The sequence below is a fragment of the Microbacterium kunmingense genome, from assembly GCF_023155745.1.
GTDB lineage: Bacteria > Actinomycetota > Actinomycetes > Actinomycetales > Microbacteriaceae > Microbacterium > Microbacterium kunmingense.
The window spans coordinates 397,912-451,015 of sequence record NZ_JAKNUS010000002.1; the positions used below are offsets into that span (position 1 = coordinate 397,912).

The 53,104-nt window shown below is 70.5% G+C and carries 68 protein-coding genes (2 of these 68 running past the window's edge); 22 read left to right on the forward strand and 46 right to left on the reverse strand.

What is annotated here, in order from left to right:
- The 34 genes from MA875_RS04625 to MA875_RS04790 all read right to left on the reverse strand — a co-directional run.
- A protein-coding gene (locus MA875_RS04625) for a DNA modification methylase (protein ID WP_248240575.1) crosses the window boundary here: on the reverse strand, positions 1-1,098 show its 5' portion. 195 nt of this gene lie to the left of the window's left edge; 1,098 of the gene's 1,293 nt are visible here — the first part of the coding sequence; its start codon is at positions 1,096-1,098; its stop codon lies beyond the left edge, outside the window.
- A gap of 144 nt (positions 1,099-1,242) precedes the next feature.
- Positions 1,243-1,587 (reverse strand): hypothetical protein, encoded by a 345-nt coding sequence (locus tag MA875_RS04630; RefSeq protein ID WP_248240576.1) that lies wholly within the window; start codon positions 1,585-1,587, stop codon positions 1,243-1,245.
- Positions 1,584-1,784 carry a YegP family protein gene (locus MA875_RS04635; protein ID WP_248240578.1) on the reverse strand — a complete coding sequence of 67 codons (201 nt, stop codon included), beginning with the start codon at positions 1,782-1,784 and terminating at the stop codon, positions 1,584-1,586. The genes MA875_RS04630 and MA875_RS04635 overlap by 4 nt, the downstream gene beginning before the upstream one ends.
- An 11-nt stretch (positions 1,785-1,795) precedes the next feature.
- On the reverse strand, positions 1,796-2,155 hold the full coding sequence (locus tag MA875_RS04640) for an HNH endonuclease (RefSeq protein WP_248240580.1): 360 nt from the start codon (positions 2,153-2,155) through the stop codon (positions 1,796-1,798).
- A 209-nt stretch (positions 2,156-2,364) separates the two neighbouring features.
- Positions 2,365-2,730, reverse strand: coding sequence for a hypothetical protein (locus MA875_RS04645; RefSeq protein ID WP_248240581.1), 366 nt, complete (start codon positions 2,728-2,730; stop codon positions 2,365-2,367).
- A gap of 186 nt (positions 2,731-2,916) precedes the next feature.
- Positions 2,917-3,186: a hypothetical protein gene (locus tag MA875_RS04650; RefSeq protein WP_248240582.1), complete on the reverse strand. Its 270-nt coding sequence runs from the start codon at positions 3,184-3,186 to the stop codon at positions 2,917-2,919.
- 3 nt (positions 3,187-3,189) lie between these two features.
- Positions 3,190-4,014 (reverse strand): hypothetical protein, encoded by an 825-nt coding sequence (locus tag MA875_RS04655; RefSeq protein WP_248240583.1) that lies wholly within the window; start codon positions 4,012-4,014, stop codon positions 3,190-3,192.
- Complete coding sequence (locus tag MA875_RS04660) at positions 4,014-4,226, reverse strand: hypothetical protein (RefSeq protein WP_248240584.1); 213 nt, start codon at positions 4,224-4,226, stop codon at positions 4,014-4,016. The genes MA875_RS04655 and MA875_RS04660 overlap by 1 nt, the downstream gene beginning before the upstream one ends.
- A complete protein-coding gene (locus MA875_RS04665; protein WP_248240585.1) occupies positions 4,223-4,486 on the reverse strand; it encodes a hypothetical protein in 264 nt (87 codons plus the stop codon). The genes MA875_RS04660 and MA875_RS04665 overlap by 4 nt, the downstream gene beginning before the upstream one ends.
- Positions 4,486-4,737, reverse strand: a complete 252-nt coding sequence (locus MA875_RS04670; protein ID WP_248240676.1) for a WhiB family transcriptional regulator — start codon at positions 4,735-4,737, stop codon at positions 4,486-4,488. The genes MA875_RS04665 and MA875_RS04670 overlap by 1 nt, the downstream gene beginning before the upstream one ends.
- Before the next feature lie 26 nt (positions 4,738-4,763).
- On the reverse strand, positions 4,764-4,988 hold the full coding sequence (locus MA875_RS04675; RefSeq protein ID WP_248240586.1) for a hypothetical protein: 225 nt from the start codon (positions 4,986-4,988) through the stop codon (positions 4,764-4,766).
- On the reverse strand, positions 4,985-5,605 hold the full coding sequence (locus MA875_RS04680; RefSeq protein WP_248240587.1) for a hypothetical protein: 621 nt from the start codon (positions 5,603-5,605) through the stop codon (positions 4,985-4,987). The genes MA875_RS04675 and MA875_RS04680 overlap by 4 nt, the downstream gene beginning before the upstream one ends.
- A 192-nt stretch (positions 5,606-5,797) precedes the next feature.
- Positions 5,798-6,361, reverse strand: a complete 564-nt coding sequence (locus MA875_RS04685) for an ASCH domain-containing protein (RefSeq protein WP_248240589.1) — start codon at positions 6,359-6,361, stop codon at positions 5,798-5,800.
- Positions 6,358-8,940, reverse strand: coding sequence for a DNA methyltransferase (locus tag MA875_RS17740; RefSeq protein ID WP_248240591.1), 2,583 nt, complete (start codon positions 8,938-8,940; stop codon positions 6,358-6,360). Before MA875_RS17740 ends, MA875_RS04685 begins: the two co-directional genes overlap by 4 nt.
- Positions 8,937-9,245, reverse strand: a complete 309-nt coding sequence (locus tag MA875_RS04695; RefSeq protein WP_248240592.1) for a hypothetical protein — start codon at positions 9,243-9,245, stop codon at positions 8,937-8,939. Before MA875_RS04695 ends, MA875_RS17740 begins: the two co-directional genes overlap by 4 nt.
- The gene (locus MA875_RS04700; protein ID WP_248240593.1) at positions 9,242-9,880 is read right to left on the reverse strand and encodes a hypothetical protein; all 639 of its coding nucleotides are present in this window, start codon (positions 9,878-9,880) and stop codon (positions 9,242-9,244) included. Before MA875_RS04700 ends, MA875_RS04695 begins: the two co-directional genes overlap by 4 nt.
- Entirely contained in the window at positions 9,877-10,254 is a 378-nt protein-coding gene (locus MA875_RS04705) for a hypothetical protein (protein WP_248240594.1), read from the reverse strand. The genes MA875_RS04700 and MA875_RS04705 overlap by 4 nt, the downstream gene beginning before the upstream one ends.
- Entirely contained in the window at positions 10,238-10,477 is a 240-nt protein-coding gene (locus tag MA875_RS04710; protein ID WP_248240595.1) for a hypothetical protein, read from the reverse strand. Before MA875_RS04710 ends, MA875_RS04705 begins: the two co-directional genes overlap by 17 nt.
- Positions 10,477-10,863 carry a single-stranded DNA-binding protein gene (locus MA875_RS04715; protein ID WP_248240596.1) on the reverse strand — a complete coding sequence of 129 codons (387 nt, stop codon included), beginning with the start codon at positions 10,861-10,863 and terminating at the stop codon, positions 10,477-10,479. The genes MA875_RS04710 and MA875_RS04715 overlap by 1 nt, the downstream gene beginning before the upstream one ends.
- Complete coding sequence (locus tag MA875_RS04720) at positions 10,854-12,194, reverse strand: replicative DNA helicase (protein ID WP_248240597.1); 1,341 nt, start codon at positions 12,192-12,194, stop codon at positions 10,854-10,856. The genes MA875_RS04715 and MA875_RS04720 overlap by 10 nt, the downstream gene beginning before the upstream one ends.
- Positions 12,191-12,553: a hypothetical protein gene (locus tag MA875_RS04725; RefSeq protein ID WP_248240598.1), complete on the reverse strand. Its 363-nt coding sequence runs from the start codon at positions 12,551-12,553 to the stop codon at positions 12,191-12,193. The genes MA875_RS04720 and MA875_RS04725 overlap by 4 nt, the downstream gene beginning before the upstream one ends.
- A complete protein-coding gene (locus tag MA875_RS04730) occupies positions 12,550-12,861 on the reverse strand; it encodes a DUF4406 domain-containing protein (protein ID WP_248240600.1) in 312 nt (103 codons plus the stop codon). The genes MA875_RS04725 and MA875_RS04730 overlap by 4 nt, the downstream gene beginning before the upstream one ends.
- Entirely contained in the window at positions 12,858-13,652 is a 795-nt protein-coding gene (locus MA875_RS04735; protein WP_248240601.1) for a helix-turn-helix domain-containing protein, read from the reverse strand. Before MA875_RS04735 ends, MA875_RS04730 begins: the two co-directional genes overlap by 4 nt.
- Positions 13,649-14,053 carry a hypothetical protein gene (locus tag MA875_RS04740; protein ID WP_248240603.1) on the reverse strand — a complete coding sequence of 135 codons (405 nt, stop codon included), beginning with the start codon at positions 14,051-14,053 and terminating at the stop codon, positions 13,649-13,651. Before MA875_RS04740 ends, MA875_RS04735 begins: the two co-directional genes overlap by 4 nt.
- On the reverse strand, positions 14,053-14,523 hold the full coding sequence (locus MA875_RS04745) for a hypothetical protein (RefSeq protein ID WP_248240605.1): 471 nt from the start codon (positions 14,521-14,523) through the stop codon (positions 14,053-14,055). The genes MA875_RS04740 and MA875_RS04745 overlap by 1 nt, the downstream gene beginning before the upstream one ends.
- Entirely contained in the window at positions 14,520-14,828 is a 309-nt protein-coding gene (locus MA875_RS04750; RefSeq protein ID WP_248240606.1) for a hypothetical protein, read from the reverse strand. The genes MA875_RS04745 and MA875_RS04750 overlap by 4 nt, the downstream gene beginning before the upstream one ends.
- Positions 14,825-15,763 (reverse strand): phage recombination protein Bet, encoded by a 939-nt coding sequence (gene bet, locus MA875_RS04755; RefSeq protein WP_248240607.1) that lies wholly within the window; start codon positions 15,761-15,763, stop codon positions 14,825-14,827. The genes MA875_RS04750 and bet overlap by 4 nt, the downstream gene beginning before the upstream one ends.
- Entirely contained in the window at positions 15,760-16,821 is a 1,062-nt protein-coding gene (locus MA875_RS04760; protein WP_248240608.1) for a YqaJ viral recombinase family protein, read from the reverse strand. The genes bet and MA875_RS04760 overlap by 4 nt, the downstream gene beginning before the upstream one ends.
- Complete coding sequence (locus MA875_RS04765; protein WP_248240609.1) at positions 16,821-17,078, reverse strand: hypothetical protein; 258 nt, start codon at positions 17,076-17,078, stop codon at positions 16,821-16,823. Before MA875_RS04765 ends, MA875_RS04760 begins: the two co-directional genes overlap by 1 nt.
- Positions 17,078-17,386 (reverse strand): hypothetical protein, encoded by a 309-nt coding sequence (locus MA875_RS04770; RefSeq protein ID WP_248240610.1) that lies wholly within the window; start codon positions 17,384-17,386, stop codon positions 17,078-17,080. The genes MA875_RS04765 and MA875_RS04770 overlap by 1 nt, the downstream gene beginning before the upstream one ends.
- The gene (locus tag MA875_RS04775; RefSeq protein WP_248240611.1) at positions 17,383-17,853 is read right to left on the reverse strand and encodes a RusA family crossover junction endodeoxyribonuclease; all 471 of its coding nucleotides are present in this window, start codon (positions 17,851-17,853) and stop codon (positions 17,383-17,385) included. The genes MA875_RS04770 and MA875_RS04775 overlap by 4 nt, the downstream gene beginning before the upstream one ends.
- A 129-nt stretch (positions 17,854-17,982) precedes the next feature.
- Positions 17,983-18,237 (reverse strand): hypothetical protein, encoded by a 255-nt coding sequence (locus tag MA875_RS04780; RefSeq protein ID WP_248240612.1) that lies wholly within the window; start codon positions 18,235-18,237, stop codon positions 17,983-17,985.
- On the reverse strand, positions 18,234-18,473 hold the full coding sequence (locus MA875_RS04785; RefSeq protein ID WP_248240614.1) for a helix-turn-helix transcriptional regulator: 240 nt from the start codon (positions 18,471-18,473) through the stop codon (positions 18,234-18,236). The genes MA875_RS04780 and MA875_RS04785 overlap by 4 nt, the downstream gene beginning before the upstream one ends.
- Positions 18,470-18,751 (reverse strand): helix-turn-helix domain-containing protein, encoded by a 282-nt coding sequence (locus MA875_RS04790; protein ID WP_248240616.1) that lies wholly within the window; start codon positions 18,749-18,751, stop codon positions 18,470-18,472. The genes MA875_RS04785 and MA875_RS04790 overlap by 4 nt, the downstream gene beginning before the upstream one ends.
- An 88-nt stretch (positions 18,752-18,839) precedes the next feature.
- Between MA875_RS04790 and MA875_RS04795 the strand changes: the two genes are divergently transcribed.
- From MA875_RS04795 to MA875_RS04805, 3 genes are read left to right on the forward strand one after another with little or no spacing between them, the layout of a single operon-like run.
- Complete coding sequence (locus tag MA875_RS04795; RefSeq protein WP_248240617.1) at positions 18,840-19,298, forward strand: phage regulatory CII family protein; 459 nt, start codon at positions 18,840-18,842, stop codon at positions 19,296-19,298.
- Positions 19,295-19,774, forward strand: coding sequence for an ImmA/IrrE family metallo-endopeptidase (locus MA875_RS04800; protein ID WP_248240618.1), 480 nt, complete (start codon positions 19,295-19,297; stop codon positions 19,772-19,774). Before MA875_RS04795 ends, MA875_RS04800 begins: the two co-directional genes overlap by 4 nt.
- A 51-nt stretch (positions 19,775-19,825) precedes the next feature.
- Entirely contained in the window at positions 19,826-20,938 is a 1,113-nt protein-coding gene (locus MA875_RS04805) for a site-specific integrase (RefSeq protein ID WP_248240619.1), read from the forward strand.
- 18 nt (positions 20,939-20,956) lie between these two features.
- Here the strand turns inward: MA875_RS04805 and MA875_RS04810 are convergent, their stop codons facing one another.
- The 5 genes from MA875_RS04810 to nrdH all read right to left on the reverse strand — a co-directional run bounded on the left by MA875_RS04810 (position 20,957) and on the right by nrdH (position 25,196).
- The gene (locus MA875_RS04810; RefSeq protein WP_248240620.1) at positions 20,957-21,181 is read right to left on the reverse strand and encodes a DUF2188 domain-containing protein; all 225 of its coding nucleotides are present in this window, start codon (positions 21,179-21,181) and stop codon (positions 20,957-20,959) included.
- A gap of 154 nt (positions 21,182-21,335) precedes the next feature.
- Positions 21,336-22,310: a class 1b ribonucleoside-diphosphate reductase subunit beta gene (gene nrdF / locus MA875_RS04815; protein WP_248240621.1), complete on the reverse strand. Its 975-nt coding sequence runs from the start codon at positions 22,308-22,310 to the stop codon at positions 21,336-21,338.
- Positions 22,311-22,340: 30 nt separating this feature from the next.
- Positions 22,341-24,497, reverse strand: a complete 2,157-nt coding sequence (nrdE, locus tag MA875_RS04820) for a class 1b ribonucleoside-diphosphate reductase subunit alpha (RefSeq protein WP_248240623.1) — start codon at positions 24,495-24,497, stop codon at positions 22,341-22,343.
- On the reverse strand, positions 24,479-24,913 hold the full coding sequence (gene nrdI / locus MA875_RS04825) for a class Ib ribonucleoside-diphosphate reductase assembly flavoprotein NrdI (protein WP_248240625.1): 435 nt from the start codon (positions 24,911-24,913) through the stop codon (positions 24,479-24,481). Before nrdI ends, nrdE begins: the two co-directional genes overlap by 19 nt.
- A gap of 49 nt (positions 24,914-24,962) precedes the next feature.
- Positions 24,963-25,196 carry a glutaredoxin-like protein NrdH gene (gene nrdH / locus MA875_RS04830; RefSeq protein ID WP_124293687.1) on the reverse strand — a complete coding sequence of 78 codons (234 nt, stop codon included), beginning with the start codon at positions 25,194-25,196 and terminating at the stop codon, positions 24,963-24,965.
- Positions 25,197-25,536: 340 nt separating this feature from the next.
- On the opposite strand from nrdH, the gene MA875_RS04835 reads away from it, so the two are divergent.
- Positions 25,537-26,742 carry an MFS transporter gene (locus MA875_RS04835; protein ID WP_248240626.1) on the forward strand — a complete coding sequence of 402 codons (1,206 nt, stop codon included), beginning with the start codon at positions 25,537-25,539 and terminating at the stop codon, positions 26,740-26,742.
- A gap of 22 nt (positions 26,743-26,764) precedes the next feature.
- Here MA875_RS04835 and MA875_RS04840 read toward each other — a convergent pair whose 3' ends face one another.
- On the reverse strand, positions 26,765-27,169 hold the full coding sequence (locus tag MA875_RS04840) for a pilus assembly protein CpaE (RefSeq protein WP_124293689.1): 405 nt from the start codon (positions 27,167-27,169) through the stop codon (positions 26,765-26,767).
- Between the two features lie 56 nt (positions 27,170-27,225).
- On the opposite strand from MA875_RS04840, the gene MA875_RS04845 reads away from it, so the two are divergent.
- The 6 genes from MA875_RS04845 to MA875_RS04870 are packed head-to-tail and all read left to right on the forward strand — an operon-like array spanning position 27,226 to position 32,205.
- The gene (locus MA875_RS04845; protein WP_248240677.1) at positions 27,226-28,005 is read left to right on the forward strand and encodes an alpha/beta fold hydrolase; all 780 of its coding nucleotides are present in this window, start codon (positions 27,226-27,228) and stop codon (positions 28,003-28,005) included.
- The gene (locus MA875_RS04850) at positions 27,999-29,150 is read left to right on the forward strand and encodes an acyl-CoA dehydrogenase family protein (RefSeq protein WP_372492523.1); all 1,152 of its coding nucleotides are present in this window, start codon (positions 27,999-28,001) and stop codon (positions 29,148-29,150) included. The genes MA875_RS04845 and MA875_RS04850 overlap by 7 nt, the downstream gene beginning before the upstream one ends.
- A 40-nt stretch (positions 29,151-29,190) precedes the next feature.
- Positions 29,191-30,462 carry a DUF445 domain-containing protein gene (locus tag MA875_RS04855; protein WP_248240629.1) on the forward strand — a complete coding sequence of 424 codons (1,272 nt, stop codon included), beginning with the start codon at positions 29,191-29,193 and terminating at the stop codon, positions 30,460-30,462.
- 26 nt (positions 30,463-30,488) lie between these two features.
- Positions 30,489-30,836 (forward strand): gamma-glutamylcyclotransferase family protein, encoded by a 348-nt coding sequence (locus tag MA875_RS04860; protein WP_248240630.1) that lies wholly within the window; start codon positions 30,489-30,491, stop codon positions 30,834-30,836.
- Positions 30,833-31,735: an agmatinase family protein gene (locus MA875_RS04865; RefSeq protein ID WP_248240631.1), complete on the forward strand. Its 903-nt coding sequence runs from the start codon at positions 30,833-30,835 to the stop codon at positions 31,733-31,735. Before MA875_RS04860 ends, MA875_RS04865 begins: the two co-directional genes overlap by 4 nt.
- Complete coding sequence (locus MA875_RS04870) at positions 31,732-32,205, forward strand: SixA phosphatase family protein (protein ID WP_248240632.1); 474 nt, start codon at positions 31,732-31,734, stop codon at positions 32,203-32,205. Before MA875_RS04865 ends, MA875_RS04870 begins: the two co-directional genes overlap by 4 nt.
- Positions 32,206-32,212: 7 nt before the next feature.
- Here the strand turns inward: MA875_RS04870 and hutI are convergent, their stop codons facing one another.
- The 3 genes from hutI to hutH are packed head-to-tail and all read right to left on the reverse strand — an operon-like array spanning position 32,213 to position 36,626.
- A complete protein-coding gene (hutI, locus tag MA875_RS04875; protein WP_248240633.1) occupies positions 32,213-33,400 on the reverse strand; it encodes an imidazolonepropionase in 1,188 nt (395 codons plus the stop codon).
- Positions 33,397-35,058, reverse strand: coding sequence for a urocanate hydratase (gene hutU / locus MA875_RS04880; RefSeq protein WP_248240634.1), 1,662 nt, complete (start codon positions 35,056-35,058; stop codon positions 33,397-33,399). Before hutU ends, hutI begins: the two co-directional genes overlap by 4 nt.
- A complete protein-coding gene (gene hutH / locus MA875_RS04885) occupies positions 35,055-36,626 on the reverse strand; it encodes a histidine ammonia-lyase (protein WP_248240678.1) in 1,572 nt (523 codons plus the stop codon). The genes hutU and hutH overlap by 4 nt, the downstream gene beginning before the upstream one ends.
- A 52-nt stretch (positions 36,627-36,678) precedes the next feature.
- On the opposite strand from hutH, the gene MA875_RS04890 reads away from it, so the two are divergent.
- Positions 36,679-37,464, forward strand: a complete 786-nt coding sequence (locus MA875_RS04890; protein ID WP_372492516.1) for an IclR family transcriptional regulator — start codon at positions 36,679-36,681, stop codon at positions 37,462-37,464.
- A gap of 3 nt (positions 37,465-37,467) precedes the next feature.
- On the opposite strand, the gene MA875_RS04895 is transcribed toward MA875_RS04890, so the two are convergent.
- A complete protein-coding gene (locus MA875_RS04895) occupies positions 37,468-38,484 on the reverse strand; it encodes a LacI family DNA-binding transcriptional regulator (RefSeq protein ID WP_248240635.1) in 1,017 nt (338 codons plus the stop codon).
- Positions 38,485-38,657: 173 nt separating this feature from the next.
- Between MA875_RS04895 and MA875_RS04900 the strand changes: the two genes are divergently transcribed.
- From MA875_RS04900 to MA875_RS04915, 4 genes are all read left to right on the forward strand, one after another.
- Positions 38,658-39,911, forward strand: a complete 1,254-nt coding sequence (locus tag MA875_RS04900) for a sugar ABC transporter substrate-binding protein (RefSeq protein WP_248240636.1) — start codon at positions 38,658-38,660, stop codon at positions 39,909-39,911.
- Between the two features lies 1 nt (position 39,912).
- Complete coding sequence (locus MA875_RS04905) at positions 39,913-41,010, forward strand: carbohydrate ABC transporter permease (protein ID WP_248240637.1); 1,098 nt, start codon at positions 39,913-39,915, stop codon at positions 41,008-41,010.
- A gap of 68 nt (positions 41,011-41,078) precedes the next feature.
- The gene (locus MA875_RS04910) at positions 41,079-41,924 is read left to right on the forward strand and encodes a carbohydrate ABC transporter permease (protein ID WP_248240680.1); all 846 of its coding nucleotides are present in this window, start codon (positions 41,079-41,081) and stop codon (positions 41,922-41,924) included.
- On the forward strand, positions 41,921-43,843 hold the full coding sequence (locus MA875_RS04915) for a glycogen debranching N-terminal domain-containing protein (RefSeq protein ID WP_248240638.1): 1,923 nt from the start codon (positions 41,921-41,923) through the stop codon (positions 43,841-43,843). Before MA875_RS04910 ends, MA875_RS04915 begins: the two co-directional genes overlap by 4 nt.
- A 12-nt stretch (positions 43,844-43,855) precedes the next feature.
- Here the strand turns inward: MA875_RS04915 and MA875_RS04920 are convergent, their stop codons facing one another.
- Positions 43,856-44,332 carry a YbaK/EbsC family protein gene (locus tag MA875_RS04920; RefSeq protein ID WP_248240639.1) on the reverse strand — a complete coding sequence of 159 codons (477 nt, stop codon included), beginning with the start codon at positions 44,330-44,332 and terminating at the stop codon, positions 43,856-43,858.
- 127 nt (positions 44,333-44,459) lie between these two features.
- Between MA875_RS04920 and MA875_RS04925 the strand changes: the two genes are divergently transcribed.
- A complete protein-coding gene (locus MA875_RS04925) occupies positions 44,460-45,533 on the forward strand; it encodes a Glu/Leu/Phe/Val dehydrogenase family protein (RefSeq protein ID WP_248240640.1) in 1,074 nt (357 codons plus the stop codon).
- A 6-nt stretch (positions 45,534-45,539) separates the two neighbouring features.
- On the opposite strand, the gene MA875_RS04930 is transcribed toward MA875_RS04925, so the two are convergent.
- Positions 45,540-48,203 (reverse strand): ATP-binding protein, encoded by a 2,664-nt coding sequence (locus tag MA875_RS04930; protein WP_248240641.1) that lies wholly within the window; start codon positions 48,201-48,203, stop codon positions 45,540-45,542.
- Between the two features lie 155 nt (positions 48,204-48,358).
- On the opposite strand from MA875_RS04930, the gene MA875_RS04935 reads away from it, so the two are divergent.
- The 6 genes in view from MA875_RS04935 to MA875_RS04960 are tightly spaced (at most 8 nt apart) and all read left to right on the forward strand, a layout consistent with a single transcriptional unit that may run on beyond the window.
- Entirely contained in the window at positions 48,359-49,963 is a 1,605-nt protein-coding gene (locus tag MA875_RS04935) for an ATP-binding SpoIIE family protein phosphatase (protein ID WP_248240642.1), read from the forward strand.
- The gene (locus tag MA875_RS04940; RefSeq protein ID WP_248240643.1) at positions 49,947-50,270 is read left to right on the forward strand and encodes an STAS domain-containing protein; all 324 of its coding nucleotides are present in this window, start codon (positions 49,947-49,949) and stop codon (positions 50,268-50,270) included. Before MA875_RS04935 ends, MA875_RS04940 begins: the two co-directional genes overlap by 17 nt.
- A gap of 8 nt (positions 50,271-50,278) precedes the next feature.
- Complete coding sequence (locus MA875_RS04945) at positions 50,279-50,638, forward strand: STAS domain-containing protein (RefSeq protein WP_248240644.1); 360 nt, start codon at positions 50,279-50,281, stop codon at positions 50,636-50,638.
- Positions 50,638-51,348, forward strand: a complete 711-nt coding sequence (locus MA875_RS04950) for a hypothetical protein (RefSeq protein ID WP_248240645.1) — start codon at positions 50,638-50,640, stop codon at positions 51,346-51,348. The genes MA875_RS04945 and MA875_RS04950 overlap by 1 nt, the downstream gene beginning before the upstream one ends.
- Positions 51,345-52,484 (forward strand): hypothetical protein, encoded by a 1,140-nt coding sequence (locus tag MA875_RS04955; RefSeq protein WP_248240646.1) that lies wholly within the window; start codon positions 51,345-51,347, stop codon positions 52,482-52,484. Before MA875_RS04950 ends, MA875_RS04955 begins: the two co-directional genes overlap by 4 nt.
- Positions 52,481-53,104: the 5' portion of a hypothetical protein gene (locus MA875_RS04960; RefSeq protein ID WP_248240647.1), read on the forward strand. The gene runs 561 nt beyond the window's last position; 624 of the gene's 1,185 nt are visible here — the first part of the coding sequence; the start codon lies at positions 52,481-52,483; its stop codon lies beyond the right edge, outside the window. The genes MA875_RS04955 and MA875_RS04960 overlap by 4 nt, the downstream gene beginning before the upstream one ends.

Genomic DNA, 53,104 nt, shown 5'->3' on the forward strand with positions numbered 1-53,104 from the left:
CGCGCCCGGAGCGCACGAGTTGACGAGCATCGCCTCGACCAGCTCGACCGGCTTCATCGTCGGGTGCACCGCCGACTTCGACGGCCGCGCGACGTCGAACACGGTCGATGACCGGTTGTCGCCGTGCCAGTGGTCGCCGCCGCGCCCGAGACGGCCCTCGCCGCCGGCGGTGAAGCCGTAGGCGATCGGCTCGAACTCGCGCTCGATCTCGCCTTCGATGATCGGCTCCGACTGGTAGTGGTAGTCGGCGCGCGACAGCACGAAGCGGTCCTTCACCCACATCAGCGTCTGCCGGTACCGGATGCCGAGCCGCTCCATCGCCGCCTGCAGCGGGACGCGGAGCACGTCGGAGTGCGCGACGTAGATCGGGGCTCCCGGGCGGCACACCTTCGCGGCGACTTCGAGGAACGCGACCGAGACGGCGATCGCGGCATCCTCGCCGTCGTTCTGGATGCGCAGGCCGGTGCCGCCGACGTACTCGACGCCGTAGGGCGGGTCGGTCCAGCAGCAGTCGAACGTGATGCCGGCGGCCGCGGCGCGCACGGCGTCGAGGTCACCTGACGATCCGACCAGCAGCCGGTGCTCGCCGAGCTGCCACACGTCGCCGACGCGCGAGATCGCGTCCGCGGGCTCCGGGCGGTCGGGCACGTCATCCGGGTCGGTCAGCGACACCGGCGTGGACAGCTCCGCGATCAGCGTGTCCAGGTCGCCCTGCGTGTAGCCCGTCCCGTCGAGGTCGCCGGCCGCAGCGAGAGCCGTCACGAGGTCCGCGTCATCGTACGAGCCGAGATCCGCGAGCCGGTTGTCCGCGAGCACGATGCGCGTCGCCGTGGCGTCGTCGACGTCGACCGTCGTCGCCTGCACCGTCTCCCACCCGAGCGAGCACGCCGCGAGGTACGTGTGATTCCCCGCGAGGATCTCGTTCGGCCGTCCGGTGAGCGTCCCGACGTTCACGACGAGCGGGCGGTACTGCCCGTGCGCCGTCAGCGACTCCGCGATCGCGCGCACATCGCCGCGGCGCGGGTTCCGGTGGAACAGCGACAGGTCAGCGACCGCGAACTGGACGACCTCGAGGCGTCGGAGGGTCGATTCGTCCACCAGATCACCGTCCTTCGAGGGTCGTGCGCGTGCGCGCGTGCGATGGGGGTTACCCGAAAGGCCCGGGGAGAGAGGAACACAGCCTCCGGGAGTGGTCCGTGGGTCGGGCGAGGGCTGGATTTTCTGTGGGGGGGCCTCGGTGGGTCAGGCGCGGATGATCTCGGCGTGGGGTGAGGCGGCCAGGGTGGCGCGCAGGGAGTCCCACGCGGCCGTGTCACGCACCTGGGCGTCCACTCCCCCGTCGAGGTACAGGACGTCGGCGCTGTGGCCTCTCGTCCCCTGGCGGTGGGACCGGATGGTGACGCGTCCTCCGCTGGGGTAGCGGATGCTCTCCAGTCCGTTCGCTCTCCGCGCTGATGCTTCGGCGGGGGCGAGGGCTGCGATCTCTTCGAGCGCCGCCCGTGACTCGGTGGTGGTGACGGTGAGCACGATGATCCGCTTCCCCAGCTCGGCGTCCTGGTTGATCCCGACGGCGGCGTATCGGTTCATCGTCCCCGCCCTCTGCTCGGCACGTTCAGTCCCGCCGGGGCGTAGAGCCCGACGACGACGCGGGCGCCGGTGCGCTCGCACTCGTCCTTGTGCTCGTATCCCTGGCCGCCGTCGGTCGCGACGATCTCGCCGTTCGCGGCCTTCAGCCTCCACGCCCACTTCCCGTCGGCCCGCTGGTACACCTCGAACTCGGTCATCCCTCGCTCCTTCACCACCAGTCGGGGACGAGCTCGCCGAGCCCGCCCGAGTTGATCGCCCCCGCGCCGCGCTGCTGGTTGCAGAGCGTGTGCGCGTGGCGGAAGTTGTCCCAGTCCTCCTGCAGCTCGGGGTGCGTGGAGACGGGGTAGTAGTGGTCGAGGTTGTGGGAGTCGGGCGTGGTGCCGGGCTCGGCGTCGTAGTCGATCAGGCCGTGGCAGATGTGGCAGTTCGCGTCCGGGTCGCCCTCAGCGTCGAGCCGCTTCCCTTCCTCGAAGAAGTCGGTGCGGAGCTGGTGCATCCGGCGGCTGTTCTTGCGGGCCTTCTCGACGCCGGGGCCGAGCTTCGCGCCGGCGGGGAAGTCGTCGTCCATCGTCCCCCGATCGGTGGGTGTGCGGGGCGCCGGCGCCGTGGGTCGGTTCGGCGCCCCGCTCGGGGTGGTGCAGGTACCCCTAGCTCCGAGGAATCCCGAGCATCGTGAGGGCCCTTCGCGGCAGGCAGCTCCGCGTTGACACCGGTCTGACCTCGGCCGGGAGGAGCGGGCGCGACGGCTGTTCCGTGCCGTAGGGCGCCACGGTCAGCTCAGAACTCCCGGCCGAGGGTCGATATGGCGACGTCGTCGCCGTGGTTCGTGGTGGCCGTGCGGCCGTCAGTGTCGATCACGACGCCCTCGAGGGGGTAGCCGTCGCGGTCGTACCGGAGGATGTCCCCCACGCGGATGCCGTGAGCGTCGGAGGCGTCGAACGTGCGAGGTGTGGTCGCGTCAATCCAGGCGACCGCGGCGCGGGCCTGATCGGCGAGCATCCGGCCGTCGACGTGCGGTGACGTGTCGAGCACGTCGGCGAGTTGAGTGAGGCCCGCACGGTCGCGTTCGTCCTGCAGCCGGGCGATGTTCGCGCGGTTGATGGAGGCGAAGTCGCCATGTCGGTGCCCGTGGGTAGGCTCCACGGCAGCCCTCCGATCGATTCCCGTCGATGGTGGGTCAGACCCCGGCGAGCGTTCCCGCGCTCGTTCGGGGTCGTCTACGTCTAGTGACGCCGAAGGCCCCGCGAGCGTCGTGTGCTCTTCGGGGCCCTCAGCGTTGGTGTCTCCGTCCGACACCGTTCCAAGAATCAAGGTAGGGGTGTCAAGTACTCACGGGGGCGGAGGTGGAGAAACACGGCGTGTCGCGTCCTGTGCGGCTGCCTCCGCGGCTCGCAGGGCGCGCATGCGGTAGCGGTGCGTCGGCCAGTTGCCGAGGCGCTCACGGAAGTACGCCTGGAGCACGTGGAGCTCGACGACGCGGACCTGCTGCCCGTTCCGTTCTTCCCAGCCCATGACCATGCCGCTCCGCCGCCAATGGCGGATCGTGTTGACCGCGCGCCCGGTGAGCTTCGCGGCCTCACGGTAGGTCAGGGTCGGCATGGATTAGCGGCTCACCCCTGCGGCCTTGATCGCCTTCTCCGCCGCGGTCGCCGCGTCGCGGACGGCGCGAATCTGCATGAGCTTGTGCTGCAGCGCGGCATCGACCTGCTTGCCCGCGATGAGGTAACGCCCGAAGGACTCCCGCAGCTCCTTGACGGAGACGGCCGAAGATCCCCACGCGTACTCGCCGTCGACGACCCGGATGCCGAGAATCTCTGTCACCTCGGCCAGGAGAGCATCGGTGGCCTCCGCGCGGCGCTTCCAGTGCTCGGCGGTGCTGTTGTCGTACGACAGCCGGCGTTCGACCTCGGCGTCGATCGAGCCGCGGTGCTCGTCCTGCAGGGCACGAACGCGCTCGCTGATCGCCCGCATCCGCTCGGAGTCAGCCTTCTGGATGATGGCGTGCGTCGCCTCCCAGGACGGGTTCCGGTCCTCGTGGCGAGCGGCCTTCACCACGACGTTCATCCGTGTCTTCGTGCGCGGATTCGGATCGGGAACGATCAGCCCCCATCCGTGCGGTAGCTCCTCGGGGCGAACGATGCTGGTGTCGGGTGCGACGATCCACCACTCGTGCACGTTCTGTTCCCACGTCTCCGCCTTGGCGGGCTGGTCGAGTTCGGCCAGCCAGTCCGAGCGGGCGACCTTCACCTCGTACCCGCGAAGGTACCGGCCGCGCGAGCCGAAGAACCCGCAGTAGAGGCCGTCGATGCGGCGCGAGCCGAGAGCTACCTCAGTCATGAACATGCCGCCGGGCATGTCGTCGCCAGGCTTCACCAGCGACGCCCGCAGACGCTCGACGAGCACCTTCGCTGTCATTCGGCTAGCCATCACATCCACCCCGTTCCGATGCCCCACACCATCGCGATCACCGCAGCGACGATCAGCGCCAGCGCCGAAGCGAAGAGCCCGCGAGCGGCGGCGACGGCCGGGCCGCTGACGATGCCCCGAGGTGCAGCGATCGCGGCGATGGTGAACACCGCGACGACGCAGAGCACGATGCCGGCGAGCGAGCACAGCAGCAGCGCAGCCGGGGCGCTCACCGGATGCTCCCCGGCTGCGCACGATCGACGGCCGTCCACCCTCGCCCGAAGGCCTCCGCGAACGCAACAAACGCATCGTGGAGGGCTCGCAACTGCTGGCCGGCCGCCTCAGCCGGGTTGGCAGGCGGCTCTACGACCAGGGGCGGATTGATCAGCGACGGCCACCTGTCATCCATCCGCTGCAGCGCCTCGCGCGCCCTCGTGTCGATGAGAGCGCGCACGCGCGCGTTGCTCAGCAGGATCTCCTTCTCGACGTCCATCAGGCCGCCCCCTTCCTCTTCAGCGCCCGGCGCTCTCGCTCGGACTTCCCACCCCAGATCCCGAAGCGCTCATCGTTGCGAAGCGCATATTCCAGGCACTCCGCCACCACCTCGCAGTCGGCGCAGATGCTCTTCGCCTCCTTCGTCGATCCGCCCTTCTCGGGGAAGAACGGCTCGGGGTCGACCTGCGAGCACAGAGCGTCTTGCGTCCACGGCTCCGGCGACACGAACCCGCCCGACGCCCACGGCATCCCCGGCGCCCCCTCTGTCGCGAACATCACTTCCCCTTCCCGGCGGCCTCGAGGTCTGCGCGGCGAGCTGCCTCGCAGTCGGAGCACACGACGGCCGCCCAGTCGGACGTGAGCTTCGAGCTGGTCATCTTGCGGCCGCAGTAGCCGCGGCCCTTGGTCGCGCTCGTCGCGCAGATGCGCTCGGAGTCGGTGGTGGACGCCTTCCGCGGCTTCCATGCGTCGCGGTGCGCCTTGATCGGACCCTCGCTCATGCCGCGCCGCCGTACTTCGTTCCGCACACCGTGCAGGCCTTCGCGAGCATCGATCGCCCGTCGGCCGTCTCGATCCAGTCGATGAGCACCGCGCACTTCCCGCAGACGTCGCAGCGCTCCATCTCGACGGACTCGGGCTCAGCGCGCGCGACCGGCGCAGGCTCGGGGCGACGTCCGCTAGTGCGGCGGATGAGGCTGAAGAGCGTCTCTTCCAGCTCGACGAGATCGGGCCAGGCCCGGATGTCGTCCACGATGCGCGCGAGCCACGCGCGGGCCTCGTGCGCCCACCAGCGCGCGGAGTCGAGATCCTCGGGCAGCACCGCCGGCAGCGACACCCCTACCGCCTCGAGGTGCCGCGCGGCCGTCGTGAGGTACGCCCTCAACGCCGCCCAGAGCGCGAGCGTGTCGCGGGTGCCGGGCCCGTCGACGATCGGGATGTTGTCGATGTAGCCGCCGCCCGACACCTTCTCCTGGAGCTTCGCCGCGCGGAGGTGCGGGAGCACGAGCACGCCCGTCGTCTCGATGACGACCGGGAGCTGGTCGACGTGCCACAGGAAGCTCTCGCGCCACTGCCGGTAGCCGGCGTCCGGGTCGATCGCGTCGAGAGGGATCGTCATGTCATCACCCCGCAGCCGCACGCGCCGTTCAGCGCGATCTCCACGAAGCACTCCCCGCACACCGGCCGTGGCGGGCGCGAGGACGGGCAGACGTCGTGCACCCACCCTTCGGCCGTGCGACGGATCGGCTCGCTGAGTCGAAGGTGTCGTGGCACGCGCGGCAGACGCCCGGGTGCTTGGCCTGGATCACGGTCATGAGGTCGCCAACAAGCGCGCGACCGGCTCGAACTCACACCCCGGCTCGCATCCGTAGGGCGTGCACGAGCCAGGCCCGTGCCCCCACGGCGCGACGAGGTGCTCGCCGATGATGTCGAGGTCGGTCTTTCGCAAGCCGAGCCCGCCCTTCCAGGGAACCGGCTCGTCGAGCGCCCGCGCGTTCGTCAGGACGAGGTGGTGCACGTCCCGGTCATGCTCGTAGTCGGCCCACTCGGAACAGCAGTCCATGTCCGGATCGTCCTCGTGCCCCTGGTAGACGCCGAGCTGCGCCAGGCAGTCGTCCGCGAGGTGCACGTCGACGAGATCGACCACGCCGATGATGTGCCCGAGATGCAGCGCATCGCCGTCAACCCGATCGGTGTCCATGCCGTGCGACGCGACCCGCGACCACGACGGGTCGCCGGCGGGCATCGGCCTCAGCGAGACGTGGATCGCGACCGGCCCGCGGTAGGGACCGAGCGACCGCGACCGGTTCTCGACGTCCTTCCCGCCGTGGACGATCGCCCAGGCCCAGGGCTGTCGAACGGTGAGGACTCTCATGCTGCGCTCCATTCGCTGTCGAGGAGGTCGAACAGAGTCGGGATGCTCTGCTCGCGGTCGTGGCGCTCGAGGTAGACGAGCGAGTCGGCGACGGATGCCGGGTTCAGCTCGGATCCGTAGCCGCGGCGGCCCTGGCGCACCGCTTCGAGCACGGTGGAGCCGAGCCCGCTGAACGGGTCGTAGACAAGGTCGCCGGGGTTCGAGTACGTCGCGATGAGGCGGCGCGGGATTTCCAGGGGGAAGGGGCAGATGTGGTTCTCGACGGCGCGGCGCTTCTGCTCGCTGTTCAGCGTCTCGATGCGCAGGACGTCGTGCCACACGTTCGGCGCCCACGAGCCGGGCACCAGCGACGCGAAGGTGCCAGGGAGGGCATTGGCGGCCGCGAGGCGCTCGGCGAGGGCGACGTGCTGCTCGTAGTCGTAGACCGAGCGGAGCGACTGCTCGGTGAACAGCTTCGAGCGCGTGCCAGGGTCGAGCACTGCGAGCTCGTCGAGGGCGAGCAGCCGATCACCGGACGACCGCCAGTCCGCGGCCGCGTCGATCTGCCACCGGCCGACCGAGTACTGCTCGCGGTCCTTCACGACCCGCTCGTCGGCCCAGCCCTTCGACCGGTCGCTCTGCGGCTTGTGGAACAGGAGCACGTACTCCGGCGAGCCGACGCCCATCGGGGTGTGGTCGCGGAGCATCTTCGAGTACGACAGCCGGTAGGTCTGGTTGTTCTCGCGCACGACGTCGGTCGTGACGGTGATGGCGCCGTAGTAGTCGAAGCCGTGCTGGCGGTAGTGCGCGATCGCTTCGGCGTGCAGCTCGCTGACCGTGTAGACGCCGGCGCCCGTGACCGAGCCGAAGAGCTGCCGGTCCTTCACGTGGACGGCGAGGATCCGGCCCGGCATGAGCGCGCGGTAGAGCGACGGCGTCAGGTAGTCCATCTGCCACCAGAAGTGCGCGTTGTCGTCGGTGTGGCCGAAGTCGGCGTAGTTCGGCGAGTACTCGTAGTGGTTGCCGAACGGGATGCTCGTCACCATCAGCCCGATGGACTCCGCCTCGAGGTGCTCGCGCGCCTCCAGCACCGAGTCGTTCAGCGCGATCGTCCACGCCTCGCCGGTGTGCACTTCGCGCTCGACGCCCATCGCCCGCGTCAGCTCGGCGGAGATCGCCGCGGCCGACAGCCCGAACTCGCGGAGAACGTCGGACATGGTGTCGGTCAGGCGGTCGTCCTCCGCCCACTTCGTCTCCAGCACCGAGCGCACCTCGGACTCCGTCTCGGCGTAGATCAGGTGCACGTCGCACTCGCGCGTCTGGCCGAACCGGTGGATGCGGTGCACGGCCTGCACGACCTGCTCGTACTTGTGCGTGATGCCGACGAACACGGCCGTGCTGCACTGCTGCAGGTTCAGGCCGCGACCGAGCTGCACCGGCTTCCCGATGAGCGCGTACGTCTCGCCGGCGAGCCACGCACCGAGCTGCTGCTCGATCTGCTCATCAGTGAGGCCGCCGTGCACCGACGAGAACGTGCGCCCTGCGGCCGTGAGCGCCCGCTCCAGCGCCTCCTGCTCGTCGTTGAGGTCGCACCACAGGAGGATCTGTCCGTCGCCGTGACGGGCCACGATCTCCATCGCCCGGGCCACGCGAGCGTCGAGGGTGCGGCGCTTCTCGCGCGCGGCATCCACGAGCGACATCGCGCCGCCTCGGACGAGCACGCCCTGCCCATCACGGTCGATCTGGTCGGAGAGGATGCCGACCTGCACCTCGTCCCAGTGCACCCGGAGTTCGGGCAGCGCGTAGCCGGCGTCGGAGTAGCCGAGGTCGGACGGCCGCTGCAGGAAGCATGCCCAGGTGTTGAGCCACAGCCAGAACTCGCGCCGCTTGTGCGGGTAGAGGGTGAGGTTGCCAGCCTTCGTCGAGTCGCGCTGGAAGAACCGCGTCAGCGCCGCGCCGGTGTCCATGATGCCGAGGAAGCCGGCGTAGTGGATCAGCTCCTTGTGCCGGTTCGGCGAGGGCGTCGCGGTGGCGACGAAGCGGAACGGCACGTCGGCGAACAGCGGCAGGAACCGCTGGTACGTCTCGGATCCGAACGAGCGCAGCACGGCCGCCTCGTCGAGCGACACCGCGGTGAAGAGCCCGACGTCAAGCTTCCCGTCGCGCACGCTCTCGTAGTTCGTGACGTAGATCCCTGACCAGTCGGGGTCCACCTCCGCGGTGGTGCGGACGAATCGCACCTCGATGTCGAGCAGGTCGCGGCCGTCACGCACGATGTCGAAGCGCACGCCGAGCGGCGCGACGATGAGCGCGCGGCCGCCGAGGCGAGCGACGATCAGCCGGAGTACTTCGAGCTGCATCACGGACTTGCCCATGCCGTAGCGGGCGAAGATCGCGCGCCGGCCGCCGGCGACGGCCCACTTCACGACGTCGGCCTGATGCGGCTGGAACAACGGATGCCCGGGGCGGAAGATCGGCGACAGCTCGTCGTCGGTCACCTCGAAGCCGAACGTCCGGTCGAACGCGACCTTGTCGCGCAGGAACGCGTCGTAGTCGAGCGAGCCGTCGTTGCCCGTGTTCAGGGTCAGGAGCGTGCTCACAGCGGCACCACCCTCACGATCGCGTCGTACGACATCGGGTGCCGGAACACCGTCCCGCATACGGCGCACTGCGCGGCGCCCGCCCAGATGAGCGACCACCCCAGACGCGAACGCGACACGAAGTAGTGCGGGGTGCAGAGGAACGTCGAATCGCCGCAGCAGCGGAGGCTGACGCGCCAAGCCGCCTCCTTCTCGCACGTCTCGATGCCGCACGCGATCGGCTCGTCGAGGTGCTCTTCCATCTCGGTGATCACGTCCTCGTCGAAGATCGCCGAGTCAGCGGGCGTCAGGGCCGGGGCGCTCACAGCAGGCCCGCCTCTCGGAGCTTCGCCTCGGCGAGCGAGACGCGCTGGAACGTCGCCGCGTCGCCGCTCATGTCGGGGTGCGTCGTGCGCTGGGCTTCCCGGAACACGCGTCGAAGCGGCTGATCCGCCCAGGCTGGGCCGCACCAGCTCCGCAGGAACGCCTCGGCATCCGCTGCCGTGGAGAAACCCGCTGGCGCCGCGGTCGCCTCGATGGCGAGGAAGCCGCGGTACTGCTCGCCGCGCTTCGTCACGCCGTAGCGGTCGACCTTGCGCAGAGCCTCGAGCGCGAGAGCGATCGCGCGGAGATTGTCCTGCCAGGTCGTGAACGTGTCGCAGGGGTACGACAGCGCCCCGAACTTCGACTCGATCGAGAAGATGACGCCCGGGTGCTCAGCGACGGCGGATGCGCGCGGCCGTCCATCGAGCCGCCACGCGTCTCCCGCAGGAATCGCTACCAGCAGCTCCGCGGACTCCCGCTGCGAGCGGTTCTCCGTCAGGTGCCACACCTCGCGGTCGAGCAGTTGCAGCGTGTCGCTGAGGCCGGCCTTGAACATCGACCGGCTGCGGGTGCGGGTCAGCTCGCCCGGCCACTCGCGGATCGGCGCGACCTGCAGGGTGTTGGGCCAGTCGCTCACGGCCGCACCTCCCCGACCCGCGCGGGATGCCCGGCCGCCGAGCACCGGCACTCGACCTCGTCGATCTCCTCGCCTCGCTCCACGAACGCTGAGCCGATGCACGCGCCGTGCTTCCCCTCGGTGCAGTCGCGGCACGACGGCGCGAGATCGAACGCGTGCGCCGCGGCCCTCCACTCCTCCGCCTGGTGCTCGGACATCTCCGAGCGCATCGCGCTCTCGGCCGCGTCGGCGGCCGCTCGGAGCTCGTCGGCGAGCTGGCGCGCCTCGGCGGGCATGTAAGCCACCTTCCGGCGCCGCTGCCGCAGCTTCACCATGTAGTCGTCGGTCCAGTCGACCTTCGCCAGAGTGACGGGGATCTCAGCCTCGATCGCCATCTCGCACCTCCTCCATCCCGAGCGCCACGCGCGCCTCCGCGCGCAACGCATTCCGCTTCGCGGTGCGCTCGATCGCCTGCGGCGTCGTCGCCCGCTTCCCCTCGTCGTGCTCCAGCGCGGTCACGCCCATCCCGAGCACGGCGAGGATGTTCGACAGCCGGATCTCCGCGGTGAGCGCGTCGATCGCTTCGACCTGCGTGCGGCGCCCCGTCGAGGCGGCCATCAGAACGGCTCTCCCGAGTTCGCCGGCGTGGCCCACGAGCTGCCGCCGGACGGCTGCTGCGCCGGAGCATCCCGCACGACCGTGCCGACGGTGCGAGCGCGGATCACGATCTTGCGGACCTGCTTGCCCTCGCGGTTCTCGTACGAGGCGTCGCGCTCCTCGCCCTCGACGATGACGAGCGTGCCCCGGGCGAGCTGCGCGAGCGCATCCGGTGCCTGCCACGACTCGACGTCGTGCCAGATCGTGAACTCGTCCTCCCACTGGTTCGTCTCACGGTTGAAGCGACGCTTCGTCTCCGCGACGCTGAACGTCGCGACGTGCTTCCCGCCGGCGGCGCGCACCTCCGGAACGTTCCCGAGGCGCCCGGTGATCGTCTTCACTGCCATGTGCTGTTCCCTTCGTTGTCGTCGATCAGGGCCGACGGTGACCATGCGCGCGACACGACGCGGGAGAAGGTGCCCTCCCACTGCAGCGACACGCGCCCCTGCTGCCCCTGGCGGTTCTTCGCGATGTCCACGTCGAGCCGGTTCGGGGAGTTCTTCTCGTCGCGGTGCAGCAGCAGCACCGCGTCGGCGTCCTGTTCGATCGCGCCCGACTCGCGCAGATCCGCGAGCGTGGGGCGGTTCGAGCGGCGCGTCGTCGAGCCGCGGTTGAGCTGCGAGAGCGCGATGACCGGCACGCCGAGCGACTGCGCCAGGAGCTTCAGCGACCGGGAGAAGCCAGCCACCTCGACCTGACGGGACTCGACGCGCTCGCCCGACGTCAGGAGCTGGAGGTAGTCCACGACGACGCCGGCGAGACGCTGACCCTTCGGTGCACGCCGGGCGACCGATCGCGCGAACGCGCGCACCTGGGTGATGGTGGACACCTCGTCGGACGTCGAGACGAACAGCGGCATCTGCTGGATCTGCGAGCGGACCATCGCGATGTTCTGCCAGCTCGACTTCGTCACCTCGTGGTTCACGAGCGAGTGCAGCGACACCTGAGCGAGCTGCGAGACGAGACGCGCCATGAGGTCGTCGCGCGACATCTCCAGCGAGCAGAAGGCCACGGGGCCCTCCTTCGCCAGCCGCAGGGCGACCTGCAGGCCGACGATCGACTTGCCCTGGCCGGGGCGGGCGCCGACGACGTACAGGCCGCCAGCGCGGAGGCCTCCGAGGTGGTTGTTGATGTCCCACCAGGGCGTGGGGATGTAGCGCGGCTTCTCGTCGAGCCCGCGCACGAACGAGTCGAACGCGGCGCCACCGAACTGCTCGATCGAGGGCGCCGTGGTGGCGCCGACGCCGTCGACCTTCTCGCGCGAGATCTCCACGGCGTCGAGAGCGCCGATGCCGGTGTTCGACGCGACCTGCGCGATCGACGTGGCGGCATCCAGAAGGCGCCTACGGATCGCGTGCTCGTGGACGATGTTCGCGTAGTACGAGCCGTTCGATGCCGTCGGCACGATCGACGTCAGCTCGTGCAGATACGAGGCGTCGAGCGTGCCCTTCAGGTCGCCTGCCGCCAGCAGCTCGTCGGTGGTCGCGACGACGTCGGTCGGGGCGTTGCGCTCGTGCAGGCGACGCACAGCGGCGTAGATCGTCGCGTGCTTCGGGTCGAACATGTCGCCCGGCTCGACGATCGACAGCACGTCGTCCAGCACGTCAGGCGACAGCATCACGGCCCCGAGCACCGACTGCTCAGCGGTCTGGTCGTAGGGCAGGAGCACCTCGGTCACGAGCCCGCCCCCGCGCCGAGCTCGCGCAGAGCCCGCGACGGGCGGTCGCCGGCGGCGAGCCGAGCCTCGAAGGCGACCGGGTCGATGCCGCGAGAGCTAAGCCACGCGCGCCCGTCTACGTCAGCGGCGTCGCCCGCGGGCAGCTCATCGACGAGAGCCGCGATGTCGGCCGGCATCACCGAGCGCGTCTGCTCGCGGTAGTGCGCGGCCAGCGCCTCGAGCGCAGGCTGCAGCGGCACGTCGCCGAGCACCTGGGCCCACGCCGTCGCCATCTGCGCGCGCTCTTCCGGCTCGCGACGGAGACGGCCGTCGAGCAGCGCCGCCTGGGTCAGCAGCACGTTCGCCTCGCGCGGGGTCATGCGCCGGCCTCGATCCACTCCACGAGCGGCGCGACGCGCATCCCGAGGGTCGCTCCGACGTTCACCTCGAGGCGGGCTCCGCCGGATGCTTCCCAGCCGTCCAGCAGGGCGACCGCGTCGCAGCGGATGAGCTGAGCGAGGCCGGCGCGGAGCCAGCCGTGGTAGTCGCCCGGCGTCGGGTTCTCGTTCGTCGAGGGGTCTTCGACGTCGAAGCCGACGGCACGGAGCTTCGCCGCGGCCGCGCGGAATGCCGGGTAGTTGAACTCGGCCAGCCCGGTCATGGGGCCAGCGACGTAGATGCGCGTCATGCCGACACCGCCAGACGCTCCTGCTGCGCGAGGATCGCGTCAGCGGCCCGGCCGGCATCCACCGTCGAGAGGCGGCCGCCGCGAGGCATCGGAGCCTCAGCCGTCCAACGCTCCTGGTTCAGCCACGTCGTCATCGACGGCACGAACTGCGCCTCCGACGCCGGCCACGAACGCCACACCTCGGCGTGCGTCGCCGCGGCATCCAGGATGACCTTGACGTGACGGATGCCGCCCACAGCGCGCACGGCCGTCCGGAACGAAGATCCCGACTTCTTCCGAGTCCCCCGACGATGTGACGGCCACAGATCCCAGAGCCGATCGAACGCCGATTCCACCGCGTCCCCAGCGGGGACTACAGGGGGTACGTCTACGTCATTACGTCTATAAGAGGAGTGGTTGTTCTCGCTGTCGGTGAATACGCGCACCGCTGTCGGGGAATCCGTTCCCGGTGTCGGTGAATCCGCCGAAGCGTTCCCCGACAATTTGTCGGCGGAGCCCGACGCCCACGGAACGAGGATCGTGAACTCGTTCGGGCGGGACTTCGTGCCCCGCGAGTGCTCGACGAGCCCTCGGGCCCGGAGCTTCGGAATCAGCCGCTCGATCGTGCGCCGGTCGACGCGCGCCTTCCGCGCGAGCCCGCCGTACGTCAGGTCGTCGTCGTCCGTCATGAACCGGCAGCGGCCGTTGTCGTCGGCGACGTCGGCGAGCGCGAGCAGCAGGATCATCTCGTTCCCCGCCAGCTCGGCTGTCTCGTCGCCGTGCCACACCCAGCTCGATACCTTGACGCTCACCAGGAGCCCTCCACTTCCACTGCGCGGCCGCCGTCTGTCAGCAGCCACCAAGTCCTGTCGTTCCTCTGCACGCGCACGGCCGTCGGCGCGAACGCCGGCCCGACCGCGAGGCGAGAAATGAGCACGCCCATCTCGATCGCCTTGTCGCGCTCGCGCTCCGCCCAGCCGTGACATCCGGTCGTCCCGGATCCGCAGAGAGTGAGCGCGTTGGCCGGCGACGAGAACACCTCGGCGCCTCGCCCGCGCACTCCCCCGGCCCCGCGCGGCTTGCGGTGGTGCATCGACCACCCGTGGCCGCGGTCCTCGAACCGGAGCGTGCGCCGGCAGAGGAAGCACGCGCTCCCGTCGCGGTCGAAGAACACGAGCCGCACGGTGGCCGGGGTGAATTCGCCTGCGCCCATCAGGCACCCCCGCCATAGCCCTGCGAGTGGGCGCGGTCCCCGGCGCGAGCGTCGGCCCGGTCGGTGCGGTGGTTCTCCAGCGCCGCGTCGAGCGCGTCGAGGAACTTCCGCATCGCCCGCTCGCGCTGCTCGGCGACGAGGTATGAGAGTTTCAGCTCGTAGGCGTCGCGCTCCGCCATCGCCTCGGCCAGGCCGAGCGAGATCTTCTTGCCGTCGAGGTTCGCCTTCTCGGTGATCTCGACGACCTTGACGGCGACGGCGTTCTCGTAGTCGGCCTTCGCGGTGCCGTACACCTTGCCGGCGTCGCGGAGCTCCCAGACGAAGTCGAACCGGAGCGCCACGATCCGCTGGCCGTACGTCGCGCCCGGTCCCAGACGGCGCACCGTCTCAGAGAGCTTCGTGTGCAGCGCGTCGTCCGGGTCCACCTCCAGGCCGATCAGGTCGCGGAGTACTTCAGCGGGGGTGCTCATCGGTCGAACGACCCCACTCCGACGACGTGCACCCGCTCGCTCTCGCGGAACTCGTGCACGATCTCGGCGCCGTGCTCGTTGCGGGTGCCGATGTAGACGTGACCGGGGACGCCGTGCGCGCGGGTGGTGATCACGAGCACGTCGTGACCGGCGAGGCGCACCGTGTCGCCGGGCTCGACCGTGGACGCGGGCACGACGCCCGGCACCTCGTTGCCCGGCTTCACGAACCCGGAGATGCGGCGGTAGTCCGGCCCGAGGATCGCGCCGTCCTCCGTGCGCACGAGGGGCGTGCCGACGAGCGTCACGGCTTCACCTCGGCGGTGGGCCAGTCGTGCACCGGCTCACCCGCGGGCTCGTCCACGATTTCCGCGTCCACGACGTCTTCGGCCTGCTCGGGGAGGCGCTCGCGCAGCTCCCAGAGGTAGGCGCCGAGCGGGCGGCCGTCGCTGATCATGACGTCGAGGTCGCCGGCCGCCTGAGCCTCGGCGTAGACGGGGCGCAGCTCGTCGCGGGAGCGCGCGGCGTTCGCGAGCGCCAGCCAGTCCTTCGACGGCTGCCGCGCCTCGGCGGGAGCCGGGTCGGGGGTCGCGGCCGACGGCGCAGCGGGTGCCGCCTGACTCTGCTGCTCGAGCGGCGCGGGCTTGTCAGCCTGCGCCATCTCCTCGGACGAGTAGAGGCCGGACAGATCCTGCGGGAATGCCTTGCGGAGCGCGAGCATCTCGGCGCACTTCGCCAGCATCAGCGGGCCCATCTTCTTCCACATCTCCGTGACGTCGCCGTTGTACGTGCGCTGCACGTAGGCGTCCCAGAGAGCGATCGCGTAGAGCGCGTCGCGGAAGCCGCGGCGGTACACGCCGACGCGGGCGGCCTTCGGCGGCTCGGCGGCCAGCCAGACCTGCGTCCAGGTGATGCCGTCGGCGGTGAACTCGGGCGTCGTCTGTCCCTCGTACTGCCCCGACCGCTCAGCGACGAGGCGAGCGCCGTCGATGCTGATCTGGATCTGCCACTTGAGCTGGCCGCGGGACTTCCGTGCGATCGAGTAGATCTGCCGCGCGATCGGGTCCAGGCCGGTGCGGGCGCAGTGCTGGAGGAACGCGGCCACGACGGGGCGCTCGGCGAGCGTCTTCGTGTTCGACTGCGTGTCCACGTGCACGAGGCCCGCAGCCTCGACGAGCGCCCGCTCCTCGGGGCTCCACTTGCTGTCGTCGCTGCTGGTCGGCAGCGTCGCGAGAGCTGTCATTCCGCCTCTCCCTTCGTCTTCACCGCGGTGACCGTCAAGCTCGGCTTGGTCGGCACCGACTGCGCGGTGGTGGTCGTGTACGCGCCCAGGCATCCGGCCCAGGCGGCTTCGGCGGCGGCAAGCTGCTCGCGCGCCGTAGTGAGGGCGGACCACACATCGGGATGCGCCGCCCGCGCCGCGCCCTCATCGACCGAGGTCTGTGGCACGGTGGCGGTCCCACCGGGCACCCAGGTGACCTGGGCCGACGACGAACGCTGCGACAGCTCCTCGCGGCCGGCGAGCTTCTCCTGCAGCGCCTTCCAGGCCGTCTCCTTCTTGCGCTTTCCGGAGGCTTCCTCGACACGGCCCGCGAGGACGTCGAGCGCGAGCACGTCGAGCACCGGGTCGATGACGGGCGCGGTGACCTTGCCGGCGTCGACCTCGGCGCGCTTTTTGTCGAGCGCGGTGAAGAAGCGGCGAGCGACCGTCACGAGGTGCTTGGCCGTGGGCTCGTGGTAGTCGATCCAGTGCTCGAACTGCCGGCCCGCCTCAAAGCCCGTCTCCGGCGTGCCGAGCCGCTCCTCCCAGATGAACAGGCAGCGGCGCGCGCCGGTGACGTGCATCGCCCACTGCATCTGCTCGAAGTAGCCGGTGCGCTCAAAGGACGGCGAGCCGGGCGTCAGGTCGTGGCCGGAGGTCTTGTACTCCCCCACCAGCAGCACGCCGTCGAAGTCCGCACCGACACCGTCGGGCGACGCGAGCCATCGCGAGTCCGTGGCCGCGTGGAACACCCGCGATTCGGCGGCGATCCCACGGCGCTCGGCGACAGCGGCGAGGAACGGCTCGCGCAGCTTCCCCCACTCGGTGTAGGCGTTGCCGGAGAAGCCGTCCTCCTTCAGCCCCAGCTTCAGGTCGACGAGCTCGCCCTGGCGCTTCTTGCCGATCGCAAGGTCGCGGATCTCGGTGGCAGTGACGCCGCCGCGGCGCTCGGCGAGCCACGCGGTGCGGTCCTGGTCAGAGGCGCCGGCACGAGACATGAGGTCGGCGACGGCAGGCGGAACGAAGGTCGAAACGCTCATCAGTCGTCCACCACCTCGGCGTCGATGACGGGCTCTCGCGTCGCGACGACCATCCCGGAGATGGTCGATCCCACTGCGGTGATGACGTCGACGATTGCGCCCGTCGTGTAGGACTGGTCGATCGGCAGCGCTACCTTCACGACCGTGGGCTCCGTGCCGCCGCTCGATCCCTCGGGGAGCGCGAACGGGTGCCCCGCACCGCGGGTGGACTTGTAGTCACTCCCGCCGATGGACAGCGAGATCTTCAGCGCGCCCATCAGTCGTCGCCCTCCGGAATGTCGAGCGCGTCCTGGCCGGTGCGCTTCTTGTAGGCGGCGTCGCGGAGCTTCAGCGCGGCTGCGGACGCCTTCTCGTCCCACAGCGGCTCGAGGTGCTTCATCCCGACGACGGGCCACTCCTCGCCCGCGCGGCGCTTCTCCATGACCTCCTCGACAGAGAAGGTGGTGATGCAGACGATCTGCTCGCCCGGAGCCATCTCGATGAGCTGCTCCTCGACGCCGTAGAGGCCGTTGGCCTGCTCGGCGGGGACGCCGCGCTTGAACGCGGTCGGCTTGATCTCGGTCATGCTGCTGTTCCTCCTTCGACGGCCGCGGCCGCCTTCTCAACCGGCGCCGCGACGGTCGCGACTGCCGAGATCTCGGTGATGGTCACGTGCACGCCGGGCTCGGCGCCGTAGACCTTCGTGCTGTGGATCTCGACGACCCGGGAGTCGTCGGCCCAGACGTTCCCGGCCTGCGTGATGCCGTCCAGCAGCGCGCGCAGGAGCTTGTCGAGGTCGGGCGCGACGGTCGGGAGTTCGCGCTTCACCGACGGCTTGCGAGGCAGGACGAACGCCGCCTCGACGCGGCAGGGCCCGTCGATCGGCTTCTGGTAGGCCCAGGTGCTGAACGCGCGTCGAGCGATCTGCTCGCGCCACGGGTGCAGCGCGGCCTTGTTGTCGTCGACGATCTGCACGAGGGTCGAGCCCTTCGGCGAGAAGCCCTTCTTCGAGCCCTGCGGGATCGGGATGCCGGCGACGAAGAACGCAGTCATCGTGCGGACCCGACGTGCTGCGAGGCGGGGACGGGAGGGTAGGGCGGGTTCTGGAGGTCGGTGACCTCGGGCTGCTGCTGCATGGTGGGTTCCTCGGATGGGGTGGAGTGAAAGAAGTGGGACTTGAAGTCAGGGGCGGCTGTGGCGGTACTCCCGTTCGATCGCCGAGAGCTCGGCGTCGATGCGCGAGCAGTGGGCGTCGACCTCGGGGTCGTCGCTGAGCCAGAAGGAGCGGGTGAAGATGACGCCGGCACCGCAGGTCCAGAAGAGGACGCCGGCGAGGACGAGCGCGGCCGCCAGCAGCTCCCACGAGCGGTGGCCGTAGAAGAACGCCGCCATGACGGCGAGGAAGAGCACGAGCGAGAGCCAGCGCAAAAGGTTCAAGACTGCTCCCTCGTGGCGTGACGCTTCGACTGCACCCAGGCCCGCACGTCGGCTTCGAGGTAGACGACCTTGCGAGGGGTGGGGCGCGAGTACGCGGGGCCCGTGTTGTTCGACCGCATGTCTTCGAGGTCGCGGGGCGTCAGGACCGGCACCAGCTCGCAGACCTGCTCCGGCGAAAGGAACACCGGCGCAGCGGCGGCCGGACGGATCCTGGTGACGTTCGCGGGGGCGCTCATGACGCGACCGGGACCAGCTCTTCGGCGTCGGCCCTCTCGCTGACGACGACGACCTCGCCCATCGCCAGGCCGAACGCTTGAGCGATCCCGACGACCGTGCGGAGGCTCGGCTCGTTGCCCTTCTTCAGGTCGGCGAGCGTCGCCCGGCTGATCCCGATGAGGCGCGCGAAGGCGTCGTCGCTGCGGATGCCGGCGGTGTCCTTCAGTCGGTCCAGGAGGCCCGGGCGGATCTTGATCGCGGTGGGCTGACTCACCAACTGCTCATCTGTCCGATTCATGCGTCAACTGTGCGCCGCGTTCGGGGAAGTGTCAAGTCAGAGGAACAAATGACTTGTGTGTCGGACGGTTGTGTCTCATGATTGAGACATGAACTTGAGCATGAAGTGGCTGGACGACGTCCGCGGGACGGACTCGATCCGAGAGGTCGCTCGTCGCGTAGGCATGAACCAGGGCACCCTCAATCGCCAGGTGAACCTCGACCAGCTCACGTGGGAGGCGGTGCGAGACATCTCCCGCGCGTACGGCCGCCCCGTGCTCGCCGACCTTGTGCAGCTCGGCCACCTGAACGCGAGCGACCTTGGCGTGAGCGACATCGACACGGCGCTCCGCTCGGCGACGGAGGAAGAACTGATCGTCGAGGTGGGACGCAGGCTCGGAGTCTCCGGCTCGGTGCTCTTCGATGCGCCGATCAGCGCGGCCGTCGCTACCGCGAGCAACGTCGTCGGGCACGGCCGCTTCCAGGCCGCCGATGTCGGAGGTTCGGAGGAAGATCTGGAAGCTGTTGCGCGGCCGGCGGATCCGGAGAGCGGGGAGGACCGAGAGTGACGATCGACACGCACCTCGAGGCGATCGCCGCCATGATCGGCGTCCGCATCGAGTACGCACTGCTCCCGCCCGATCGCGACGGTGAGTACCGCTACAAGCACAACGTCATCCGGCTGCGACGCGGGATGTCCGCGAGGCTGCACCGCTCCGTGCTGGCGCACGAGCTGGCGCACGCGGTCTTCGGCGATGTGCCGAGCAAGTTCGGCCCAGTGCACGCGAAGCAGGAGCGTCGGGCTGAGGAGTGGGCGGCGCTCCGGCTGATTGACCGGGACGAGTACCGTCGCGCGGAGGCCCTCCACGAGGGTCACGCGGGGGCGATCGCGCAGGATCTCGGCGTAGTCCGCAGCATCGTCGAGACGTATCGGTCGCTGCTTCTCCGCATCGAGGTCGAGCCCGTCGATGAGCCCAACCTCGTCTACACGAAGTCGAAGATGGGCGCCGGCAACTGGCTGCACCGCGACGAGGTCGCCTCGTGATGCCCGCTCCGGCCGCGTGCGCCTCTACGGCGCGCGAAACGGCGGCCTGACATGGCTGGGTCGATCACGCCCTATGACAGCGCTCAGGGGAAGCGGTACCGCGTCCGCTACCGCAAGCCCGACGGGCAGCAGACGGACAAGCGCGGCTTCAAGACGAAACGTGAGGCCGAGACGTACCTCGCGGAGGTGACCGTCTCGAAGGCGACCGGCGGCTACCTCGATCCCTCGCTCGGCAAGAAGACCGTGACGATGTTCGGCGAGCAGTGGAAGAGCGGCCGCCTGGCTCGCCTGAAGCCGTCGAGTCGGAACACGATGGAGACGACCTGGCGCGTGCACGTCGAGCCGAAGTGGGGCGCTCGAGGCGTCGCCAGCATCCGGGCATCCGAGGTCGAGGATTGGGTGAGCTCGCTGATGGTCACTACCGACGACCGGAAGGCCCTTGGCGCGCAGACGGTTCGACGATGCGTGTTCGTCCTGTCGAGCGTCCTCGCGATCGCCGAGCGCGACGGGATCATCCGCTCGTCGCCGACGAAGGGCGTCCCGCTGCCGGCGAAGAAGTCGAAGCCGAAGCGATACCTCACGCACGAGCAGGTCGAGCAGCTCGCGGCCGCCGCGCCCGGGCACGAGACGCTGATGCTGCTGCTCGCGTACGCCGGCCTCCGGTGGGGCGAGGTGTCGGCGCTCCGGGTGCGGCACCTCGACATGCTCCGTCGACGGATGCTGATCGAAGAGAACGCGGTGCTCGTGAAGGGCGTCTACGAGATCGGGACGCCGAAGCACGGTGAGTCACGCGAGGTGCCCATCCCGCTCTTCCTCGTGAAGCCGATCGCGAAGCTCTGCGAGGGAAAGGGCCGCGACGGGTTCGTGTTCTCCGGCGGGGCCTCGCCAATGACGTACCCGCACCGCACCTCGGGATGGTTCGTCAAGGCCGTGACGGCGTGCCAGGCCGTCGACACGAGCTTCCCGACGATCACCCCGCACGACCTGCGGCACACGGCGGCGTCGCTAGCTATCTCTGCCGGCGCGAACGTGAAAGCCGTGCAGCGAATGCTTGGGCACGCCTCCGCGGCCATGACGCTCGACGTCTACGCCGACCTGTTCGACGACGACCTCGAAGCCGTCGCGGTGGCGATGAGCGAGGCGCGGACGGCAGCCGTCGGGTAGCCGCCCGCGCCCGGACAGTCAGCCTTTCGGGGGGTTGGGGTCGTTCCCGTAGGAGTTCTTCTCGCCGATCGTGCCGTCCATCTTGCGGATGGTGTGCTCCACGCCGCGATCCTGTGCCATCTGGCGGCCAACCGCCTGCTGCTCAGCCTTCGTTCCGCCGACGTGGGCGGCACGCGAGCTGCCCTCCACCTTCGACTTCCAGACGCCGTCCTCGTTGTAGGTAGAGATGTCACCCTTGGCCATGCTCTGATCCTTCCCATCGTTTCGGGTGTTGTCGTCTGCTCGCAAATGTGGGCAGAACGTGGTCAAGGCCCCCGTCCGCGGCTCGGCGTGAGCTGCGGGCGGGGGCCTCTGTGTTCATTGTGCTATCCGATGAAATCGCGTTTGATCAGGTACTTCAGAAGTCCCAGTCGTCGTCCTCGGTCGCGACGGCCTTGCCGATGACGTACGACGAGCCCGACCCGCTGAAGAAGTCGTGGTTCTCGTCGGCGTTCGGTGAGAGCGCCGACAGGATCGCCGGGTTCACGTCGGTGACGGTCGCCGGGAACATCGCCTCGTAGCCGAGGTTCATCAGCGCCTTGTTGGCGTTGTAGTGGAGGAACTTCTTCACGTCCTCGGTGAGGCCGACCTCGTCGTACAGATCCTGGGTGTACTGGATCTCGTTGTCGTACAGCTCGTACAGGAGCGAGAACGCGTAGTCCTTGATGTCCTGGCGCGCCGCGTCATCCAGCAGCTCCAGACCACGCTGGAACTTGTAGCCGATGTAGTACCCGTGCACAGCCTCGTCGCGGATGATGAGGCGGATGATGTCGGCCGTGTTCGTCAGCTTCGCCTTGGACGACCAGTACAGAGGCAGGTAGAACCCCGAGTAGAACAGGAACGACTCCAGCAGGGTCGACGCCACCTTGCGCTTGAGCGGCTCGTCACCTCGGTAGTAGTCCATGACGATCCGAGCCTTCTTCTGGAGGTTCTCGTTCTCCACCGACCAGCGGAAGGCGTCGTCGATCTCGGGCGTCGAGCACAGCGTCGAGAAGATCGACGAGTAGCTCTTGGCGTGCACCGATTCCATGAACGCGATGTTGGTGTACACCGCCTCCTCATGCGGAGTGATCGCGTCGGGGATCAGCGAGACCGCGCCGACCGTGCCCTGAATGGTGTCCAGGAGCGTCAGCCCGGTGAAGACCCGCATGGTGAGGGTCTGCTCCTGAGGGGTCAGCGTGTTCCACGACTGGATGTCGTTGGACAGTGGCACCTTCTCGGGCAGCCAGAAGTTGTTCACCAGGCGGTTCCAGACCTCGAGGTCCTTGTCGTCCTGGATGCGGTTCCAGTTGATCGCCTGGACCCGGTTGAGCAGTTGTAGCTTCTCAGCCATCATGTCTCCTAAAAAGTCCTGATCAGAGGGTCACAGCATGCAGCTGACGCACTCGGTCATGTCGGTTCCCTCGAGCGCCATCTGCCGCAGGCGGATGTAGTAGATGGTCTTGATGCCCTTCTTCCAGGCGTAGATCTGCGCCCGGTTGATGTCGCGCGTGGTCGCGGTGTCCTTGAAGAACAGCGTCAGCGACAGCCCCTGGTCGACGTGCTGCGTCGCCGCGGCGTACGTGTCGATGACCTTCTCGTAGCCGATCTCGTACGCGTCTTCGTAGTACTCGAGGTTCTCGTTCGTCATGAACGGCGCCGGGTAGTAGACGCGGCCGAGCTTGCCTTCCTTGCGGATCTCGATCTTCGACGCGATCGGGTGGATCGAGGAGGTCGAGTTGTTGATGTACGAGATCGAGCCGGTGGGCGGCACGGCCTGCAGGTTCTGGTTGTAGATGCCGTGCTGCTGGATGCTCGCCTTCAGCTCGCGCCAGTCGTCCTGGGTGGGAACGGGGATCTCGGCGAACAGCTCCTTCACCCGATCCGTGGCGGGCGCCCAGACCTGCTCGGTGTACTTGTCGAAGAACTCCCCCGACGCGTAGGTCGAGTCCCAGAACCCGTCGAAGGTGGTGCCGCGCTCGATGGCGAGGCGGTTCGATGCGCGCAGGGCGTGGAAGAGCACCGTGTAGAAATAGATGTTCGTGAAGTCCAGGCCCTCTTCCGAGCCGTAGTGGATGTGCTCACGCGCGAGGAAGCCGTGGAGGTTCATCTGCCCGAGGCCGATGGCGTGCGAGCGGTCGTTGCCGTCCTCGATCGAGCGGACCGAGCGGATGTGGCTCTGGTCGCTCACCGCCGTCAGCGCCCGGATGGCGGTCTCGACCGTCTGGCCGAGGTTGCCCCCGTCCATCGCCAGCGCGATGTTCATCGACCCCAGGTTGCACGAGATGTCCTTGCCGATCTGGGCGTAGGAGAGGTCCTCGTTGTAGGTCGTGGGGGTGTTGACCTGCAGGATCTCCGAGCACAGGTTGGACATGTTGATCCGACCCTTGATCGGGTTGGCCTTGTTCACCGTGTCCTCGAACATGATGTACGGGTAACCCGACTCGAACTGGATCTCTGCGAGGGTCTGGAAGAACTCGCGCGCGTTGATCTTGGTCTTCTTGATGCGGGCGTCGTCGACCATCTCGCGGTACTTCTCGGTCACGGAGATGTCGCCGAAGGGCACGCCGTAGACGCGCTCGACGTCGTAGGGCGAGAAGAGGTACATGTCCTCGTCGTTCTTCGCGAGTTCGAAGGTGATGTCGGGGATCACCACGCCCAGCGACAGCGTCTTGATGCGGATCTTCTCGTCGGCGTTCTCCCGCTTGGTGTCGAGGAACCGCAGGATGTCGGGGTGGTGGGCCGAGAGGTAGACCGCGCCCGCACCCTGACGGGCGCCGAGCTGGTTGGCGTAGCTGAAGCTGTCTTCGAGGAGCTTCATCACGGGGATGATGCCCGAGGACTGATTCTCGATCTGCTTGATCGGCGCCCCGGCCTCGCGGATGTTCGACAGCAGCAGTGCCACACCGCCGCCGCGCTTGGACAGCTGCAGAGCGGAGTTGATGCCGCGGGCGATCGACTCCATGTTGTCTTCGATGCGGAGGAGGAAGCACGACACGAGCTCGCCGCGCTGCGCCTTCCCGGTGTTGAGGAAGGTCGGCGTGGCCGGCTGGAAGCGTCCGGAGATGATCTCCTCGACCAGCTGCACGGCGAGCGCCTGGTCGCCGTCGGCGAGTCCGAGCGCGGTCATGACCACGCGGTCCTCGAAGCGCTCGAGGTACCGCTTGCCGTCGAAGGTCTTCAGCGTGTAGCTGGTGTAGTACTTGAACGCGCCGAGGAAGGTCTCGAAGCGGAACTTCTTGCCGTAGGCGAGGTCGTTGAGCTGCTGGATGAACTCGAAGGGGTACTTCTCGAGCACGGCGGGCTCGTAGTACTCCTTCTCCACGAGGTAGTCCAGCCGCTCCTTGAGCGAGTGGAAGAACACCGTGTTCTGGTTCACGTGCTGCAGGAAGTACTCCCGCGCCGCGCGCTTGTCGGCGTCGAACTGGATCTTCCCGTCCGGTCCGTACAGGTTCAGCATCGCGTTCAGGGCGTGATAGTCCAGGCCCTCGAATCGCGCGTCGGTCTTGAAGTCCTTCTCGGTCAGTGCAGCTTCCACCATCGTTCCAATCCATCGCTGACGCGTGCCACGTCTTCAGGCGTGCCGAATACTTCGAGCCGGTACAAGTGCGGCACCCGGCACTTGCGGCTGATGATCTCGCCGGCGAGGCAGAACGACTCGCCGAAGTTGCTGTTGCCCGCGGAGATCACTCCGCGCAGAAGTCGTCTGTTCCGCTCGTCGTTGAGGAAACGGATGACCTGCTTGGGAACCGCGCCCTTCTCTTCACCGCGTCCCTGGCCTCCCCCGTAGGTGGGGGTCACGAGAACGAAGGGCTCGTCCACGACCGGGGTCGGTTCGGAGGCGGTGATCGGGATGCGGATGGCGGGGAGGTCGAGCTTCTGGATGAAGCGTGCGGTGTTGCCCGACACGCTGGAGAAATAGACCAGGAGCGGGGCAGAGGTCGCCAGTGCGCTCACCGTTGCCTCCTGGGCTCGATCCTCGCGGGTCCCCGACGTGACGCCGGGCTCAGGCCAGGCGCGACGCCAGTTCGTCGATCTTGTCGGGACGGAAGCCCGACCAGTGGTCCTCGTCGGTGATGACGACGGGCGCCTGGAGGTAGCCGAGGGCCTTGACCTGCTCGAGCGCGGCCGGGTCCTCGGAGAGGTCGTGGACCTCGTATTCGATGCCCTTCGAGTCCAGCGCACGGTAGGTCGCGGTGCACTGCACGCAGGACGGCTTGGTGTAAACGGTGATCGCCATGTCGATCCGTTCTCCCCTCGTTCTCGGGTGATTCCTCCGGTGACCCCCACCGGGAGACCAATACTACATATGGGTGCCGACATCGGATAGCACCACTAGGGATAGTAGTTACATCCGTGTAGTTTTCTCACCGTCATCCCCATGTACAACACAGGTTGTCCACCGTTTCATCCACAGGCGGCCCGCCCGTTCCGCGATCGGAAAGCCCGGATTCGCGCGGCTTTCCGAACCGCTCCGAGAACTCCTCCACAGGGAGGACGGTATTCAGGGGTTCCGACATCCGATTTCCTGTGGACAGACGCCGACGGCGTGTCGCGGCGTGTCGCACTACCGTGGTGGGGTGGCGGGATATCGAGACCTTCTGCGCACACCCGGAGTGGCGCGCATCATCGCCGCACAGCTGACCGCCCGGTTCCCCAACGGCATGACGAGCCTTGCCGTCCTCCTTCACATCGAGCAGGTGACCGGATCCTACGGAGCGGCCGGCCTCGTGCTGGCCGCGACCTCCGTCGGTCAGGCGGTGGCGGGCCCCGTGACGAGCCGCTGGATGGGGCTGTGGGGCATGCGCCGGGTGCTGTCGATCACCCTGGCGATCTGCGCGGTGGCGATCGCGACGCTGGCGCTGGTGGAGATGCCGCTTCCCGCCTACATGGCGCTCGGCCTCGTAGCGGGACTGTCCACGCCCCCGGTCCAGTCGGCGGTGCGCACGATCTACCCGAAGATGGTCAACTCCCGCCAGCTCACGCCGCTGTTCTCGCTCGACGCCTCCCTGCAGGAGATCATCTGGATCATCGCCCCGGTCCTCGTGACCTTCGTGGCGACCCAGATCGGCACCGTCGAGGCGCTCATCCTCATCGTGGTGATCCTCGTCGGCGGCGGCCTGTGGTTCATCCTGTCTCCCGAGGTCGGGCGGGTCCGCATCCCGCGGAGCCGCCGCAGCATCGGCAAGGTGCTCACCAAGCCGCCGGTGCTCCTGGCCACGGTCATCGGGTTCCTCCTGATCGGCGGCTGCGCGGCGGTCGAGGCCGGCGTCGTGGCGACCTTCGGTCACAGCGGACTGGAGGCGGGGCTCGTCCTGGCCGTCTTCTCTATCGGGAGCCTCGCCGGCGGGCTGGGCTTCGGCCACATCCCGATCGGCCCGTGGGCGATGGCGCGCCGGATGGGGATCTTCACCCTCGGTCTCCTCCTCGCCCTGATCTCCCTCGATGTCTGGTGGCTCGGCGGCACCCTGTTCCTCGCCGGGATCGGGATCGCGCCGGCCCTGGCGGTGCTCTTCGCGATGACCTCGGCGAGTGTGAAGTTCAGCGAGACCGCCGAGGCCTACGGCTGGATCGGCACCGGGCAGCTCATCGGCGCGGCAGCGGGGTCGGCGGTCGCCGGCTTCCTGATCGACGGCGTCGGGCCGCAGGGCGCGTACATCGCCGCGGCGGGGTTCGCGGGCGTCGGCTTCCTCGTCGCGGTGGTCTTCGTCCGCGGGTTTCCCGATCTCCGCGGGCGGGACGCCAGCCCGATCCCCGACACCGAACCGGTCTCCACGATCACCTGAGCGGATGCCGCGGGCCGGCGCGCTACTGGATGCGACGCAGCAGCTCCAAGACCGCGAGCGCGTAGGCGTCGGCGGGTTCGGGGTGCTCGAACACGATGACGTCGCCGCCCAGTTCGATCTCCACCTGGTGGGTGTCCACGAGTCGGCGCAGCGACCGGAACGCCCCGCGCAGGAGCTCCCGCAGCTGACTCTCGTGCGGCAGCCACAGGGCGTCTTCGAGCGCGACGGAGTCGAGGGCCCACTCGGTCGTCCCGTTGAAGGCGAGGATGCGACCGGTGGGATAGTCACGCGGTTCGATCGTCATCTCGCTGACGGTGAAGACGTCGGCATCGAACTCGGGTTCGTCGAGCTGGAAGCGATCACCCGAGGTCGGATGCCACACGAGACCCGCCGCGCGCAGCTCGAGGGCGAGGTCGGTCGAGATCATGCCCTCCATCATCCGCCACGCCGAGGCGGCGGGGCCCGCTTACGCTGAAGAGCGTGATGTTCCCGGTGACTCTTCCCCGCATCTCCTGGGGTGAGCCGCGCGCGACGCGGCGGGCCCTTCTCGTCCACGGCCTGGGTTCCACCGCCGCGCTGATGTGGCGCTACGGGGTGGCGCTGGCCGAGGACGGCTGGCGCGCGGACGCCGTCGATCTGCGCGGACACGGCGCGGCCCCGCGCGTGCTCGACTATTCGATCCCCGCCTACGCGGCCGATCTCGTCCACGCCCTCCCCGCTCACGGCGAGCCGACCTGGGACCTCGTCATCGGCCACTCGCTCGGCGGGGCGGCGACCGCCCTGGCCGCGGCGGAGGCACCCGGATGGACCCGTCGCGTCGTCCTCGTCGATCCCGCCATCCACCTCTCCGACCACGACCGGGAGGTCGTGCGTCGCAGCCAGGAGGAGGCCTTCGCCGACCCGACCGAGTCGGCCGTGCGCGCGGCGCACCCCCGGTGGCATCCGCACGACATCGAATTGAAAGCCCTCGCGGCGCGCCAGGCCAGTCGCTGGGCGGTCGAGCAGACGAGCCTGCAGAACCCCGCGTGGGACGTGCGCGAGGCCGTCGCGCGTCTGGACATCGACGTCGACATCCTCGCCGCCGACCCGACCGTGTACAGCATCTTCGACGGCCCGCTCGCGAGCGAGGTGCTCGCGAGCAACGACCGGGTCCGGATGACGGTGGTCGCCGGCGCCGGACACTCGCCGCACCGTGACAAGCCCGAGGAGACCATCGCAGAGCTGCGCCGGGTGCTGCGGGAGCGACGGACAATGGGATCGTGACCGAACTCGAGACGATCCTGCCGCCGGAGCTTCTCGAGCGGTTCCGCGAGCGCGCCGCGGTCCACGATCGCGAGAACACCTTCCCCGCGGCCGATCTCGACGAGCTCCGCGAGATCGGATACCTCGCCCTCCTCGTCCCCGAGGACCTCGGGGGCCGAGGGCTGAGCCTCGCCGACGTCGCCCGCCTCCAGCAGCGACTGGCCACCGCCGCGCCCGCGACGGCGCTCGCGATCAACATGCACCTGGTGTGGACGGGCGTCGCGCGCCAGCTGTCCGACCGCGGCAGCGACGACCTGCGCTTCGTGCTCGAGGGCGCGGCGGCCGGCGAGGTCTTCGCCTTCGGCATCAGCGAGGCCGGCAACGACCTCGTCCTCTTCGGCAGCGATACCGACGCCGACCCCCGGCCGGACGGCGGGTACGCCTTCACCGGCACGAAGATCTTCACCACCCTGTCCCCCGCGTGGACGCAGCTCGGCCTCCACGGTCTCGACACCCGCTCGCCAGACGCCCCGCGCATCGTCTACGCCTTCGTCCCCCGGAGCGAGGAGGAGGCGGGACGGGCGCACATCCGCGACGACTGGGACACCCTCGGCATGCGGGCCACGCAATCGCGCACGACCGAGCTGCACGAAGCGGTGGCGCCGCCCGAGCGGGTGGTCAGGCGCCTGCCGCCGGGCCCGCAGCCCGATCCCCTCGTGTTCGGCATCTTCAGCGTCTTCGAGGTGCTCATCGCCTCGGTGTACACCGGCATCGCCCGTCGCGGCCTCGACCTCGCCGTCGCCGCCGCGACGCGGAAGGACAGCCAGAACCCGCGTCTGCGCTGGCAGGTGGCCGACATGGCCATCGCGTACGACGCGCTCCCCCCGCAGATCGACGCGCTCTGCCGCGATCTCGCCGACGGCGTCGATCACGCCGGGCGGTGGTTCTCGCTGCTGTCGGGCCTGAAGCACCGCGCGGTCACGACGGCGAAGGCCGTCGTCGACGAGGCGCTCATCGTCGCGGGCGGGTCGTCGTTCTTCGCGCGGTCGGAACTGTCGCGGCTGTACCGCGACGTCGCCGCCGGCGTCTTCCATCCCTCCGACCCCGAGTCGGCGCACTCCACCGCCGCCACGGCGTGGCTCGGGCCCCTGGAGACACCCGCCTGACTCTCGCGATCCGCACACAGACGCGTGCGAGGATGACCGGATGGCACGCACCCCGACGGCTCTCCTGAGTCCCGCCGATCAGCAGCGACGCAGGGGCCTGCGCACCATGAAGGCCGTGGCCCTGGGCGCGCTCCTGGCGATGGCGGTGGTGTTCGCGGTGGCGTTCTCGCTCCAGGAGCAGGTGCCGTGGCTGGGCTACGTCCGCGCGGCCGCCGAAGGCGGCATGGTGGGGGCGCTGGCCGACTGGTTCGCGGTGACGGCGCTGTTCCGGCATCCGCTCGGTCTTCCCATCCCCCACACGGCGATCATCCCCAAGCGCAAGGACGAGATCGGCCGCACGCTCGGGGAGTTCGTCGAGACGGAGTTCCTGCGCGGCGATGTGGTGCGCACGAAGCTGGCGGCCACCCACATCTCCCGGCGCGCCGGGGAGTGGCTCCGCCGGCCCGAGCACGCCTCGCGGGTCGGCTCGGAGGCGTCGGTGATCGCGGCCGGCGTGCTCCGTGCCCTGAGCGATGACGACGTGCGCGACGTGATCGAGGAGCTCGCGCGCGAGCACGTGCTCGTTCCCGAGTGGGGACCGCCGGTCGGCGCGTGGCTCGAGCGGGTCATCGACGCCGGCGCCCATCACGGCGCTGTCGATCTCGCCGCCGAGACCATCGAGCACTGGCTGGCGGCCAACCGCGTCGCCTTCGAGGGACTGGTCTCGCGCCGCCTCCCGGCCTGGGTGCCCCGGATCGCGCAGCGGCTGGTGGACGACACCGTCTACAACGAGGCCGTGAAGTTCGTCGCCGCGGTGCGGGCAGACCCCGACCATCCTGCGCGGCACGCGATCGACGGCTACCTCGAGCGCCTCGCCCACAACCTGCAGACCGACCCGGCCACGATCGGCCGGCTCGAGGACGCCAAGTCGGCGGTGTTCGACAGCCCGCGGGTGCGCGAGCTGGCCGCTCAGGCGTGGGGCACGGCGAAGTCCGGCCTGCTGGCGGCCCTCGACGACCCCGACAGCGGCCTGCGCCGGCGCCTCGCCGACGCGCTGGCCGACATCGGCGAGCGCCTCGTGACCGACGCGGCGCTGCAGCAGCGCGCCGACGGGTGGGTGACCGAGGCCGCGGTGTTCCTCGTCGATCGGTACCGTCACGACATCGCCTCGATCATCACCGACACCGTCGAGAAGTGGGACCCCGAGGAGACGACCGAGAAGATCGAGCTCATGGTGGGCCGCGACCTGCAGTACATCCGCCTGAACGGCACCATCGTGGGGTCGCTGGCGGGCCTGGTCATCTACACGATCGCCCGTGCCATCTGGGGATGACGGCCCTCCGGCGCTACAGTGAGCGCGTGGAATCGGTGGGCGGCGAACTGCTCTTCAGCTACGGCACGCTCCAGCAGCCCGAGGTGCAGCTGGACACCTTCGGCAGGATCGTCGAGGCCGAGCCCGACATCCTGCCCGGCTTCACGGTCGACTACGCCGAGATCGTCGACGAACGGGTGGTGGATGTCTCGGGGCACGCGGTGCACCCGATCGTGCGTCCGACCGGGAACCCCCTCGACAAGGTGGTGGGGAAGGTGCTGCACGTGAGCGAGGACGAGCTCGACGCCGCCGACGAGTACGAGGTGTCGCTGTACCGCCGGATCTCGGCGCCGCTTGCCAGCGGCCGGGTCGCCTGGGTGTACGTGTCGGTGTGAGCGCCCTCTTCCACGACCCCCTCTGGCCGCGGGCCGGTGACTGGCCGTCCGCCCACGACCCGGCGGAGGCGTCCGAGCCCGTCGATGTCGCTCTCCTGGGCGTACCGACCTGGCGCACCTCGCTCTCGGCCACCGGCGCGCACGCCACACCCGCCGCCGTGCGCGAGGCGCTCCGTCGCTACAGTCCGACGCTGATCGGACCACCCGCCGTCGATCTCGATGCGGCCCTCGCGATCGTCGACGCCGGAGACGTCACGGAGCCCGACGGCGATGAGGGCGAGGCGCGCGTTCGCCGCGCCGTGTCGGACCTCGTCACCCGCGGCGCGCTCGTGGTCGCGCTCGGCGGCGACAACGCCGCGACCGTCCCGGTCGCCCGGGGGGCGGCGGCCGGCGGCCTCGTCACCCTCGACGCGCACCTCGACCTCCGCGACGGCAGGTCGAACGGCTCGCCGGTGCGCCGTCTCGTCGAGGACGGACTCGACCCGCGCCGCATCGTGCAGATCGGCATCGCCGACTTCGCCAACTCCCCCGCCTACCTCGCCCGCGCGGCGAAGCTCGGCATCACCGTGATCACCCTCGACGACGCCCGTCGCCGCCCTGCCGCAGACCTCATGGCCGAGGCGTTCTCGATCGCCGGCGACGGGGCGGGGGGTGTGCACCTCGACATCGACGTCGATGTGTGCGACCGCGCGGTCGCACCGGCCTGCCCCGCGTCGGTGCCGGGGGGACTGAGCGCCCATGAGCTCCGCACGCTCGTGAGGGCCGCGGGGTCCTCCGATGCCCTCGTCTCGGCCGATATCGTCGAGATCGACGCGACCGCCGACACCGACGACGGTCGAACGGTGCGGCTGGCCGCGCTGTGCGTCCTGGAGCTTCTGGCGGGGAGGGCGACCCGATGACCATCGAGCTGGTGCTGGCACGGCACGCGAAATCGGACTGGGGTGACCCGGGCCTGCGCGATCACGACCGGCCGCTCAACGAGCGGGGCACCCGGGACGCTCCGCGGATGGCCGCGCGCCTGGCCGAGACGGGTTTCCGCCCCGAAGCGCTGCTGTCGAGCACCGCGCTTCGCGCGCGAACGACCGCCGACGCCTTCGCGGCTGCCCTCGCCACCACGGTCACCCTCGTGCCCGACCTCTATGGCGCCCCACCGTCGACGCTCCTCGCCGTCGCGTCGCAGAGCGGTCGGCGCCGGGTGATGCTCGTGGCGCACAATCCCGGGATGACCGAGCTCGCCGAGGCGCTCTCCGGCGGCGGCATCGGCGAGATGCCCACCTGCGCGGTGGCCCGCTTCCGGTGGGATGACGACGACTGGGCCGTCGTCGGCGCGGTCGACCCGACCGAGTGGCACCTCGACACGCCGCGCTGAGGCGGCGTCACACGACCTGCCGGCCGTCCTTCCAGACCGCCGCGACGAGCGGCACACCCGGGCGATAGGCGAGGTGGGTCCGCGAGGGCGCGTCCAGGAGCACCAGATCCGCGCGCATCCCGGGGGCGATGCCGCCGATGTCGGCGCGACGCAGCGCCCGTGCGCCGCCCGCCGTGGCCGCCCACACCGCCTCGGCGACGGTGAGCCCCATCTCGCGCACCGCGAGGGCGATCATGAGGGGCATCGAACTGGTGAAGCTCGACCCGGGATTGCAGTCGCTGGCAAGGGCGACGGTGACGCCGGCATCGACGAGTCGCCGCGCATCGGGGTAGGGCTGGCGGGTGGAGAACTCCACGCCGGGAAGCAGGGTCGCAACCGTGTCCGACGCTGCGAGCAGGGCGATGTCGGTGTCGCTGAGGTAGGTGCAGTGATCGACGGATGCTGCGCCGAGACCGACCGCGACGGCGACACCCGGGCCCGCGGCGAGCTGGTTTCCGTGCACCCGGGGCTCCAGGCCTCGAGCGACGCCCGCCTCGAGGACGCGGCGCGCTTCAGCCGCGGTGAAGGCGCCGTCCTCGCAGAACACGTCGACCCACCGGGCGAAGGGCGCGCAGCGCTCGAGCATCGGCCCGCACACGAGGTCGACGTAGCCCGCGCGGTCACCGGCGTACTCCGGCGGGATCACGTGCGCGCCGAGGAAGGTCACCTCGTCGGTGACCTCGGCGGCGAGGCGCGCGAGACGCTCCTCGTCGTCGACGCTCAGCCCGTAGCCCGTCTTGATCTCCACCGTGGTGGTGCCCTGCCGGCGCATCTCGTCGATGAACCCGGCGAGGCGGCGACGCAGCTCGTCGTCGCCGGCGGCGCGGGTCGCCGCGACCGTCGAGCGTATTCCACCGGCGGAATACGGCGTGCCGGCCATGCGCGCCTCGAACTCGCCCGCGCGATCGCCGCCGAACACCAGGTGGGTGTGCGCGTCGACGAATCCGGGAAGCACCGCCCGCCCCGCGGCATCCACGCGCTCGGTCGTTGAGCGAGCGAAGCGAGACGAAACGTCCGACGCCGCTGCTTCCCCGACCCACACGATCCGCCCGCCGTCGATCAGCACGGCCGCGTCGCGGAGCGTGCCGCACGGATCGCCGTCGGCGCCGACGTTGGTCGTCAGCTCGCCGATGTTGGTGATGAGCGTCGCCGTCACGGCATCGGCACCTTCAGCCCGCGCTCGGCCGCGACCTCGCGCGCCCTGTCATACCCGGCATCCACGTGCCGCATGACACCGGTCCCCGGGTCGTTGACGAGCACACGCGCGAGCTTCTCCGCCGCGAGCGGCGTGCCGTCGGCGACGGTCACCTGTCCGGCGTGGATCGAGCGCCCGATGCCCACGCCGCCGCCGTGGTGGATCGACACCCACGACGCCCCCGACGCGGTGTTCAGCAGCGCGTTCAGCAGCGGCCAGTCGGCGATCGCGTCCGAGCCGTCGGCCATCGCCTCCGTCTCGCGGTAGGGCGAGGCGACAGAGCCGGCGTCGAGGTGATCGCGCCCGATGACGATCGGCCCCGCGAGCTCGCCGGAGGCGACCATCTCGTTGAACCTCAGCCCGGCGAGGTGGCGCTCCTGGTAGCCGAGCCAGCAGATCCGCGCCGGAAGCCCCTCGAAGTGCACGGCGTCGCCGGCCTTGTCGAGCCAGCGCACGAGTCCGGCGTTCTCGGGGAACAGCGCCTTCACGGCCTGGTCGGTCTTGCGGATGTCTTCGGGGTCGCCCGACAGCGCCACCCACCGGAACGGTCCACGCCCCTCGGCGAACTGCGGACGGATGTAGGCCGGCACGAAGCCGGGGAACGCGAAGGCGCCGTCGAAGCCGCCGAGCTGCGCCTCCGCGCGGATCGAGTTGCCGTAGTCGAACACTTCGGCCCCGGCATCCTGGAATCCGACCATCGCGGCCACCTGCGCCGCCATCGACTCCCGAGCCCGACGCGTGAACGCCGCCGGGTCGCGTTCGGCCTCGGCGTGCCAGTCGTCGACGGAGACCCCGACGGGCAGGTACGACAGCGGGTCGTGGGCGCTGGTCTGGTCGGTGACGATGTCGATCGGGGTGCCGCGCCGCAGCAGCTCCGGGAAGACCTCCGCGGCGTTCCCCACGACACCGACCGACAGCGCCTCCCCCGCCGCGCGGGCGGCCACGACCCGCGCCACCGCGGCGTCGAGGTCGGTGGTGTACTCGTCGAGGTAGCGGTGGTCCACGCGACGCGCGAGACGCGATTCATCGACGTCGACGATGAGAACCGCGCCGCCGTTGAGCGTCACCGCGAGCGGCTGCGCCCCGCCCATGCCGCCGCAGCCCCCGGTCAGGGTCAGCGTGCCCGCGAGATCGTCGCGGCCCCGCGACCGCGCGACGGCGGCGAACGTCTCGTACGTGCCCTGGAGGATCCCCTGCGTGCCGATGTAGATCCACGACCCGGCCGTCATCTGGCCGTACATCGTGAGACCCAGGTGCTCGAGCCGCCGGAACTCCGGCCAGGTCGCCCAGTCGCCGACGAGGTTCGAGTTGGCGATCAGCACGCGGGGTGCCCACTCGTGGGTACGGAAGACGCCCACCGGCTTTCCGGACTGCACAAGGAGCGTCTCGTCGGGCTCGAGCTCGTCGAGCGTGCGGACGATGGCGTCGTACGCCTCCCACGACCGGGCCGCCTTGCCGGTGCCGCCGTAGACGACGAGATCGTCGGGGCGCTCGGCGACGTCGGGGTCGAGGTTGTTCATGAGCATGCGCTTGGCGGCCTCCGCCCCCCAGCTCTTCGCGGTGCGCTCGGCGCCGCGGGGCGCGCGGATCATGCGGGCAGGGGCCTGGACATCGGTCATGAGTCCTCCTTCAAGGGGGCGGATGAGAAAGCGGATGCGGCGGCGCGGGCGACGGCGCCGGTGGCGACGAGGTCGGTCACCGCCTCGATCTCGGGCGAGAGGAAGCGGTCGGGACCGGGCCCGCCGCAGGCATCCCGCACGAGACCGGCGACCGCGCCGGTCGCGGGCGCCGGGCGGAGCGGCGCCCGCAGCTGCTGCGCGCGCACCCCGACCATGACCTCGATCGCCAGCACGCGCGCCAGTCCGTCGACAGCACGGCGGAGCTTCCGCGCCGCAGCCCACCCCATGGACACGTGATCCTCCTGCATCGCCGAGGACGGGATGGAGTCCACCGAGGCGGGCGCAGCGAGGCGCTTCAGCTCCGACACGATTCCCGCGGCGGCGTACTGGGCAATCATGAACCCCGAGTCGACGCCCGGCTCGGAGGCGAGGAAGGGCGGCAGGCCCTGATTCCGCGCCACGTCGAGCGCGCGATCGGTGCGCCGCTCCGAGATCGACGCCACGTCGGCCACGGCGATCGCGAGGAAATCCAGCACGAAGGCGATCGGTGCCCCGTGGAAGTTGCCGTTGGACTCCACCCGGCCGTCCGGTGTGACGACGGGGTTGTCGATCGCGGCGGCGAGTTCGCGTGCGGCGACGGTCTGGGCGTGGGCCAGCGTGTCGCGGGCGGCGCCGTGCACCTGCGGGCTGCAGCGGAGCGAATAGGCGTCCTGCACCCGCGTGCACGCCCCGGGATCGCGGTGGCTGGCCACGATGTCGGAGCCGGCGAGCAGCGCCCGCAGGTGAGCGGCCGAATCGCGCTGTCCCGGGTGGGGTCGCAGCGCCATCAGGTCGGCGGCGAAGACGGCATCGGTGCCGAGCTGGCTCTCGATCGACAGCGCCGCGGCGATGTCGGCGGTGTCGAGCAGCATCTCGAGGTCGTGGGCGGCGAGGAGCAGCATCCCCAGCATCCCGTCGGTGCCGTTGATGAGGGCGAGGCCCTCCTTCTCCTCGAGGACGAGAGGCGTGAGGGATGCCGCGGCGAGCGCGTCACGCGCGCTGGTGACCTCTCCGCCGCCGACCCGCACCTCCCCCTCCCCCATCGCCGCGAGCGCGACGTGGGCGAGCGGTGCGAGATCGCCGGAGCATCCGAGAGAGCCGTACTCGCGCACGATCGGGGTGATCTCCGCGTTGAGCATCCCCGCGTAGACCTCGACGACGTGGGAGCGCACCCCGGTGCGGCCGGTCGCGAGCGTCTGGAGCCGCAGGAGCTGGAGGGCGCGGATCACCTCCTCCCCGACCTCGGCGCCGGTCCCCGCGGCGTGCGACCGGATGAGGCTCGCCTGCAGCTGGCGACGACGCTCGGGAGCGATGAAGGTGGTCGCGAGCGCCCCGAAGCCCGTGGAGATGCCGTAGTGCGGGTGGGGGTCGTCGGCGAGGCGTTCGATGAGCGAGCGCGTCCGGTCGACCCGAGCGAGGGTCTCGACGGAGACGCCCACCCTCGCCCCGTGCCGGGCGACCGCCACGACCTCTCCGGGCGTCAGCGGGCGATCACCGACGACCACCTCCGTGTGGCTGAGCTGCGACATGTTCCGATTCCACTCCGCGTCATCGCGCCGCACCACGCCCTGGTGGCATCCTGTGTCTGTGATCTCAGACATTTCGACATCGGAGGGCCGGCCGCATGTGCCCGCCGCCGATCAGGCGCTGCGGATCCTGTCGCACCTCGGCCGTCAGCGCGGCCCCGTGCCGGCGCGGACGATCGCCGATGCGCTCGCGCTCCCCCGCTCGACGGTCTACCACCTGTTGACGACCCTCGAGCGACGCGGGTTCGTCGTCCATCTCGCCGCGGAGCGGCGGTGGGGCCTCGGGATCGCGGCCTTCGAGCTGGCCGGCGGATACGCCCGTCAGCAGCCTCTCGCCCGACTGGGCCGTCCCCTCGTCGCGGGGCTGGCCGACCGTGTCGGCGAGAGCGCGCATCTGGCGGTGATGAGCGGCCGCGACGTGCTGTACCTCGTCGAGGAGCGCGCGCCCGGGCGGCCGACCCTGGTGACCGAAGTGGGCGTGCGCCTTCCCGCCCATCTCACCGCGACCGGGCGCGCGATGCTCGCCGCCCTTCCCCCCGCGCAGGTGCGGGCCCTCTTCCCCGACCCGTCGACGTTCGCCGACCGGACCGGGCGGGGCCCGCGGCGTCTCAGCGAACTGCGGCGGATCCTCCGCGACGTGCGTGCGCAGGGCGTCGCCGAGGAGCACGGCGAGGTCACCCTCGGCTTCCGGTCGGTCGCCGCCGTGGTGCGCGATCACGCCGGGTGGCCCGCCGCCGCCGTCGCGGCAACCTGGGCCGAGGAGGCCTCGCCGCGGCATCCCGATGTCGCCGCCGCCGTCCTCGAGACCGCCGGCGCGCTGTCGCGTCGGATCGGCGGGTGAAGGTCAGCGGACGACGAGACGCGGTTCGACGAGCAGTCGCTCGGGCGCACTCCCCCGAGTGGAGATCCGCCGCCCGGAGTCGTCGGTGAGGAGGTCGAGCACCGCACCCGCGACGAGCTCGGGCGCCTGCTCGACGCTCGACAGGCCCAGGGCCTCGGCGACCGGGGTGTTGTCGAAGCCGATCAGGCCCACGTGCGTCGCGCCGGTGTCGACAGCGGCCAGGTGCGCTCCGACGGCGAGGGCGTCGCTCACGCACACGAACGCGTCGATCTTCTCGCGCAGCGCCGGGTCGGCGAGCGCCTCGGCCACGACGCTCCGCGCCTGTGCGACGCTGTCGGGAACCCGGAGGACGGGTCCGGCGAGCCCGGCCGCGCCCATCGCCTCGCGCCACCCCCGCTCCCGGTCATCCCCCGTTCCCGCGTCGGGCGGCCACCCGAGCCACGCGACGCGCGCGCCGAAGGCCTCGAGGGCGTGGACGGTCGCCGCTCGGGTGCCGGCGGCACCGTCGACGTCGACCCAGGAGTGACCCGATCGCCAGACGTCGCCCCCACCCCACGGTCGGCCGAACGCGGCGTAGGGCAGCCCCCGGCCGTCGAGCCACCCGGTGCGCGGGTCGCCGAACGCGGTGCCGGTGATCACCGCCGCGTCGATCTCACCGCCGTCGATGAGGTCGCTCAGGCGCGCGATCTCCTCGTCTCGGCTGCGCGCGCTGTAGATGAGCACCCGGAGCGCCCGCTCGTTGGCGTTCTCGGTCAGGGCGTGGATGAAGCGGTCGAGGATCACTCCCGAGATCCCGCCGGTGAAGGGATCGATGTGCACACCGATCGTCGAGCTCCGGCGCGTCCGCAGGCTCCGTGCGGCGACGTGCGGGCGGTAGGCCAGCTCGTCGATGGCGCGCTGAACGCGCTCCCGCGTCTCCTCCCGCACGATGGCGGGGGTGTTGATCACGTTTGAGACCGTCTGACGCGACACCCCGGCACGGCGGGCGACATCTTCGACGGTCGGTGCCTTGGCCATCATCCGCCCCCACGGTCTGAACGATCAAAATCGTTATCCGAGCGTAGCCACCGCGCATTGACAGCGCCAACAACCCCGCCCTAACCTCAATCCGACACCGGATTTGAACGTTCATATTTGAACGATCAACCATCCTCGGAACCGGTGTCGCGACTTCATTCAAAGGAGAGGGAGACATGACACGCAGGAAGATGCGCGCCGCGTTCGGCGCGGGGGCGATCCTCACCGCCGGAGCGCTCGTGCTCACCGGATGCGGCGGCGGGAGCTTCGACGACGGCGGCGGCGCCGCCGCGGACGGCGAGCTGACCTCGTCCGACGACCCCATCACCGTCCTCATCGCCTCCAGCGGCGAGGCCGAGGCGACCGCGGTCGAAGACGCCGTCGCGGCGTGGTCGGCCGAGTCCGGCGTCGAGGCGAGCGTCGAGATCGCCAGCGACCTCAACCAGCAGCTGGCGCAGGGCTTCGCCGCCGGGTCGCCGCCGGACCTGTTCTACCTCTCCCCCGACGCCCTCGCCGGCTACGCCGACAACGGCTCGCTGCGGGCGTACGGCGACGAGCTCTCCAACGCCGGTGACTTCTACGCGCCGCTGGTGGAGAACTTCACCTACGAGGACGAGTTCTACTGCGCCCCGAAGGACTTCTCGACCCTGGCGCTCATCATCAATACCGACCTGTGGGAGGCCGCAGGCCTCACCGAGGACGACGTGCCGACCACCTGGGAGGAGCTCGCCACCGTCAGCCAGACCCTCACCACCGGCGGTGTCACGGGTCTCGCCTTCGGCCCCGAGGTGCAGCGCGTCGGCGCCTTCATGGCGCAGGCCGGCGGCGGTCTTGTGACCGACGGCGCGGCGACGGCCAACAGCCCCGAGAACGTCGAGGCGCTGGAATACGTCAAGGCCAACCTCGAGGGCGGCAACTTCGCCTACGCCACCGACATCGGCGCCGGATGGGGCGGCGAGGCGTTCGGCCTCGGCTCGGCCGCGATGGTGATCGAGGGCAACTGGATCGAAGGCGCTCTCCGCAACGACTACCCCGACGTGAACTACCTCGTCGCCCAGCTTCCCGAGGGCCCCGGCGGCCCCGGCACGCTGCAGTTCACCAACTGCTGGGGCATGGCCGCCGACAGCCCGAACCAGCAGGCAGCTCTCGAGCTCGTCGAGTACCTGACCTCCTCCGAGCAGCAGCTGGCCTTCTCCGAGGCGTTCGGCATCATGCCCTCGCTGGAGACCGCCGCCGACGCGTGGCGGGAGGCCAACCCCGACCTCGCCGCCTTCATCGACGGCGCCGAGTACGCGCAGTTCCTCCCCACGCAGGCAGACGCCGCCGCGGTGATCACCGACTTCAACGCGCAGCTGGAGTCGCTGGCCGAGTCCGACCCGAAGACGATCCTCGACTCGGTGCAGGGCAACCTCGAGGCCGTGGTCGGTTGACATGACCGCCACGGTCACCACCCCCCGCGTCGGGTCCCGGAACACCGGGATCCGACGCGGGGAGGCCGCCGCGGGGTGGGTGTTCGTCCTCCCCGTCATCCTGATCCTCGGGCTCTTCCTTCTGATCCCCGTCCTGATGGCGCTCTGGGTGAGCTTCTCGGACTGGGCGGGCCGGGGAAGCCCCCTCTCGGGAACGGTGAACTTCGTCGGCCTGGAGAACTACGCCGCCGTCACGACCGGCGGCGGGCTCGCCGAGCGCGACTTCGGGATTTCGCTGCGGAACATCGCCTGGTACGTGCTGCTGGTCGTTCCGCTGCAGACCGCACTGTCGCTCTTCCTCGCCGTGCTGGTCAACCGCGCGGTGCTGCGCGGCCGCGGCTTCTTCCGCACCGCGTTCTACTTCCCCTCCGTCACCTCGTCGGTGGCGATCACGATCCTCTGGCTGTTCCTGTTCTCCCAGACCGGTGTGGTCAACGCCGTCCTCGCCTGGATCGGGATCACCGGCCCCAACTGGTTCCAGGAGCCGAGCGGCATCGTCCACAACGCCCTCGCGGGGCTCGGGATCACGAGCGGTCCGGAGGCGCTCACTCAGACCGACGTGCTGGGCGTGAGCCTCTGGGAGTGGCTGGCCGGTCCCTCGGTCGCCCTGTCGGCGTTCATCCTCATGGCGGTGTTCACCACGAGCGGCACGTTCATGCTCCTCTTCATCGCGGCGCTGCAGAACGTGGGCGTCGAACTCGGCGAGGCCGGGATGATGGACGGCGCGAACGGCTGGCAGCGGTTCTGGCACATCACCCTCCCGCAGCTGCGCCCGACGATCTTCACCGTCGTGACCCTCGGGGTGATCGGCGGCTGGCAGGTCTTCGACCAGATCTACACCGGCACGGAAGGGGGACCCGCCAAGACCACGGTCACCCCCGCGTATCTGTCCTACGAGGCGGCGTTCACCCGTCAGGAGTGGGGCGAGGGGTCGGCGATCGCCTTCCTGCTCTTCCTCATCATCATCTTCTTCACCCTCGTCCAGCGCTGGGTGCTGCGCGAGCGCGGCGTCTCCAAGCGTCGCGCCGCGCGCTACGAAGTCAAGGGAGGCCGCTCGTGAGCGAGACACTTCCGCGGCAGGCGAAGGTCGCGCAGGTCGATCCGGAGCGGTCGACGCCCGCGCCGACGATCCGCCGTCCGGGCCTGTCCCGCCGGGTCACCGGGCAGATCTTCCTGTACGCGCTGCTGGTGATCCTCGCGATCATCTACATCTTCCCGTTCCTTGTCCAGGTCGCGACATCCTTCAAGACCGACTCCGAGGCGGCCAGCAACGCGCTCTCCCTCATCCCGCAGACGGTGACGTTCGCGGCGTACGAGACCCTCTTCGGCCGGAGCGACTTCCCGCTCTGGTTCGCCAACTCCACGATCGTGACCGTGGTGGTGACCCTCGGCCGGGTGTTCTTCGTCTCCCTCGCCGGGTACGCGCTCGCGCGCCTGCACTTCCGCGGTCGCGGGGCGATCTTCGCGCTCATCGTGGGCGTGATGGCCGTGCCGGCGGTGGTGCTCCTCATCCCGAAGTTCCTCGTGCTCAACCAGATCGGCATCTACGACACCTATGCGGCGATGATCCTGCCGCTCCTCGTCGATGCCGCCGGGGTCTTCATCATGAAGAACTTCTTCGAGTCCATCCCGGTCTCGGTCGAGGAGCAGGCGCGCATCGACGGCGCAGGGGCCTTCCGGGTGTTCTGGTCGGTGGTGCTGCCGATGGCGCGGCCCGCCCTCATCACGATCGTCATCCTGTCGTTCCAGGGGTCGTGGAACGAGCTCAGCCACTTCATCGTCGCCACCCAGTCGCCCGAGCTCACCACGCTAACCAAGGGCGTCGCGTCGCTGGCATCCGGGCAGCTCAGTCAGGGCACGCAGTACCCGATCAAGCTCGCCGCGGCGCTCATCATGACGATCCCCGTGGCCGTGCTGTTCTTCATCTTCCAAAAGCGCATCATGAACACCAGCGAAGGAGCCGTCAAAGGATGAACGCCCTCACCGAGCCCGCGACCCGCACGCGACAGCCGCTGCTCGACGACGCGATCATCACGCTGCGCGCCCCCACGCAGGTCTGGTCGCGGGCATCCGGCGACGCCGGAGGCGGCGCCATCGACGGGGTCTATCACGGCGACGTCCGGCATGTGCGCGAGCTGGAGCTCTCCTGTGACGAGTCGGAGGTCGAGTGGATCTCCGCCGCCCCCGACGGCCCGTCGCGGGTGGTCTTCAGCGCGGTGCTCCGCGGCATCGACGACGACACCCCCGATCCCAAGGTGCGCCTGCTGCGCGAGCGCGTCGTCCTGCCGGGCGAGGTGCGCGAGACCTGGACGCTCCGGTCGGCGCGGGATGAGCCGGTGTCGACGACCCTCCGGCTGCGCCTGGGCGCCGAGTTCGCCTCACTCCACGACGTCAAGGCCGGCGCTCCGGAGGCGGGGGTCGCCGAGGTCTCCGCGCGGGATGCCACGGCGTCGGCCCGGTCGCAGACGGCGTCGTTCACCCTCGAGGCGACGGGGGGCTCGGTCGAGGCGGACGGCGCGGAGATCCGCGCGGTCTGGCCGCTCGACCTCCCCGCTCGTGGCGAGGCGACGGCGTCGTGGCGGATCGCGCTGGCCGACACCACCCTGGTGGTGTCGGGACCGACCGCCTCGAGCGGTGTCGATGTCGCAGCCGCCGTCGAGGCGAGCCGGGGCGGCGACCCCCGTCTCGGTCGCTGGCTGGAGGTCGCGCTCGGCGATCTCGACGCGCTGCGGCTGACCCTTCCGCAACACCCCGACGACGCGTTCTACGCCGCCGGCGCGCCCTGGTTCTTCACGCTGTTCGGGCGCGATTCCCTGTGGGCGGCACGGCTCGCCCTGCCGCTGGACGTCGGGATGGCGGCATCCACCCTCCGGGTTCTCGCGCGCCTCCAGGGCGACCGTGACGAGCCGGACTCGGCGCAGGAACCGGGGAAGATCCTTCACGAGCTGCGTGCGACGACCCTCGTGCAGCCGGGCGAGGGGATCGCCCTGCCGCCGCTGTACTACGGCACGGTGGACGCGACTGCGCTCTGGGTCTGCCTTCTCGCCGACGCGTGGCGGGCGGGCATGCCCGAGACCGAGGTCACGGCCCTGGTCCCGGCGCTCCGCGGCGCACTGGACTGGCTCATCCGGTACGGCGACAACGACGGCGACGGCTTCATCGACTACCACGATCGCACCGGGCACGGCCTGGCCAATCAGGGCTGGAAGGACTCGGGCGACTCGATCCAGTGGCGCGACGGCCGACTCGCGGAGGGCCCGATCGCGCTGTGCGAGGTGCAGGGCTACGCCTACGAGGCCGCTCTCGCCGGCGCGGAGATCCTCGAGCAGCTCGCCGGGGACGCGGAGGAAGCGAGCCGGCTCCGTACCTGGGCGGCAGAGCTCCGGGCCCGCTTCGCGGAGGCGTACTGGGTGGAGACCCCCGAGGGCCGCTACCCGGCGGTGGCGCTGGACCGTCACAAGCAGCCCGTGGACACGCTGACGAGCAACATCGGTCACCTCCTCGGAACGGGCATCCTCGACCCGGGCGACGAAGCGCACATCGCGCGCCTGCTCCTCGGCCCCTCGCTGTCGAGCGGCTTCGGGATCCGCACGATGTCGACCGGGGCCGCGGGCTACTGGCCGCTGTCGTATCACGGCGGGAGCGTCTGGACCCACGACACCGCCATCGCCGTCCACGGCATGCTGCGCGCCGGTCTTCACGCCGAGGCCGAGCAGGTCGTCGCCGGTCTGCTCGCCGCGGCCGAGGCGTTCTCGTACCGGGTGCCCGAGCTGCACTCGGGCGACCCTGTCACCGAGGTCTCGCGCCCCGCGCCCTACCCTGCGGCGTGCCGGCCGCAGGCGTGGTCAGCGGCCGCGGCGGTCGTCGCGCTCAGCGCGGTGCGGGAGCGCTGACGGAGCCCGCGCTCAGTCCACCTTGCTCACGGTGCCGCCGGTGAGACGCACCAGCTCGTCGAAGGTGAGCGGGAAGACGGTGTGCGGCGTTCCGCCGGCGGCCCAGATCTCGGGGTACTGCGCGAGATCCTCGTCGACCACCGTGGTGAGCGCGGCCGGGTGACCGGTGGGTGCCACGCCCCCGATCGCCTGGCCCGTGGCATCCCGCACCTGCTCGGGGGTTGCACGTCGGATCGACTCGCGACCGAGGCGCGCGGCGAGCGCGGTGGTGTCGACGCGGTGCGCGCCGCTGGTCATCACCAGGAGCGGTGCGCCGTCGCTCCAGAACACCAGGCTGTTCGCGATCGCCCCCACCTCGACACCGAGGGCCTGGGCGGCCAGGACCGCCGTGGAGGCGGCGTCGGGGAGCACGACGATGTCACCGGCGATTCCGGCGGCGCGGAGGGCGTCATGGACCAGGCGGCTGCGGGCGGGAAGCGAGGAGGTCATGGCGCCAGCCTAGGGTCGCGGTGCGAGGCAGTTGAACCGCGGCCCCGGCGGTGATGCAATGGAGTCGGATGCGGCGAAGCGGCCGCATCCGAGAGCACGCCCACAAGGCCCGCCGAAAGAGGACGCGATGACGCACACCCTGCCCCTGCCCGATTTCACCCACGAGCGTGTGGAGGTGATCACGGGGCGGCGCAGCGGTCTGTTCCTCGCGGTCGCCCTGCACTCCTCCGTCCTCGGTTCGGCGCTCGGTGGCGCGCGCCTGTGGACCTACCCGCACTGGAGCGACGCGCTCGGCGACGCCCTGCGCCTCTCGGCGGCGATGACGCTGAAGAACGCCGCCGCGGGCCTCGACGCCGGCGGGGGCAAATCCGTGATCGCCCTCCCCGAGGGGACCGTGCTCGACGCCGACCGCCGGCGCGCCGCCTTCCTCGACCTCGGCGACGCCGTCGAGACGCTGAACGGCCTGTACCGCACCGCGGAAGACGTCGGCTCGACCACCGACGACATGCTGACCGTCCGCGAACGCACCGAGCACGTGGTGGGCCTTCCCGACGCCGTCGGCGGCTCGGGCGAGCCGGCGGGCCCCACGAGCCTCGGGGTCTACGCCTCGCTCCGGGCGACGCTCGAGCGGGTGACCGGGAGTGCGGATGTCGCGGGCCGGCGCATCACGATCTCCGGCCTCGGTCAGGTCGGCAGCCGCCTCGCGCTGCGCCTGGCCGCCGAGGGAGCGGTCCTCACGGTGACCGACGTCAACCCCGCCAAGCGCGACCTCGCCCGGGAGCTCCAGGCCGCCTGGAGCGAGCCCGGATTCGAGCACCTCGTGCCGGCCGACGTCTTCGTGCCGGCGGGGATCGGCGGCATCCTCACCGCCGAGGTCATCGACGATCTCGACGCGCTCGCCGTCTGCGGTCCCGCGAACAACCCGCTCGCCGAGCACTCCGGCGCCGACCGGCTCGCGGCGCGCGGCATCCTCTACGCGCCCGACTTCGTCGTCAACGCCGGTGGGGTGATCTACCTCGACCTCGAGGCCAAGAAGCTCGGCACGCGCGAGGAGATCATGGACCGGGTCGCCGGCATCGGCGACACCCTCCGCCGGGTCTTCGACGACGCCGCCGAGCGCGGGATCACCCCGCTCCTGGCCGCGGAGGGCCTGGCTGCGCAGCGACTGTCGGTCGGCACGCGGTCGCACGCTCTCGTCTGAGCCGCGTCACCACTCGGTGAGCGTCCACACCTCCGGACGCAACTCCGACCCCTGCACCTCCGAGAAGGCGATGGCCGACGCGCGCAGCGCGGCCATCGCCTCCTCCTCCCGACCGATCGCGTGCAGCAGGTCGGCCAGGTGGGAGTGCAGCGCGGCCTGACGGTGGCGGTCTCCCTGCGCCTGTGCGCGACGGAGTGCGTCGCGTGCGGCGGCGAGCGCCTCATCCGCGGCGCCCCTCGTCGCGCGCGCTCGCGCCAGGTTGTTGAGCGCCGCGATGGTCAGGTCGTCGTCGCCGTGGGCTTCGGCGCGAGCGACGGCGTGTTCCAACTGCTCCTCGGCGCCCCGCTGGTCGCCGTCGGCGAGGGCGATCATTCCGAGGACGTTCATCGCCTGGATCGCGGCGGCGGGGTCACCGGCCGCGTCACCGCTCTGCTGCGCCGACGCGGCGGTCGCGCGGGCATCGGCCGTCAGCCCGCGTCGGTGCAGCACGAGCGCGAGGTCGGCCAGCACCCTCGCGCGTCGTCCGAGGTCACCACCGCCGATCGCCTCCACCGCCGACTCCAGGTGGGACTGCGCGAGCCCCCACTCGCCGCGACGGTCGTGCACCCGGGCGATCGCGTGGTCCACCGTGGCCCGGACGTCGGCGTCGTCGGCCGCCGCCGACGCCTGGTCGAAGGCGATGAGCGCCTCGTCGTACCGGCCGAGCCTGACCAACGCAGCGCCGAGCGCCGCGTGCACCTCGCTGTCGCGGCGGCCGAGGGCGACCGCGGAGCGCAGCTGGGCGATCGCCTCCTCATGCGCGCCCAGCCGGGCCGCGTCGGCCGCCGCGCGCACGAACCAGTCCGCCGCGTCGGGGTCGCGACCCGCGGCCGCCAGGTGCTGCGCGACTGCACCCGCCGGCGCCCCGAGCGGGTCGACGCTGTGCGCCCGCGCGAAGATGTCGGCCACGCGCGCGTGGAGCAGGCGCCGCCGCGCCAGCGACAGGCCGCCCAGCGCCGCCTCACGGACAAGGTCGTGCGGCACGTCGTATCCGGGCGGTTCGGCGTGCTCGACGAGGAGGCTCCGGTCGACGGCTTCCTCGATCGCTTCGACGGTCTCGCTCTCATCGCGGCCGCTCACCGCCCGCAGCAGCTCGGGCGTCGCGATGCGACCGATCACGACGGCCGCGGCGACGACCTGGGTCGTCGTCTCCGACGAGCCGGCGAGCCGCGCCGCGACGATGTCGCGCACCTCGGCGTGTCCGAGGGCGGTGGGCGCAGCGGCCAGCTCGTGAACGAGCAGCGGGATGCCGCGCGTGCGGCGGAGGACATCTCCTGCGTCCAGGCTCTCACCGACGAGTTCTTCGATGTCAGGCGCGTCCAGCGGCGCCAGGGTGAGGATCTCGCCGACGTCGCGCACCGCCTGCTGCAGCGCCCCGCCGGTGGTTCCGGGCCGCCAGCACACGAGCATCAGGATGCCTTCGGGGAGGCGATGGGCGAGATACCCGAGGAGCACCGCCGACGGCCTGTCGATCTGTTCGGCGACATCCACGATGAGGAGCACGGGGGCCTCGGCGGCCAGGCGTTCGAGCGCGGCGCGGACGGCCTCGTGAACCCGCTGAAGATCACCGGGCGTGCGGATCGCCCCCTCGGGAAGGGATGCCCCGATGCCACGGACGAGGTCTGTCGCGGCCGCGTAGGCCAGCGACGCCTCCGCCGCGCGCCCGGTGACACGGACGACCCTCGGCGCCGCGCTCTCGTCCAGCGCCTCAGCCAGCGCCTCGGCGAGCGCGGTCTTGCCGATCCCAGGCTCGCCGACGAGGCCGATGAGCCGCGCGCGGCGCTCACCCGCGACATCCGTCCACGCGTCCTCGAGGATCCGCAGCTCCCTCTCCCGGCCGACGAGCCGGGGGCGCCCGGTGACGCGACCGCCTCCCCCCTCGCCCGTCGACGGTCTTTCGGTGGCGGCGGCGGGCGCGGCCCGAAGTCGGCCGGTGCGGATGTCTTCGTGGAGCGCGAGGGTGTCGGCGAGCGGAGCGACGCCCAGTTCGGTGTCGAGCAGGCGCACCAGCACGCGGTAGGCGTGCAGAGCCCCCGGGCGATCGCCCGCCAGCGCGGTCGCCCGGATGAGGTCGACATGCGCAGGCTCGGAGAGCGGGTCGATCCGCACCCGGCCGCGCGCCCACTCCTGAGCCTCCTCCCACCGGCCCTCGTCGATCGCGGCCCGCACGAGCCGGGCGAGGGTGCGCGAGAGGTCGTCGCGAAGCTCGTCGCCCACCTGCCGGACCCAGTCGTCGAACGGCGGGCTGTCGCGGAGCGCGAAGCCGTCGAGGAAGCGGTCGGCGGGGAGCGCCGCCGCCCGGGCCCAGTCCCCCGGGTCGTCGGAGGCGGCGAGACGCCGGAACTCGTCGACATCGCTCGTCGCTCCGGCGGTCAGGGCGACCCGGTCCCCGGTCACGTCGAGATCAGGACCGACCGCCGCCGCGACGGACAGGGTGCGTCGCAGCGTCGCACGAGCATGTGCCCGATCCAGATCCGGCCAGAGGAGCGCCGCCAGGGCGTCCCTGCCGTGGTCGCGCCCGGTGACGGCCAGATAGGCCAGGAGCGCCACGGCCTTCCGCGTGTCGAAACGCAGCGCGGTGTCATCCCGCCACACCCGCGGCGGACCGAGCAACTCCAGACGCACGGACACGTTCGACCTCTCCGCGCCCACCGTAGCGCTCGGGGGCCCTCCCTACACGTTCCGATCGGCGGGCGCCCGACCGGGCCGTAACGCTTTCGGAACGCTCCGCCGGGCACCATCGTTGCAGTACCGGTCACGGCGCGGGTGTCCGGTGGAGGAGGATCATGACCGGCACACTCGAGTCGCCCGTGGCGACCTCCCAGCGGAAGCCCCGGCGCCACGTGGAGCAGGCGGCCGCGCCGTCGAGCGCGCGCCGGATCGACATCGACATCGACCCCGCCGACCCGCTGCTGATCTACCTCCGGTCGGCGACCGGACCCGTGGAGATCGGGGCCCTTCCCTCCTCCTCCCCCGCCGTGGCCCGGCTGATCGCCCAGGATGTGCAGCTCGTCGTGCCGCTCGTGACCAGCGGCGAGCTCGTGGGCATCCTCGCGCTCGGCCCGCGACTGTCGGAGCGGACCTACTCCCGCAACGACCGGCGGCTGCTGGAGAGTCTCGTCCGCTACGCCGCGCCGGCGCTCCGCCTCGGCCAGCTCATGCGCGCCCAGGAGCGGCAGGCGCGGGAGCGGGAGCGGATCGAGCAGGAGCTGCATGTCGCGCAGCTGATCCAGCAGCAGTTCCTCCCGGCAGAGCTCCCCGAGCTCGGCGGCTGGCACCTGGCGGCGTTCTACCGCCCCGCCCGCACGGTCGGCGGCGACTTCTACGACCTCATCGAGCTCGCAGACGGGCGCATCATGGTCGTCACGGGCGACGTCACCGACAAGGGGGTGCCGGCGGCCCTCGTCATGGCGAGCACGCACGCACTCCTGCGGTCGACCGCCGCCGTCGTCACCTCGCCCGGCGAGGTTCTCCGACGGGTGAACGAGCTGCTCATCCCCCAGATCCCCGCCCACATGTTCGTCACGTGCCTCGTCCTCGTGATCGACCTCGACAGCGGACGCACCCAGTTCGCCAATGCCGGTCACAACCTCCCCTACGTGCGCCGGGGCGACCGCGTCGACCAGCTGCACGCCCGGGGCATGCCGCTCGGTCTCATGCCCGGCAGCCAGTACGACGAGCACGAGACCGTGATCGATCCCGGCGAAATCGTGCTGCTCTACAGCGACGGCATCACCGAGCAGCACGACGCGAGCCGGGAGATGTTCGGCTTCGGCCGCACCGCCGACCTCGTCGCCCGCGCCCGCTCGGGGCAGGACCTCATCGACGATGCGGTGCAGTCGCTGACGACGTTCTCCGCCGACGTCGAGCAGGAGGACGACATCACCCTCGTCGCGCTCGTCCGGGGCCGACGTGGCACCGCCCCCGATGCCGTGACCTTCACCGTGCCGAGCGTCTCGGGCACCGAACGCGACGTGATGGAGCGGGTCGCCCGCATCGCGTCGCCGGTTCTCGGCGGGGCGCGGCTCGACGCCCTGAAGACGGCGGTGAGCGAGACGGTCATGAACGCCATCGAGCACGGCAATCGCGGGGACGCAGGGCTGGATGTCACCGTGAGCGTGCGCTTCGGGGCAGACGCCGTGACCGTCGACGTGGGTGATTTCGGTCGCGGGCTGCGGCAGGACGCCGAAGTCCCCGACCTCGACCTGAAGCTCGCCGGCCTGCAGACCCCGCGCGGGTGGGGGCTCTTCCTCGTGCGTGAACTCGTCGACCGGGTGGAGGAGTTCCGCGACGGCGACCGACACGTGGTGCGACTGACCATGCGCACCGGCGAAGCGGATGCGGCGCACTCGACCGCCGCGGAACGGAGGGACGATGAGTCTGCATCATGAGATCAGGCGCCGTGACGACGTCGCCGAGGTGACACTGTCGGGCCGCATCGATCGCGATGCCGCGCCGGCTCTCGATGCCGCCTACGCCGCGGCATCCGTCGGTTCACCGGGGTCGATCCAACTCGATTTCACCGGCGTGGACTACATCAATTCGACCGGTATCGCCCTGATCGTGAGCATCCTCGCGCGGGCGCGCTCGGAGCGGATCGGCGTGCGGGCATCGGGACTGACCGACCACTACCGGCACATCTTCGAGATCACCCGGCTGAGCGATTTCATCGAGATCGTCGAACCGGCCTCGCATTAGGAGTCGACATGGGATCAGCACACATGGAGGTCACGCATCCCCGGGCGGATGCCGCGCAGATCGCCATCTCGGGCGATGTGACCGCCGCGTGCGAGGACGACCTGATGGCCGCCCACGAGCAGGCGTCCGACGCGGGCGCCGCCGTCATCGTCCTGGATTTCTCGGCGATGGAGTACATGAACAGCGGCGGCATCGGCATGCTCGTGACGCTTCTCGTGCGGGGGCAGCGACGCCAGCAGCGCATCGCCGCCGTCGGGCTGTCGGAGCACTACCGGCAGATCTTCGAGCTCACCCGCCTCGATGAGGCGATCGTCCTGCACGACGACACGGCCGCGGCCCTCCGCGCGCTCTCCCCTGGGAGGCCGTGATGGCCGACAGCGCCCCGCGGGATGCGGCGAACTGGGCGGCGAAGATCGACCGCCTCCAGGTGAGCGACCCCTCCGACACCCACGGCTACAACGTGCAGGGCAAGCGCGTCGCCGGCCCGATGAACGGGTTCGGACGGCTGTGGCAGCGCACCTACACGGCGGCGCTCGGGACGGCGGTGACGCCGGAGGCGGTGATCGCCGACTGGCGCGCCCACTTCGGCGAGTACTGGCCCCGGATGGGCCGGTTCCACAGCTCGCTGTCGACGCTGCAGCCGGGCGACGTCACGGCCCTCACGGCCGGCGGTGTCACGACCGGAGTCATGGTGCTTTACGCCGACGACACGTCCTTCACCTTCCTGACACCCGAGGGACACATGTTCGCCGCGATGATCACCTTCTCTGCCGAATCGGATGCCGCGGCGCACACGATCGCGCGGATCTCGATGCTGCTGCGCTGCTCAGACCCCCTGTTCGAGAGCATGTGGTCGCTCGCGCGGCGCGGTGAGGACCTGTTCTGGCCGGAGGTCCTCCGTAACCTCGGGCGCGCGCACGGAGTGACCGATGTCACCGTCGCCGAGCGCACGGTGTGCGTGGACCGCCGGAGGCTCTGGGCGAATTGGCGGAACGTGCGTCACAACGCCGGCATCCGCACGGTCGCCCACGTCGTCCGCGCGCCCTTCCGGCGCACCCGACCAGAAGGCGCGCCATGAGCGGCCGCGCCGCGTCGGCGCGCGAAGTGCTGCGGCGGAGCGGGATCATCCTGCTCTTCACCGGGTATCTCCTCCTCTGCACGCTGACGATCGTCGCGACGGGAGAGGTCTGGAGCCTCATCGCCTGGGGCGGCTTCGCGGTCGTCGGGACGCTGCTGCTGCTCCGCCGATCCGGAAACGCGATCGGCCGCATCCTGCTGGGGCTCGCGCTGTACTGGGGTCTGTACGGCGCGTTCACCGTGCCGGGTGTCGCCGAGGCGCTGCCCGCGGTCATGGAGGTCGTGCTGTCCTCGCTCGGCTACGCCGTGTGGATGCTGCTTCCCGTGCTCATCGTCGTGTTCCCGTCGGGCCGGGTGACCTCCCGCCTCGGCGGCACGGTCGCGGTGCTCGCCGGGGCGGTGGCCGCCCTCGTCGTCGCGATGGCCGTCGTCGGCCCCGGCGATCTGCCGTTCTCGGCGCGTCCCAATCCGCTCGGCGTCACCGCGCTCGCTTCCCTCTCCCGCGCGGCGCTCGGCGACGAGACCTTCCTCTCGGTTCCCCTCATCGGTGCGCTCGCGCTGGTGGATCTCATCCTGCGGTGGCGTCGCGCCGACGGCGCCACGCGGCTGCAGTTCCGGTGGCTGGCCTACGGCACCGCGGTCACCGTCCTCATCCTCGGCAGCTCGCTCCTCCTCACCGACCCCCCGCCTGTGGTCAACGCGGTGCTGACCCTGGGGATCAACGCCATTCCCGCCGCGATCTGGATCGCGGTGACGCGGCACGGTCTCTACGAGATCGGCCGAGTCGTCTCGCGCACCGTGTCGTACGCGATCGTCACGGCGGTCGTCATCGGCATCTACGTCCTGGCGGTGACCTCGGCGACCTGGTTGGTGCCGGGCCTTCCGGCGCTCGGCGTCGCCGTGGCGACCCTGGTGGCGGCGGCCCTCTTCCTCCCCGTCCTCCGATCCGTGCAGCGCCGCATCGACCGGCGGTTCGATCGCGAGCACTTCGACGCGCAGAAGACCGTCGACGAGTTCGGCGATCGCCTCCGCACGAGAACCGACCCCCTCACCGCATCGGATGACCTCGCCCGCGCCGTCGAGCGGACGCTGCAGCCGACCGTCATCGGCATCTGGACCTCGGGAGCGCGGCCATGAGCGCCGACCGTCTCGCCTCGGGCCGCACCCCGGCCGTGCTGGCGTTCGCCGCGGGTGCCCTGGTGTGCGCCCTGCTCGTCGTCACGACCGTCGCGTACCTCAGCAGGGGGCGCGAGGCAGCCGAGGCGGCGCCGTTCCTCGTGCTCCTCGCCGTCTTCGTCGTCGTCGGGTCGCTCCTGGCGTGGAAGCGCCCCGCGAATCCGATCGGGTGGCTGCTTCTGGTGATCCCCGGCCTCTTCACGCTCGGGACGCCGGCGATGCTCCTCGGCGAGGCGCTGCTCGACTCCGCCCCGGGCGTCTCGGCGTGGCTGTTCTGGTACGGCTACGACCGGGAAGACACCTGGAGCTGGCTGCCGCCGATCGGACTGCTCCTCACGCAGATTCCGCTCCGGTTCCCCGACGGGGTGCTGCCCTCGCGCCGGTGGCGCTGGTTCTCCTGGTTCACGATCGTCACGCTCGTGGTCGTCAGTGCCGTCCTGTCGACGGCATCGGCGGAGGTCTACCCCGGTATCGCGAACCCCGTCCACAGCGGTGTCCTGCTCGGCGCACCGGTCGTCATCGCCGCCTGCTTCGGAGCGCTCGCCGTCGCGTTCGTCGGGTCGCTGGCGTCGCTGATCGTC

What these genes read in the sequence shown, in the direction of transcription:
- MA875_RS04630 (WP_248240576.1), bottom strand. Translation starts at nt 1,587, where the DNA reads ATGAACCGATACGCCGCCGTCGGGATCAACCAGGACGCCGAGCTGGGG.
- MA875_RS04635 (WP_248240578.1), bottom strand. Translation starts at nt 1,784, where the DNA reads ATGACCGAGTTCGAGGTGTACCAGCGGGCCGACGGGAAGTGGGCGTGG.
- MA875_RS04640 (WP_248240580.1), bottom strand. Translation starts at nt 2,155, where the DNA reads ATGGACGACGACTTCCCCGCCGGCGCGAAGCTCGGCCCCGGCGTCGAG.
- MA875_RS04650 (WP_248240582.1), bottom strand. Translation starts at nt 3,186, where the DNA reads ATGCCGACCCTGACCTACCGTGAGGCCGCGAAGCTCACCGGGCGCGCG.
- MA875_RS04655 (WP_248240583.1), bottom strand. Translation starts at nt 4,014, where the DNA reads ATGGCTAGCCGAATGACAGCGAAGGTGCTCGTCGAGCGTCTGCGGGCG.
- MA875_RS04665 (WP_248240585.1), bottom strand. Translation starts at nt 4,486, where the DNA reads ATGGACGTCGAGAAGGAGATCCTGCTGAGCAACGCGCGCGTGCGCGCT.
- MA875_RS04670 (WP_248240676.1), bottom strand. Translation starts at nt 4,737, where the DNA reads ATGCCGTGGGCGTCGGGCGGGTTCGTGTCGCCGGAGCCGTGGACGCAA.
- MA875_RS04675 (WP_248240586.1), bottom strand. Translation starts at nt 4,988, where the DNA reads ATGAGCGAGGGTCCGATCAAGGCGCACCGCGACGCATGGAAGCCGCGG.
- MA875_RS04680 (WP_248240587.1), bottom strand. Translation starts at nt 5,605, where the DNA reads ATGACGATCCCTCTCGACGCGATCGACCCGGACGCCGGCTACCGGCAG.
- MA875_RS04685 (WP_248240589.1), bottom strand. Translation starts at nt 6,361, where the DNA reads ATGAGAGTCCTCACCGTTCGACAGCCCTGGGCCTGGGCGATCGTCCAC.
- MA875_RS04705 (WP_248240594.1), bottom strand. Translation starts at nt 10,254, where the DNA reads ATGGCGATCGAGGCTGAGATCCCCGTCACTCTGGCGAAGGTCGACTGG.
- MA875_RS04710 (WP_248240595.1), bottom strand. Translation starts at nt 10,477, where the DNA reads ATGGCCGCCTCGACGGGGCGCCGCACGCAGGTCGAAGCGATCGACGCG.
- MA875_RS04715 (WP_248240596.1), bottom strand. Translation starts at nt 10,863, where the DNA reads ATGGCAGTGAAGACGATCACCGGGCGCCTCGGGAACGTTCCGGAGGTG.
- MA875_RS04725 (WP_248240598.1), bottom strand. Translation starts at nt 12,553, where the DNA reads ATGACCCCGCGCGAGGCGAACGTGCTGCTGACCCAGGCGGCGCTGCTC.
- MA875_RS04730 (WP_248240600.1), bottom strand. Translation starts at nt 12,861, where the DNA reads ATGACGCGCATCTACGTCGCTGGCCCCATGACCGGGCTGGCCGAGTTC.
- MA875_RS04740 (WP_248240603.1), bottom strand. Translation starts at nt 14,053, where the DNA reads ATGGGCGCAGGCGAATTCACCCCGGCCACCGTGCGGCTCGTGTTCTTC.
- MA875_RS04745 (WP_248240605.1), bottom strand. Translation starts at nt 14,523, where the DNA reads ATGAGCACCCCCGCTGAAGTACTCCGCGACCTGATCGGCCTGGAGGTG.
- bet (WP_248240607.1), bottom strand. Translation starts at nt 15,763, where the DNA reads ATGACAGCTCTCGCGACGCTGCCGACCAGCAGCGACGACAGCAAGTGG.
- MA875_RS04760 (WP_248240608.1), bottom strand. Translation starts at nt 16,821, where the DNA reads ATGAGCGTTTCGACCTTCGTTCCGCCTGCCGTCGCCGACCTCATGTCT.
- MA875_RS04765 (WP_248240609.1), bottom strand. Translation starts at nt 17,078, where the DNA reads ATGGGCGCGCTGAAGATCTCGCTGTCCATCGGCGGGAGTGACTACAAG.
- MA875_RS04770 (WP_248240610.1), bottom strand. Translation starts at nt 17,386, where the DNA reads ATGACCGAGATCAAGCCGACCGCGTTCAAGCGCGGCGTCCCCGCCGAG.
- MA875_RS04775 (WP_248240611.1), bottom strand. Translation starts at nt 17,853, where the DNA reads ATGACTGCGTTCTTCGTCGCCGGCATCCCGATCCCGCAGGGCTCGAAG.
- MA875_RS04785 (WP_248240614.1), bottom strand. Translation starts at nt 18,473, where the DNA reads ATGAGCGCCCCCGCGAACGTCACCAGGATCCGTCCGGCCGCCGCTGCG.
- MA875_RS04790 (WP_248240616.1), bottom strand. Translation starts at nt 18,751, where the DNA reads ATGAATCGGACAGATGAGCAGTTGGTGAGTCAGCCCACCGCGATCAAG.
- MA875_RS04795 (WP_248240617.1), top strand. Translation starts at nt 18,840, where the DNA reads ATGAACTTGAGCATGAAGTGGCTGGACGACGTCCGCGGGACGGACTCG.
- MA875_RS04805 (WP_248240619.1), top strand. Translation starts at nt 19,826, where the DNA reads ATGGCTGGGTCGATCACGCCCTATGACAGCGCTCAGGGGAAGCGGTAC.
- MA875_RS04810 (WP_248240620.1), bottom strand. Translation starts at nt 21,181, where the DNA reads ATGGCCAAGGGTGACATCTCTACCTACAACGAGGACGGCGTCTGGAAG.
- nrdF (WP_248240621.1), bottom strand. Translation starts at nt 22,310, where the DNA reads ATGGCTGAGAAGCTACAACTGCTCAACCGGGTCCAGGCGATCAACTGG.
- nrdE (WP_248240623.1), bottom strand. Translation starts at nt 24,497, where the DNA reads ATGGTGGAAGCTGCACTGACCGAGAAGGACTTCAAGACCGACGCGCGA.
- nrdH (WP_124293687.1), bottom strand. Translation starts at nt 25,196, where the DNA reads ATGGCGATCACCGTTTACACCAAGCCGTCCTGCGTGCAGTGCACCGCG.
- MA875_RS04840 (WP_124293689.1), bottom strand. Translation starts at nt 27,169, where the DNA reads ATGATCTCGACCGACCTCGCCCTCGAGCTGCGCGCGGCGGGTCTCGTG.
- MA875_RS04845 (WP_248240677.1), top strand. Translation starts at nt 27,226, where the DNA reads ATGTTCCCGGTGACTCTTCCCCGCATCTCCTGGGGTGAGCCGCGCGCG.
- MA875_RS04855 (WP_248240629.1), top strand. Translation starts at nt 29,191, where the DNA reads ATGGCACGCACCCCGACGGCTCTCCTGAGTCCCGCCGATCAGCAGCGA.
- MA875_RS04870 (WP_248240632.1), top strand. Translation starts at nt 31,732, where the DNA reads ATGACCATCGAGCTGGTGCTGGCACGGCACGCGAAATCGGACTGGGGT.
- hutU (WP_248240634.1), bottom strand. Translation starts at nt 35,058, where the DNA reads ATGACCGATGTCCAGGCCCCTGCCCGCATGATCCGCGCGCCCCGCGGC.
- hutH (WP_248240678.1), bottom strand. Translation starts at nt 36,626, where the DNA reads ATGTCGCAGCTCAGCCACACGGAGGTGGTCGTCGGTGATCGCCCGCTG.
- MA875_RS04895 (WP_248240635.1), bottom strand. Translation starts at nt 38,484, where the DNA reads ATGATGGCCAAGGCACCGACCGTCGAAGATGTCGCCCGCCGTGCCGGG.
- MA875_RS04900 (WP_248240636.1), top strand. Translation starts at nt 38,658, where the DNA reads ATGACACGCAGGAAGATGCGCGCCGCGTTCGGCGCGGGGGCGATCCTC.
- MA875_RS04905 (WP_248240637.1), top strand. Translation starts at nt 39,913, where the DNA reads ATGACCGCCACGGTCACCACCCCCCGCGTCGGGTCCCGGAACACCGGG.
- MA875_RS04915 (WP_248240638.1), top strand. Translation starts at nt 41,921, where the DNA reads ATGAACGCCCTCACCGAGCCCGCGACCCGCACGCGACAGCCGCTGCTC.
- MA875_RS04920 (WP_248240639.1), bottom strand. Translation starts at nt 44,332, where the DNA reads ATGACCTCCTCGCTTCCCGCCCGCAGCCGCCTGGTCCATGACGCCCTC.
- MA875_RS04925 (WP_248240640.1), top strand. Translation starts at nt 44,460, where the DNA reads ATGACGCACACCCTGCCCCTGCCCGATTTCACCCACGAGCGTGTGGAG.
- MA875_RS04935 (WP_248240642.1), top strand. Translation starts at nt 48,359, where the DNA reads ATGACCGGCACACTCGAGTCGCCCGTGGCGACCTCCCAGCGGAAGCCC.
- MA875_RS04940 (WP_248240643.1), top strand. Translation starts at nt 49,947, where the DNA reads ATGAGTCTGCATCATGAGATCAGGCGCCGTGACGACGTCGCCGAGGTG.
- MA875_RS04945 (WP_248240644.1), top strand. Translation starts at nt 50,279, where the DNA reads ATGGGATCAGCACACATGGAGGTCACGCATCCCCGGGCGGATGCCGCG.
- MA875_RS04950 (WP_248240645.1), top strand. Translation starts at nt 50,638, where the DNA reads ATGGCCGACAGCGCCCCGCGGGATGCGGCGAACTGGGCGGCGAAGATC.
- MA875_RS04955 (WP_248240646.1), top strand. Translation starts at nt 51,345, where the DNA reads ATGAGCGGCCGCGCCGCGTCGGCGCGCGAAGTGCTGCGGCGGAGCGGG.